The sequence below is a fragment of the Thermomonas sp. genome, assembly GCF_020850895.1.
GTDB lineage: Bacteria > Pseudomonadota > Gammaproteobacteria > Xanthomonadales > Xanthomonadaceae > Thermomonas.
The window spans coordinates 1-56,198 of the sequence record NZ_JADZDS010000065.1 but is presented as its reverse complement, the minus strand read 5'-3'; the positions used below and the strand labels follow the sequence as shown (position 1 = coordinate 56,198).

The following is a 56,198-nucleotide window of genomic DNA, read 5'->3' as shown; positions in this document are numbered from 1 at the left end:
GTCGCTGCGACGCCTGCGCACGCGGCCTGGAGCAGTTCTGTCGGCACGGGAAGATGCTCGGCAAGCACCTCGACGGCGGCTATGCCCAATACACGGTAGCCCCGGCGCACAACGCGATCCCCGTGGCCGACGGCGTCGGTGCGGCGGAAGCGGCGATCCTGATGTGCTCCAGCGCCACCGCCTTCCATGCCTTGCGCAAGGCACGGCTCGCACCCGGTGATCGCGTCGCGGTGTTCGGCAGCGGCGGACTGGGCCTGTCGGCCATCCAACTGGCTTTTGCTTGTGGAGCCGCGCAGGTCTTTGCCGTCGACATCGACCCGGGCAAGCTCGCCACAGCACGCGGCTTCGGCGCCACGCCGATCGATCCGGCCGACGGCCCGCCGGTGCGGCAGCTGCGCGAAGCCACCGGCGGTGACGGGGTCGAGGTCGCCCTGGAGTTTGCCGGCCTGCCGCTGACCCAACGCCAGGCGGTGGCGGCGCTGGCGGTGCAAGGTCGCGCCGCGATTGCCGGGATCACCCAAGCGCCGTTCGAGGTGGACAGCTTCGGCGACCTGATCTGCCGTGAAACGGAAGTGATCGGGGTCTCCGACCATCTACGCAGTGAGTTGGTGACCCTGATGGACTTCCTGCACCGCGGCAAGCTCGACCTCAAGGGCGTGATCGCCGACACCATTCCGCTCGATGCCGACGTCATCAACCAGCGGCTGGACGCACTGGCCGGCTTTCGCGGCCACACTCGCACCGTGATCACACCCTGATGCCGGATCGCTCCCGGACCGGATCAGGTCGCAATCTTGCGGTAGAGGGCGTGGATGGACTTGACCACGCTGACCCTGAATTCCGGATCGAGCGGCGTCTGGGCATTGGCGGACAGGAAATGCGGTTCCGCATTCGGGTCGATGACGCGCACATCACCCTGTTCGGCTCCCGGCTCCTCGCACACGCTCCACCCTGGCAGGCACAGCACCGGAATGACCGGAACCGGACGCCCCAGCAGCTCGCCAAGGTAATCGGCTAGCCAGCGCGCCTGCATGCGCGACTGCTCCAGGGGCCTGGTTTCGGCCCAGTGCGGGAAATGCAGGGTGTTGCCGTCATAGCGCACTTCGGCTTTTGCACCGTTGCCGCCCTTGCGACGCGCCTTGGTCTCCAACGCGAACACGGCCGTGTTGCCGATGATCACATGGTCGATATCGAAATCCCGCACCGGGACCTCGTGGAAAACCTGGCAACCCAGTGCCTGCAGCCCATCCAGCTCGCGCGCCACGGCCACCTCGGCGCGCACGCCATCACCGCCACCGCGCCGCTCCTCCCACAACACCGAAAGCTGGCGGATGGTCAGCCCCGCCCAACCCACCGCAAGCAGCAGTATCGCCCCGTCGATCCAGGACAAGCGCAACGCGGTCCATGGGATCTGCGAGGCCACCACGGCGACCCAAGCCGCCATGCCAAAGATCAGCATCTGCACGGTCAGCCACTGGATCTTGTCGCTGCGCTCCTCGATGCGCCGGCGCTGGCGCTCCGCCGGCAGTTTGGAGGCCACGTCATCGACCGCATCCTGTGCCTTCAGCATGCGGCTCTGGTTCACTTGCCAATGGATGACAGCCAGAGCCAGTGCCAGCGGGAAGCTGGTGGCAATCACCGTCACCATGCCCAAGCCTCGTGCATCCATGGAACTCTCCTCAGGCGCGATTGCGCCGCATCGATTTCAGAACAACCAGCGCTGCGGTGGCCAGCATGACGCCGAACCATGCCAGACCAGCCGGCTCTCGTTGGCCACCCCGGTCAGGCGGGGCTCGAACAGGGCTTCATGGTCGACGATGCGCGCTGCGCCCCACGATAGCCCATGGTGGCACACAGCAACGCACCGGTCGCGAGGATCATCAGCATGGCGGCGTGCGGCACGCTGGCGCGGCGGGCGAGAGACATGGTGCCTCCTGACTGGATGGGGCCTTGGCTTCCGGTGGGGAGACCTGCGGCAGCGGAATGATACCGCCACCGGAACCGCCTCCAGCATCCGTTATCCTCCCGTGGTACTTCAGCAGGCGTTTCCATGTCCGGCCACAGCCAGTTCAACCTGCTCTCCCAGCGCCGCTTCCTGCCCTATTTCATCGTGCAGGGGCTGGGCGCGTTCAACGACAACGTCTATCGGCAGGCCATCATCGGCTTGCTGGCATTCATGGCGGTGGGCAGCGCCCAGATGGGGCTGTACGCGAACCTCGCGCCGGCGATCTTCATCCTGCCGTTCTTCCTGTTTTCGGCCAGCGCCGGGCAGATCGCAGAGCGATTGGAGAAACAGAAGCTCATCGTGATCACCACCACGATGGAGATCGCGATCATGTCGCTGGCGGCAGTGGGTTTCCTGCTGCAGAGCATGCCGGTGCTGCTGGTGGCGCTGTTCTGCACCGGCATGCAGTCCACCCTGTTCGGGCCGGTGAAATATTCGATCCTGCCCTCGGTGCTCAAGCCCGAAGAACTGACCGGCGGCAATGGCTTGGTCGAAATGGGCACCTCGCTGTCGATCCTCGTCGGCATGATCTTCGGCGGGCTGATCTTCCAGCTCGCCGGCGCGCACGGCCCGCAGGTGGCGGCGGTGTCGGTGATCCTGATGGCGATCGCCGGGAATCTGGTTGCGCGGCGCATCCCCAAGGTCGATGCCGGCAATCCCGAACTCAAGGTGGACTGGAACGTGCTGCGGGTCAGCCTGCAAATCTGGCAGCTCACCCGCCAGCGGCTGGCAGTGCGCAACGCGGTGCTGGGAGTAAGCTGGTTCTGGTTCGTCGGCACCATTCTCACCGCGCAGTTGCCGGTGTATGCACAGGACAACCTCGGCGGCACCCAGAATCTCTATATCTTCGCGTTGGCGTTGTTCTCGGTGGGCGCCGGCATCGGCTCGATGTCCTGCGAAAAACTCTCGGGTCGCACGGTCGAAATCGGCCTGGTGCCGCTGGGCGCACTCGGCATCAGCGCCTTCCTGCTCGACCTGTATTTCGCCCGCCCCGGCCAGGCGTTGGCGCAAGGGATGACGGTCGCGCAATTCGCGCAGGCGCCGGGGAGCTGGCGGATCGTCATGGATCTGGTCGGCGTGGGCCTGTTCACCGGTTTCTTCGTGGTGCCGCTGTTCGCCCTGATCCAGAGCCGCACGCCGCGGACTGAGTTGGCGCGAGTGATCGCCGGGATGAACATCCAGAACGCGATGTTCATCGTGCTTGCGGCCTTGATCGGTATTTTCGTGCAGCGCGTGTTGGGTTGGACGATCCCGCAGTTGTTCCTTGCCTTGGCAATCGCCAACACGCTCGTGGCGCTCTGGATCTTCACCATCGTCCCAGAGTTCCTGATGCGTTTCCTGTGCTGGCTGATGGTACGCAGCTTGTACCGGCTGAAGCTGCACGGGATCGAGGCCAACGTGCCCGACGAAGGCGCGGCGCTGCTGGTGTGCAACCACGTCAGTTTCATGGACGCGCTGGTGTTGGGGGCCTGCATTCCGCGGCCGGCGCGCTTCGTGATGTATTACAAGATCTTCAACATCCCGGTGCTGCGCTGGATCTTCAAGACCGCCAAGACCATCCCGATTGCCGGCGCACGCGAGGATCCCGAGGTGATGGCGCGCGCATTCGACGCGGTGGATGCGGCGCTGGCCGAAGGCGAGCTGGTGTGCATCTTCCCGGAAGGCGCATTGACCCCGGACGGCCAGATCGCCCCGTTCCGGCCCGGCATGGAGAAGATCATGCAGCGTGCTGCCGCGCGCGGCCAGCAGGTGCCGGTGGTGCCGCTGGCGCTGAAGAACATGTGGGGCAGCATGTGGAGCAATCGCGACTCGCGCTTGCACCGCGCCCGCTTGCCGCGTCGGCTGTGGGCCAAGATCGAGGTGCTGGCCGGGGTGCCGGTGCCCGCCAGTGAAGCCAGTGCGGCGCTGCTGGAAGGAAAGGTGAAGGCGCTACGTGGTGATGCCGCGTAACCCACCTCAGACCGGCTTGTGCACCATCAGCCAGAAAATCGCGATCACGCTGATGAAAGCCGGCCAGCCCAGCCAGAACCACCAGCGCATCACCCGCGCGTAGGCCGGCGGCAACGGCATGCCCGCTTCGACCGCGGCTCGGGCTAGGTCGCGGGCGCGCGCCTGCAGCCACACCACCGGCAGCCAGCAGGCGCCAATCACGAAGAACAGCAGCAAGGCCGTCCCAACCCAGAATTCGGTCAGCGGCAAGTGCAGCAACCACGCCAGCCACAGCCCGGTTCCGAGCTGGACGACGACCGCCGGCGCGGTAAACAGCGCGTCGGCGATCACCACCACCCGCGCGGTGGCGGCTATCTGGCGCGCATCGCCGCTGCGGTGCGCCATCCACATGAAAAACGCGATGCCCAAGCCGGTGCCCAGCAGCAGGGTCGATGACAGGATATGGATCCATTTCAGGGTCAGGTAGTCCACCGTCATCTCCGATCCACCAGCACCCACAGCACCGCCAGCGCCGGAATCAGGGCGATGTTCTTGATCAGTCCACCCAGTGGATCGAAGAGCTGCGCCGGGACAGTCAAACCAAAAACCAGCAGATAGGCCGATGTGCAGGCCAGCATCACCAGAACCACGCCACGCCGTCGGCGTGCAAATGCAAGCCACAGCGCCAAGGCAATGTCGAGGACGCCGGCACCGCGTGCCAACGCCAGCGGCGCCACCGCTTCGAGCACGGTTCCTTGCGCCAGCGCCTCGATTCGCGCTGTCGGCGCCGTCAGGCCAACGACACCCGACAGCAGCCACAGCAGCACCATGCTCCACGTCAGCCAGGGGGCGAGGAAATACAGCTGCGCCGCCCAGCGGTCCTGCATCTGGCTGGGTGCGTCTTGCAACACCTCCTCCAAAGCCCGCACGCGCAGCCCGAAGACGGCGTGGGCACGCCGGTGCGCGTCGCCTGCCGTGCGATTGCCGCGCAGCAGCATGTTCCAGATCGTGCGGTTGACGGGGCCACGGCCCAACCATTGCCCGAGTGCCACCTGTGCCCGCACCAGCGGCAGCGGCACCTGCCAGGCACGGTCGCCCGGAATCTGCAGCCATCTTCGCCAGACCTGCTGGTAATCGCGCAGCGCGATCGGTTGCTCGCAGCCCAATTCGTACACGCCGCGTTCGCCGCCCCCGCATGCCGCCGCAACCACCTCGCCCAGATCCTCTGCGCACAGCGGCTGGAAGGTCCAGCGCCCATCCCCCGGCAACACCATCCGCCACGGAAACGCGGCCAGCGCCCGCAGCAGCGAGGTGCCGCCGTAGGACCCGCTGCGTGAATACACCACCGAAGGACGCAGCACCACCGCCTCCACCGGCAGCGCCAGCAGGGCCGCGTCGAAGCGGTGCTTGGAAGCAATGAAGCCGCCGTCGTCGGGATGCCCCAGCGCCGACACCTGCACGAAGCGGATGCCGCGGGCAGCGCAAGCACGTGCCAGAGCGAGCGGCGCTCGTTCGTGCACCGCCTCGAAGGACTGCCGGCCTTCTTCGCGCAGGATACCGGCGGCATTGACGACCACGGACACGCCGTCCAGTGCCCTCGTCCAGGCCTCCTCGTCCTGCATCCGGGTCAGGTCACCCGGCACCTCGTCCGCATCCAAGCTGCGTCCCTGTGGTCGCGCCAGCACGCGCACGCGCCAGCCGCGCCGGCGCAGCGCGGCAACGATGAATCCGCCGAGAAACCCCCGACCTCCCACCACCAGGGCACAGCCGAATTCCACCACCTCACGCCTCCATCAGTTGCCAATGCATGGCCTTGATGCTGCCTGCTGCCTGCTGCCTGCCCCATTGTCCCTGCCGATCTGGACGCTGTCGAAGGCCGGAATGGAACGTCCCGCGTCGCTGATTCCTGGTTTGATTTTCGTGCGACCATGCGAACCGTCGCCCCACGATCCAAGCATGCGCAACCGTTCGTGTTGAAGGTCTTCGCGACGTCCCCGACAGCCGATGTTCCCACTGGAGCCTGCCGCAATGAACACTCAAATGCGCCCCATTTCCAACAACATGGTCTGGGCGATCCTGTCCACCCTGTTCTGCTGCCTTCCGTTGGGCATCGTTTCCATCATCCATGCCGCCAAGGTTGATGGGCTGGTGGCGGCCGGCAATTACGCCGCCGCGCAGGAGGCCGCCGACAAGGCCAAGTCGTGGGCGATCTGGGCTGCCGGAGCCTTCGTTGTCCTGCTCATACTCTACGTCGCATTCATCCTGGTGATTGGCATTTCGGCCACCGGCATGGGTCTGCACTGAGTGGACACCCCGCAAGTCCAGCTTGGCTCCGTTCGACCTGGCACTGGACTGCGCCATGTCCACACGGCTTGGCTGCGCACGCGCAGCCGCTACGCCACGCTGACGGCAGTGTCCTTGCTCGGCCTCGGTGCGTTCGCGCTGCTGCGCCAGGTCGACCCCAACGTCGCCGGCAACCCGCTGCCGCCTTGTCCGTTTCACACCCTGACCGGGCTGTTTTGTCCGGGCTGCGGCAGCACCCGCTGCCTGTACGCGCTGACCCATCTGGACCTGACCGGCGCGCTGGCGATGAATCCGCTGCTGGTTGTTTCGTTGCCACCGCTGGCGCTGCTGGTACTGCACGGCGCCGGCCTGCTGCCGCGGCAGTTGCTGGGGCTGGCGGCGTCTTTGGCCAACCCACGCCTGTGGTTGGTGCTGCTGCCGGGTTTTGCCTTCCTGCGCAACCTGCCGTGGATGCCATTCGCCCTGCTGGCTCCCGGCTGATCCCGACCGGTGACGCGTATCAGGCAGCCAAGCCCTGAAGCCATGCCTGGATCACGTGCCGGGCGATCGACAGCGGCGCCGGCAGGACGATGCCATCGCCCTCATGCTCGGCGTCCTTCCAGTCCCGTGCGAGACCGGCGCGCACCGCTTCTGGATCGAACCAGCGCGCATCCTCCAACTCGTCCCCGACGTTCGGCTCATCCGCTGCTGCCTGTGCAACGAACCCCAGCATCAGCGCGCTCGGGAAGGGCCAGGGCTGCGAGGCGAGGTAGCGCGCGGCGCGCGGATCCACCCGCACGCCCGTTTCCTCCAGCACTTCGCGGGCCACGGTCTGTTCCAGCGTTTCACCCGGCTCGACGAATCCGGCAATCACCGACCAGCGCCGCTTCGGCCAGCTGGCCTGTCGTCCGAGCAACAACCGCTGGCCGTCGGTCACGGCGACGATGATGGCCTGGTCGGTGCGCGGAAAGTGCTCGCTGTTGCAGGCATCACAGCGGCCCAACCAACCCGCACGCTCAAACCGCAGTGCATTGCCGCAGGCACCGCAGAACCGGTGCCGGCAATGCCAGTGCTGGAGCGCGCGCGCTTGGGCGAACAGCGTGGCCTGCCACGCCGGCCAGCGTGCCGCCGCACTGCGCAGGTCGATTCGCTGCGGTGCGTCGATCTGAGGTGCCTCGGCCAGGAACCACGCCCTGCCTTCGCACTGGCCCAAGAACGTGTGCGTGCCCGGTCCTTCGCCCAGCATGGCGCCGACCAGTGTCAGCGGCATCCCGTCGCTGTCCGCCAGCACGCGCCCTTCCGCATCCAACGCAATCACGCCTGCGTGCGGCCACAACTTCGCCAGGGCTTCCGGAGCGTCACGCAGCGCATCGGCACGGTCCAGTGCTCCGTCCACGAATGCAAAGGGCGACAGCGGATCCATGGCGGCCATGCTCACTCGATGCTGCCGCAGCCGCAGGTCGTCTTGGCGTTCGGATTGCGGATCACGAACTGGGCACCGGTCAGTGATTCAACGTAATCGACCTCGGATCCGGCGAGGTACTGCAGGCTGAGCGGATCGACCAGCAGGCTGGCGCCGTCGGTGATGATCACGATGTCATCTGCGTTCTGGCCGTCATCGAACTCGAAGCCGTACTGGAATCCGGTGCAGCCACCGCCCAAGATGAAGGCACGCAGCTTGAGCGATGCATCGCCCTCGTCCGCAAGCAGTTCGCGCACCTTGGCTGCAGCCGCCGCAGTGAACGTCATCGGCGCAGGCGGCATCAGCGCAAGGAATCGTTCCAGGACCGTTGTCTCCACCCGGGCAGGATGGCGCGAAGCAGGCCCGGATTCAACCGCCCCGTGCTTGCGAGGCATGGGTCTGCGCACCCTCGGCATCCCCATCGCCAGCGGCCTCGCTCCAGCCGAACGATTGTTCAACCACCGACCCGGCCTTGGGTTGCAGGCGCACGATCACGCGCACGGGTTCGGCGCCCGCCGGCAGCAGGATATCGCCCTCGACCTGTTGGAAATACTTGAAGGCATAGTCGATGCCGCTGGCCCTGGGCTGCTGGCGCAAGGCATTCCAGTCGAACGTACGCATTCGGCCAGCCGAAGTGGCCTCAAGCGCCAGTTCCAAGCGGCCGCTGCTCATCGCATCGCGGATCTGGTTCTGGGTGAGGGTGGCGACGAAATGCCAGACCCCCGGACTGCCCTGCGGTTTCAGCCGCAGTTCGTGCACGCTCAATCCGTGCCGCTGCCCGGCCGCACCGACGAAACGCTCGTAGAAGGCGACATCGGCGCGCAGGCTGGCGATTTCCTCGACGCGGTCGGAAAGGGTCGCCTGCAGGTCCTGGTTCGCCTTGCGGCTGATCTGGTCGGAACGCGCAAGCGTGGTCGCCTGCTGTTCGAGCGTGTCGATCCTGCGTTCCTGCGCCTCGAGGCGTTCACGCGCATTCGGTGGGATAGGGCCGAAACTGCGCCACGCACCCCATAAGCCAAGCAGCAATGCACTCGCCACCAGCACGACCACGGCGGCCCTCGGGTGTCCCGGCTTGTGCACCATCGCATTCGCAGCTGGGTTCTCCATCGTGTCGGATATCGCACCGCTGGCATTCGGCGTCAAGCCTTGGTGCAATCAATCATCCCACCCGCCCCATCCGCGGGGGCCCCATTGCCTACGTTTTGCGTCAGAATCAAACCCCTGTGGGCCCTTTGGGTCCACCATCGTCGGAAACCGTAGCGACCCGACCGCGTGACCCACGGCGGGAGTTCGGTATTGCGAGGTAAGGATGAACGAAACAGCCAACGGTAATTCCCCGTCCTCCCAACCAGACGCCGCGGCGTCCGATCGCTACCGCGTGCTCATCGTCGAGGACGACCGCAGTCAGGCCCTGTTTGCCGAAGCCATCCTGCGCGGCGCCGGCATGGACGCGGAAGTGGTGTCCATGCCTGAACTGCTGATGGAAACGCTTGAACGCTTCGAGCCCGAGCTCGTGCTGATGGACTTGCACATGCCAGGTACCAGCGGCACCTCGCTGACGACACAGATCCGCGAGCATCCCCGTTTCGAACACATCCCGGTGGTGTTCCTGACCGGCGACCAAAATCCGGACAGCCAACTGGACGCGCTCGAACACGGTGGCGACGATTACATCGTCAAGCCGGTGCGGCCTCGCCACTTGGTGGTGGCCGTGCAGAACAGGATCCGCCGCGCTCGCGCCATCAACCACAGCCAGCAGGCACCGGCCGAGATCGATCGCCATCCCCTGACCGGATTGCACACCCGGCCCACGCTGATGAAGATCCTTTCCCAGCACGCCGTCTCGGGCAGTCCTGGCGGAGCCCTGCTCATCGAGATGGGAAACGCCGCCGCGCTCCACGACCGCTTCGGTTTCGCGGAATTCGAAGACCTGATCAACTCGGCAGGACGCAAGCTCCGCGAGCTGACGAAACACGAAGCTGCGGCACGCCTGAGCGACAACGCCTTCTTCGTCATCGCCAATGGCTTGGATGCTGGCGGATTGGAGGAATTCGCACGTCGCCTGCGCGACGGCATCGGCTACACCGACTTCCGGGTCGGGGACACCACCCTGCGCTTGCGCTGCACCATCGGCTACACCTCGTTCGATCACGGATTCAAGGATTCCGCCGATGTGCTCGCAGCCGCCGAGGACGCCGCCCGCGAGGCACATGGTTCGCCCATCGGGATCGCCCGCTTCGTTCCCGCCGACCGCATCGCCGCCAACGAGATCGCAGAAGAATTGCGTTCCGCGCTGGCTCCCGGAAGCGACACCCTGTACCTGGCGTTCCAGCCGGTGGTGGCCGTGGCCGGTGGCGACGAGGCACGTTACCAGGTCCTTGCGCGGATGCGCGGTGCCGACGGCAGCGTGCGCAAGGCCGCGGAATTCATCGATACCGCCCAGACCGCAGGCCTGCTCTCGCAACTGGATCGCTGGGTGATGCAGCATGCGCTCGACCTGCTGCGCGAGCGTCGGCGGACGGCACGGCCGGTCAAGCTCATCGTGTCCCAATCGCCGAGGTCGTTGGCCCAGGAGGGTTATGCCGACTGGCTCCAGCAGGAAATCGTGGCCGCAGGCATCGAAGGCCAGGCATTGATCATCGACGTGCGGTTGGAAGACGCGATGGTCCACGCGGTCCTGCTGCGTGAATTCTGCAGACAGATGCTCCCGTCAGGGGTGCAATTTTCCCTCAGCCAGTACCGGCACAACATGGAATCCTCCATGCTGCTGGACCAGCTTCCGCTCGGATACCTGCGTCTGGCATCTGATTTCGCGCAACTGCCGCTGGCCCAGACGCTGCACGACGAGATGCGCCAGGCCATCCAACACGCACACCGGCAGGGGCTGCAGGTCATCGCACAGGGCGTGGAGGATCCCCAAGCCGCCGCCGCGCTGTGGATTGGCGGGATTGACTTCATCCAGGGCAACCTCGTCCATCGCCCCGAACAGACACTGGACTTCGACTTCCGGAGCGCAACCCTGTGAGTGCCATCGACCCCGCTGACTACGGGCGCAACATGCTGGTGACCCGCTGGCTGGCCTTGGGTGCGGCGGCCGGCGCCGCCCTGTCCCTGGTGATCGAACGGTTCGGCCTGCAAGGTCCGTGGCAGTTGATTGCACTGGTGCTTGCACTGTTGGCACTGTTCGCAACGACCACGCTGGCCTTCGTGGTTCGGCAACGCGAAAACCGTCTGCAGGAACACGCCGAGCAAAGCCGACGCAATGCCGAGGAAATCGACTCGCTGCAGCAGGAGATCAGCCGCCACACTCAACTCGAGAAGGAGTTGACCCAAGCCAAGCAAGCGGCCGAATCGGCGGTGATGGCCAAGGGCGAGTTCCTCGCCACGATGAGCCACGAAATCCGCACCCCGCTCAACGGCATCATCCCGATGCTCGACCTGCTGTCGAACACCCGCCTGGCGCTCGAGCAACAGGAATTCCTGCGCACCGCGTCCGCTTCGGCGCAGCAACTGCTGCGGATCGTCGACGACATCCTTGATTATTCGAAGCTGGAGGCCAACCGCCTCGAACTTGAAACCACCGGCTTCAACTTGCGCGAGTTGATGCAGAGTGTACTCACCCTCATGCAGCGGCCCGCCGAGGCCAAGGGCCTTCGCCTGACCCTGCAGATCGAAAATTCCGTGCGGCTTCCGGTCCGCGGAGACCCGGTCCGGCTGCGGCAGATCCTCAGCAACCTGCTGAGCAACGCAATCAAGTTCACGGAGCACGGCAGCGTCACCATGAACGTGCGCCGCATGGGTGAATCGTCCACCCAGCACCAACTGCGCTTCGAGGTCCAGGACACCGGCATCGGCATTGATGCCGCCACCCGCGCCAAGTTGTTCCAGCCGTTCAGCCAGGCCGACGCATCGACCACCCGGCTGTACGGTGGCACCGGCCTCGGGCTGGTGATTTCGCAACGCATCGTCGGGCTGATGGGCGGCCGCATCGGGGTCGAATCCGAGCCCGGCCGTGGCTCCTTGTTCTGGTTCGAGGTGCCGCTGCTCAAGGTTCAGGGTGACATCACCGAACGCCGCCAGGAACTGCACGGCGGCCGCGTGCTGCTGATCACCACCGATGCCAAGCTGCGCATGCGACTGACCCTGCTGCTGCCCAACTGGGGGCTGCGGGTGACCGTGGTGGAAAACACCCACGATGCGCTCGAGCGCATGCGCCAGGCCAACCAACAGGGTGAACCCTGGAATTTTTCCGTTGTCCTTGCCGACCTTTCGAGCATCCGCAGCACAGCGGTTTCTCTGGCCCGCAACCTGGAACGCCGCGACCAATACGGCACTTCGCGGCTCGTGTACCTGCGTGGCGAGGAGGTCACATCGCAGGACCTGCCGATCGGGGCGAGCATCCTCTCCCGCACCGCGGCGGATGCCGAACTGCGATCGGCCCTGTCCGCCTCCGGGGTCGCGTGGGCGCAACACGACCCGCATCCGGCCCCGGCCCCTGCGCCCACGCCGAAGGTCGAACTCGGCCGCAAGGCCAAGATCCTGCTGGTGGAGGACAACCCGGTCAACCTCATGGTCGCGCAGCGCCTGCTTGAGGTCCTTGGCGCTGAGTGCGACACCGCCGGCAACGGGCAGTCAGCACTGGCAAAACTGGACGAGGGTGATTACGACCTCGTGCTGATGGACTGCCAGATGCCGGTCCTCGACGGCTACTCGGCGACCCGACGTTGGCGTGATCTCGAACAGCAACGCAAGGCCCAACGCCGACTCCCGATCATCGCGATGACCGCCAATGCGATGGCCGGCGATCGCCGCAAATGCCTCGATGCCGGCATGGACGACTACCTGTCAAAACCGGTCAGCCGGGCCGAGCTTGAACAATGCATCGCGCGTTGGAAGGGGACGCAGATGCCGGTGCCGCAACCCGTCCAAGCGGCGACGGAGAGTCAGGACGCGGGGCGCCCCTCGACGCTCGACCTTGGCGTCCTCGGCGAACTGCGCGAGGTGCTCGGGGCGGAGGTGGACAAGATCATCTCGGTCTACCTGGAAGATGCGCCGCGGCTGATCGCTCAGCTTGAACACGCGGTTTCCGCGAGTAATCCGATCGCACTGCGCATCGCAGCGCACACGCTGAAATCCTCGAGCGCAAACGTCGGCGCGATGACCCTGTCCAACGCCGCCCGTGACCTAGAATACGGGGCACGTGACGGCACGCTGTCGCAACCGGCGGTGGCCGTCGCCCAGATCGTCAGTGAATTCAGCCAGGTGCGGGAAGCACTCAAGGCCGCCCTCGCGGCGGGCGGAAGCGGGAAAACCTGAACTCCGCCCGCCGGATCCGAGCCCGCAGGCGATCAGGAACCTTCGATCGCCTGGGCCAGGTAGTTTTGCTCGCCGACGCGCCCGATCAGGTCCAGCTGGGTTTCCAGCCAGTCGATGTGCTCTTCCTCGGAATGGAGGATGTCGGCGAAGATCTTGCGGCTGCCGATGTCCCCGATCGACTCGCAATGGGCGATCGCCTCGCGCAGCAACGGCACCGCTTCCATCTCCAGCGCGAGGTCACAGCGGAACATCTCGGTCGGGTTTTCGCCGATCCGAAGTTTGCCCAGTGCTTGGAAGTTGGGTAGCCCCTCGAGGAACAGGATGCGCTCGGCAAGCATGTCGGCATGCTTCATCTCGTCGATCGACTCGTGGTGCTCGTGCTCGGCAAGCGCCTTCAATCCCCAGTTCTTCAGCATCTTGGCATGCAGGAAATACTGGTTGATCGCGGTCAGCTCGTTGTAGAGCGCCTTGTTCAAGAAACCGATGACTTGGGAATCGCCCTTCATTGCCGATGTGTCCAGTTCGATGAAGCGCAACTGTACCGCGAGCAGGGGGCCGCGGCACGGGCCAAGGCCGTCGGCCCGAGGGGAAGGGCGGGCAACGCTCCCGGACACGTCGGCGGTCCGCGATCGGACCCGCGCCCGGCCGGAAGGTCAGGCGGCGTTCGCCAGCAGCGGCAGTTCAAGATGCCGGCGGGTCTGGACTTCCGCGATGATCTCGGCCACGAGGCCTACGCACGAGCCACAGCAGGCGCCGGCGCCGGTGCGCATGGTCATTTCCGCCACGCTCTCGCATCCAGCATCCGCAGATTCACGGATCGTGCGATCGGTCACGCCATTGCAAATACACACGTACATCGAAGCAGGTCGGGCTGGATGATGACGTGATTCAATCGCAAATACGAATGATAGTCAACCATTGGCCGCGGGGTCGACCCTACCCCCGGTAACGGCAACCCGATGTGCAGGTTTCACGCACGACGACCTCCGAAAGCTGCGGCAACACGGGCTGCATGCGCTCCCAGATCCACCTCGCGAGGCGTTCGCTGGTCGGGTTTTCAAGCCCTTCGATTTCGTTGAGATAGTTGTGGTCGAGCTGTTCCTGCAACGGCTGGAAGGCACGGGTCACCTCGGCGAAGTCCAGGATCCAGCCGGCATGCGGGTCCGGCTCGCCGGTCACGTGCAACTCGATCCGGAACGAATGCCCGTGCAGCCGCGCGCATTTATGCCCGGCCGGGACATTGGGCAGGCGGTGCGCCGCTTCGATGGAAAATGTCTTGAAGATGTCCATGGGCGGCATTCTACGGTGCCGCGATGGACCGCGAGACGCACCCGCGCCCCGGCTCGCCTGCAGCCACCTTCAGTCCAGCAACTCCAGCGCCATCACGATGGCATCCTCGCGGCCACCATTGGCAGGGTAGTAGCGCGGCCTGCGTCCGATTTCATTGAACCCGCAGCGCTGGTACAGATCGATAGCACGCGGATTGGACGGTCGCACCTCGAGGAACACGCGCTGGGCGCGCTGCACCCGGGCAATCCGCAGCAGCGAATGCAGCATGCGCTGGCCCAAACCGCGTCCCTCGCAGCCCGGCGCAGTGCACAGGTTGAGCAGATGCGCCTCCTCCGCAGCCACGCTCAGGACGCCGTAGCCGAGGATGTCTACGTCCTGCTCGAACACCCACAGCGAATAACCCGCATGCAGGCAATCCCGGAAGATGCCACGCGACCACGGGAACGGGTACGCTTTCTTCTCGATGCGCATGACCGCGTCGAGGTCATCCTCGCGCATCGCACGCAACGCGGGGACACCATCCAAGTCCTCGACGACGGCCACGCGCGCGTTCACCGCACCCCCCGGCGCAACGAGCGCAACTCCGCCCAGAGTGCCCGCCGGGCGCACGGATCAACGCCCATCGCCTGCGCCTGTACCAACAACTGCGGCCGCTCCAGCAGGCGTTCCTCCGGGATTCCGGCTGCGCGCGCCAGCTTCGCCAACAGCGCCGAGTCGATCCGTCCCGGCACGGCCACACCGGCAAGCGGGCGAAAGACGTCGAGGCCCAACTCTGCCAAGACCGCTCGCTGAAAGCGATCGAGGTTCATCCGGCAGGCTCCGCATCCCCGGATCGGCGGCGCCGGAAAAGGAGCTGAACCGGTCCAGACAGCGCATACAGCACGCTGACGGCGAGCAGTGTTTCCGCCGGCACGATCCAAAGCGCGATCAGTACGCCCAGCACCCCCAGCAGGGCGATGAAGGGCACCCGATCGGCCTTCGGCCCTTTCCCGCTGCCCTTGAAGCTGGTGTAGCGAATCCGGCTGACCATCAGCAAGCCGGAAACAACCGTCAACCCGAGTGCAACGAAGCGCAGGTCAGACCCATCCCAGTCGGCGCGCTCGCAAGTCCACACGAAACTCGCCATCAACCCGGCCGCCGCCGGACTGGCCAAGCCGATGAACCAGCGCTTGTCGACAATCCCCACCTGGCTGTTGAAGCGCGCCAGCCGCAGTGCCGCACAGGCCGCGTACAGGAAGGCAGCCAGCCAGCCAATCTTGCCCAACGGCGTGCCGTCGCCACGCAGTGCCAGCAAGGCCCAGTAATACATCACCATCGCCGGAGCCATCCCGAAGCTGACCAAGTCGGCCAGCGAGTCGTACTGGACGCCGAACTCGCTTTGGGTATTGGTCAGCCGGGCAACCCGACCATCCAGGCCATCCAGCACTGCAGCAATGAAGATCGCCACGCAGGCCGCCTCGAAACGCCCCTGCGAGGCGGCGATGATGGCGAAAAAGCCACCGAACAGTCCACCGGTGGTGAACAAGTTGGGCAACAGATAGATACCGCGGCCCCTGCGCGGAACGGTTGATGGGTCGTTTTCGTCCATTGCGGCAGTGTACGGGAACCTCTGGAACATGCAGAGGCTCCCGCCCGCCGGGATTGGCAAGGGCACGGATGACCGGCCATGAACCCAGCAAGAACGCGGAGGGTTCGCTCGGGCCCTGGCCTGACCAGCGCCGGAACCGGCGTCTGCCGACGGCGGCAGACTGGAATTGCAGGGACGACAAAGGGCTTGCAGTGGCGGCGGCGCAGTGCTGGAATCAGCAGACATCCCTGCGGAGTGCGGCCATGAACCTGTTCCGAACCCTCGCGCTGGTCATCAGCATGGCGCTGGCGGCGGCACCGGTGGCGGCGCAACAGCGCATCTACCAGCGCAAGGACGCCAACGGCGTCAGCCAGTATTCCGACGTTCGTCCCGAGAGCCAGTACACGGTCCGCAACGTCAACACGCGCTCCGGTACCCCGGCTCCCGCGGCGGCGGCACAACCCGAGGAAAGCGCGCAATGCAAGGGCGTGCGTTCCAATCTTTCGCGCCTGCAAGGCAACGAATCGGTGGGCATCGACACCAACGGCGATGGCACGCCTGACCGCAACCTCAGCGCCGACGAGCGCAAGGCACAGATCGACCTGAACCAGGCCGCCGTCAATGCCTACTGTCCGCCAGCCCAGAAATGAGGTCACTGGGTGCCGTGCTGATTGCCGCAGCGCTCGCGGCCGCGGCGTGGTGGTGGTGGTTCACGATTGCCATGCCCCGACGCGCGCAGGAGCGCGCCGAAGCAGCCGAGGCATCGGCAATCCAGGCCCGGCGCATGGACACGCTCTACCGCTGGCATGACGACGCCGGCAACCTGCAGATCACCGACGAGCCGCCGAAGGGCCGCCATTACGAGCGCATCAGCAAGACCCCGCGCGACGGCATCGAGGTGAACGGCGATCGCCACTGATCGCCGCGTGATGGGTAACGCCTGATCCTGGCCGGTCCGCATGGCAAAATGCGGGTTTCCCCTGCACGAAACCGCCATGCGCCTGTCGCAGTTCCACCTTCGCACCGAAAAGGAAACCCCCGCCGACGCCGAGATCATCAGCCACAAGCTGATGTTGAAAGCCGGCATGATCCGCAAACTCGCCGCCGGCCTGTACACCTGGTCGCCCCTCGGGCTGCGCGTGCTGCGCAAAGTCGAAGCGGTGGTGCGCGAGGAAATGAACCGCGCTGGCGCGATCGAAATGGCGATGCCCTCGGTGCAGCCCAGGGAACTGTGGGAAGAAACCGGGCGCTGGGCGAAATTCGGCCCGCAACTGCTGAAAATCCGCGACCGCAAGGAACAGGAATACTGCTTCACCCCGACCGCCGAGGAAGCGGTGACGGATTTCTTCCGCCAGGAATTCGCCAGCTACAAGCAATTGCCGGTGAACCTCTACCAGGTCACCGGCAAGTTCCGCGACGAGATCCGCCCGCGCTTCGGGGTGATGCGAGCGCGCGAATTCATCATGAAGGATGCCTATTCCTTCCACATCGACGACGATTCGCTGCACGCCGAATACCGCAATATGTACGCCACCTATTCACGCATCTTCACCCGGCTCGGGCTGGAGTTCCGCGCGGTGGCCGCCGACACCGGCGCGATTGGCGGCAGCGCCTCGCATGAATTCCAGGTGCTGGCCGATTCCGGCGAGGACGCCACCGTGTTTTCCGATGGCTCCGATTACGCCGCCAATGTGGAATTGGCGGAAGCGGTTTCGCCCGGCCCACGTGCGGACGCATCGGAACCGCTTCGCGACATCGATACGCCCACCCAGAAAACCTGCGAGGACGTCGCCGCGTTGATGGGGATCTCGCTTCACCGCACGGTCAAATCGGTGGCCTTGATCGGTCGTGATGCCGAAGGCAACGATCAATTCGTGCTGGCGCTGGTCCGTGGTGACCACGTGGTGAACGAGATCAAATTGGCGAAACTGCCGGGGCTTTCCGAATATCGACTCGCCTCCGAAGCGGAGATACTCGACCACCTCGGCAGCGAGCCCGGTTTCCTTGGCCCATTGCACCCGCGCAAAGCCATTCGCGTCATCGCCGACCGCACGGTCACGGCGATGGCAGACTTCGTCGTCGGCGCCAACAAGCCCGGCTTCCATATCGCCGGCGTGAATTGGGGCCGTGACCTGCCGGAACCCGAAGTGGCCGATATCCGCAATGTGGTCGAGGGCGATCCGTCCCCGGACGGCAAGGGCGTCCTGCGGATGGCGCGCGGCATCGAGGTTGGCCATGTGTTCGCGCTGGGCCGCAAATACTCCGAGGCAATGCAGTGCAGCGTGCTGGATGCCAGCGGCAAGGCCGTGCATCCGGCGATGGGCTGCTATGGGATCGGGATTTCCAGGATCGTGGCGGCGGCAATCGAACAGAATCACGACGAGGCAGGAATCAAATGGCCGATGGCGATGGCGCCGTGGCAAGTGGCGATTTGCGTGATCAATCCGAAAAATGACGCCACCATCGCCGCTGCCGCCGAAGCACTGCACGCGGAATTGCTGGCATCCGGAATCGATTGCGTGCTGGACGACCGCGGCCTGCGCCCCGGCGCGATGTTCGCGGATATCGAACTGATCGGCATTCCGCACCGGGTTGTGGTCTCCGGTCGCGGACTTGAAGCGGGCAGTTTCGAATATCGTTTCCGCAGTGAAGTCGAGTCCGAAAACCTGAATCGTGACGCACTGCTGCAAAAACTCCTCGGCTGATACGAATATTCCTGTTGTTTTATCTGGAAATCGGGTTATTATCCCGGCGTCCGCGCCGCGGATAACCCAATCCCGGGAATTTCCAGAGGAAATCCGATCATGAGCATGAATATCGACACCCTCAGCCCGCAGGAACTGGCGGCGCTGATCAAGCGCGCCAATACCCGTCGCAAGGTGCTGGCCAAGCGCAAGCCCGCCAACCAGACCAAGGCCGCCGTCGCCAAGTTACTCAAGAGCGCCGGCTGGAGCTTCGAGGAACTGTTCGGCAAGGGCGCAGCAGCCCCGGCCCCGGCGAAGAAGGCCGGCAAGCCCAAGAAGGGCGGTAGCCGCGCCGCGGTTGCACCGAAGTACCGCAATCCCGGCAATCACGCGGAAACCTGGTCCGGTCGTGGTCGCCAGCCGCGTTGGCTGGCCGCATTGACCGCTGCCGGTCACAAGATGGATGAATACCTGATCAAGTAATCAGGCTTCACCCCTGCATTGCCCCTTTGAAGAATGCCGGCCCACGTGCCGGCATTTTTCTGCCGCCCAATTCCGCGCGAATTCGGACGCCACGTGCACCGGAATCGGACGAATTGGGCAGATCTGAACAACCCATCCTGGCTTTGTTGACAGCCCAGGTCGATCTCGGCACCACTCCCGGGCTCGAATCACACGAATCAATCACTTGCCCGATTGATTCGTGGTTAGCCGTCCATGGTTTACGGGAATCTCTGAATGAATCAGGTTCCTCTGCCCGATCGAATCGATCCTGCTGGCCCAGGCCCTTGAATCAGCCCACGTCTGATCGACCCAATTACAAGTTGCGACGGGCAGAAACCAGCAGGTTGCCGAAGACCAACCCGGCCACCAACGCCATCAAGGTGCTGAAGACCGCCATCGCTGCGTCCTGTCCAGCGCCGAAATCCTGGCTCTGCACCAACGACACCACCCCGCGCAGGGCGGCGCTGCCGGGCACCAGCATGATGATGCCCGGCAAACGCACGAGTGCACCGGGACGGTTGGTGATCCGCGCAAAGGCATTGCCCGCCGCGGTGGTGACGAACGCACCCAAGAACACGCCGGCACCCGAACCCAGCCATTCACCGCCGTAACGCGAAACCAGATAACCACAGACCGCGGACAGCATCACCAGCGGATAATCGCGCCAGCGCGCCTGGAACAGCACGGCAAATGCAAATGCGCCCAGTGCCAGCGCACTCCAGCCCACCCAGTCGGGCTGCGGCCGCAAGGCTTGGATGCGCGGATCGATCCCAAAATATCCCGCCACTGCCAGGGCAATTGCAGTGCCGATGGTGAGGTTGACCACGGTCATCGCCGCGCCGGCGAAACGCGCGGTGCCGGACACCAAGTGGCGACTGGCCAATTCGCTTGCTGCCAGTGCCAGGGTCATTCCCGGCACCAGCACGATCAGCGAGGCGATGATCACCGTATTGAGATTCAACGGCGCCACCCATGCGCTGACGACGATCGCCACACTGCCCGCCAGCAAGCCCGAAAGCGCCTCGAATCCCTCATGCAGGCGCTTGCGCGACTGTGCGGCCAGCAACAGGAGCCCTATCAGCAATCCAGTCAAGGCGGCAACGCCGATGTCCAGCCAGGGCAAGCGCAGCAACCCGGCCACAGCCGCCGAAGCGAGCAAGAACCCCAGCACGATCATGGCCCGTGCCCGCCCCGTCGCAGGCCGCTCCAATTCGCGCAGCGCGGCACGACCCGCGGAGATGTCCAATTTTCCGGAAATCACTTCCTCGGCAATCCGGTCCGCCGCGCACAACCGCCGCAGGTTGGTATCACCCAGTCCCGGCCTGACAATCCGGGTGACCTCGGTATGCCTCCCCGGCCGCGACGGATCGCGGAAGGACAGGATGATGCCGGCTGGATTGGACCACGGCTCGCATTCCACCCGCAGCCGCCGTGCAACCAGTTCGATCGCGCCTTCCATGCGTTGCGCAGTGGTGCCGTAGGCATGCAGGTGCCATGCCAATTCCTCGATGAAGGCGATGCGTTCGGCGTAGCTCGCGTCGGGCGTGGCGTCAGTCGTCATCGTGGTGCAAGCATGCCATGCGCCGGCCTGCATTCCCACACAGGCTCCGCATTGCGTAAGCTTGGCAGGCGAATGGCCTCCGATCCCACCAGCTACCGTCCCGCCATCGATCTCGTCTCTTCCGATGCGGGAAGTGTCCTGCGCCTGCGTGGGCGCTGGACGCTGCGCTATTCCGACGAGGTCAAGGGCGTTCTTGAGGGTGTACCCACGTCGCGGGTGTCGATAATCGACGCAAGCGACTGCGAACGCCTTGACACCCTTGGGGTGTTGCAATTGTTACGCTATGCCGACAGCCGCAAGATCCCGTATGCGGCCCTGCATTTCCGCGCCGACCAGCAGCCGCTGGTGGATGCGATCGAGGACGTCCATGACGACCGCCCGGTCCTGAAGAAGGAATACGGCGTGCGCGCGATGCTCGGCCGCATGGGCTTCGGCCTGGTCGACAACATCAGCGAAGTGATGGCGCTGGTCAGTTTCTTCGGCGAGTTCCTGCTCAAGATCCTGCGCCTGTTCAAGGAACCCGGCCGGTTCCGGCTGACGGCCACCGTCCACCACATGGAGCAGATCGGCCTCGATGCGGTGCCGCTGGTGGCGCTGTTGTCGTTCATGGTCGGCGCAGTGATTGCGTTCCTAGGCGCGATGGTGCTGAAGGACTTCGGCGCCACCATTTTCGTGGTCGAGTTGGTCAGCGCTGCGTTCCTGCGCGAATTCGGCGTGTTGCTCACCGCCATCCTACTGGCCGGGCGTACTTCCAGTGCGTTCACCGCGCAGATTGGGATGATGGTCAATCGCGAGGAAGTCGATGCGATCCGCGTGCTCGGGCTGGATCCGGTCGACCTGCTGGTGATCCCGCGCGTGCTGGCGTTGTTGGCCGTGCTGCCACTGCTGACCTTCATTGCGATGATCGCCGGCCTGCTCGGCGGCATGGCGGTGGGAGCGTTCAACCTCGACATCCCGGCGCCAGCCTACATGGCGCGGATGTCCGAAATGATGCAGTTCCGGCATTTCATCGTGGGCATGGTCAAGGCGCCGATCTTCGCGTTGGTGATCGGCCTGATCGGCTGCTTGGAAGGCCTGCAGACGCAAGGCACCGCCCAATCGCTGGGCGAGCGCACCACCTCCAGCGTGGTGCAGACGATTTCGATGGTGATCGTCATCGATGCCTTTGCCGCGCTGTGGTTCATGCAGATGGATTACTGAGCATGGCCAACGGATCCGTCTTCCGCACCATTGATGGCGTCGTCGTCGAAGACGATGCATTGATCCGCATTCGCGGGCTCGCCAACCATTTCGGCGAACAGGTCGTCCATGACGGCTTGGACCTCGACGTACACCGTGGCGAAATCCTTGGCGTGGTCGGTGGCTCCGGCACCGGCAAATCGGTGCTGATGCGATCGATCCTTGGGTTACGCATCCCGAACGCCGGTAACATCAAGGTGCTGGGCGTGGATGCGCGCAGCTCGAAACCCGAGGTCCGCCGACACATCGAGCGCAACAGCGGCGTGCTGTTCCAGGATGGCGCATTGTTTTCCTCGCTGACCGTCGGCGAGAATGTGCAGGTGCCGATCAAGGAGCATTATCCGGACCTCGGTCGATCCCTGCGCTATGAGCTGGCCCTGCTCAAGATCAAGCTCGCCGGACTTCCGGCCGGTGCAATCGACAAATTGCCCTCGCAACTGTCCGGCGGCATGCGCAAGCGCGCCGGGCTTGCCCGAGCGCTGGCGCTTGACCCGCCGCTATTGTTCCTCGACGAACCCACCGCCGGGCTCGATCCGATCGGCGCGGCCGCCTTCGACCAGCTCATCCGTGCCTTGCAGCAGGCGCTGGGCCTGACCGTGTTCCTGATCACCCATGACCTGGACACGCTCTACACCATCTGCGACCGGGTCGCGGTGCTGGCCGACCGCAGGGTCATTGCCACCGCCCCGGTGGCCGAACTCGAAAAACTCGACCACCCGTGGGTACAGGACTACTTCAACGGACCGCGGGGGCGGGCCGCGCGTGGCTGACGCACGATGCCCCGTGTTCGCACCAGGCCGCGTCCGCGATGCTTCGCGACGGGACACGGCACAGCACCGCCCGACGATTTGTTGCACCATGGCACCAGCGAGGATCCACTGAATGGAAACCAAGGCCAATTACGTCCTGATCGGCGGATTCACCGTGCTGACGGTGATATTCCTGCTGCTGTTCACGCTGTGGGCCACGAAATTCTCGACCTCGCGCGATTGGCGCACCTACGAAGTCGTGTTCAACGAGGCCGTCACCGGCCTGACCGAAGGCAGCAGCGTGCAATACAACGGCCTTGCGGTCGGCACCGTGGAAAGCCTGAGCCTGGACGACAAGGATGCGCGCAACGTGATCGCCATCCTCAAGCTGCGCAAGAACACGCCGGTCAAGGTCGATACCCGCGCGCGGCTTTCGCAGCAGGGCATCACCGGCGTGCCCTTCATCCTGCTCACCGGCGGCAGCCCCAAAGCACCGCTGCTGGAGGCTCGGCCTGGGGAGGATTATCCGGTCATCCGCACCTCCCCCTCAGCCCTGCAGAACATCGCCGACACCGCCAACCGCCTGGTCGCACGCCTCGACCAGTTGGCCAGCGAGGACAACATCCGTCGCATCACGGCGACCCTGGACAACCTGCAGAAGACCACCGACACCTTGTCCCAGAACCGCGAGAACATCGCCCAGCTGATCGTCAATGCACGCGATGCATCCGCTTCGCTCAAGGTAACCCTGGCCACGACCAATGGCACCATCGAGGGCATCGACCAGAATCTTGTGCGTCGGTTACCGGCGCTGCTGGACAAGCTCGATGCGACGATCGCCAAGCTGGACGCGGCTGCCGGAAATGCCAATGCGATGATCGCCGAGAACCGACCTGGGCTGCGCAACTTTACCCAAGACGGGCTCGGCCAGGTCGGGCCCGCCCTGACCGAACTTCGAGCCGTACTGCGTGACCTGCACGAAGTGACCGACCGCATGGATGATAATCCCGCTCGCTACATCTTCGGCCGCAACGCGCCCAGGGAGTTCGACCCGAAATGAAGCACATCCGACACCACGCCGTTGCGCTCATCGCCATGCTGCTGCTGTGCGGCTGCAGCAGCTTGGTCGGTGGCCCCAAGGAACCGGTCACGATCTACTCCCCGGCACTGGATTCCCGGCCCGATCCCGGCTGGCCCGCGGTGTCCTGGTCTCTGGAAATCGCCCAACCGATCGGCGGGCAGGCATTCGACGGCTTGCGCATCATGGTCAGCCCGACGCCGGGCGAACTGCAGGCCTACCGTGAAGGCCGCTGGGCCCAGCCGGCCGCTGCAATGATCGAATCCAGCCTGCTGCGCTCCCTGGAAGACAGCGGCAAGATCGCCTCGGTCTCCCGCCAAGGCAGCGGCGCCGCCGCAAATTTCCGCCTGTTGCTCGACCTTCGCGACTTCCGCTCCGATTACGCAGGCAATGCCGTGCCTTCGGCAACCATCGAAGTCAACGCCAAGCTGCTGCACCTGTCCGACCAGAAAATCGTCGGCAGCCGCACTTTCCGGATCGTGCAGCCGTCTTCGGGGATCGAAGTGGTGCGGGTCGCCGATGCCTTTGCACAGGCGCTGACAACGCTCGGCCACGACCTCGCCGGCTGGACCCTGGAAACCGGACAGGCGCACGAGCGCCAGCATCCACGATGAGGGCCGCCGCAGCGGTCGCCGCCCGCGCCGCGACTGCGCCAGCGCGCACCCTCGGGAGACACAGATGAGTGACACCTCAATCGACGCCATCGCACGCGAAGCGATGGAGTACGACATCGTCGTGGTCGGTGCCGGCCCCGCTGGCCTCGCCACCGCGATCCGGCTCAAGCAGCTTGCAACGGACGCAGGCCGCGAGGTCTCGGTCTGCGTGCTGGAAAAGGGGTCCGAACCGGGCGCGCACATCCTCTCCGGTGCCATCGTCGATCCGAAGGCCCTGACCGAGCTGTTCCCCGATTGGGCCGAGCGCGGCGCGCCGCTGAAGCAGGCAGTGACCCGCGACGAATTCCTGTTCCTGAGCGAGACCGGCGCCCGCGCCACCCCGCATTGGCTGCTGCCGGCCTGTTTCCACAACGACGGCAATTACATCGTCAGCCTGGGCGCGTTGACGCGCTGGCTGGCGCAGCAGGCGGAAAGCCTCGGGGTGGAAATCTTCCCGGGTTTCGCGGCTGCCGAGGTGTTGTATGACGCGACCGGTGCGGTCAGGGGCGTGGCCACCGGCGACATGGGCATCGGCAAGGACGGCCAGCCGACCGACCAGTTCCAGCGCGGCATGGAACTGCTTGCCAAGTACACGATCTTCGCCGAAGGGGCACGCGGGCAACTGGGCCGCCAGTTGATCGCGAAGTACGCGCTGGACGCCGGCAAGGATCCGCAGAGTTATGCCATCGGCATCAAGGAGCTGTGGCAGGCGGATCCCGCGAAACACCAACCGGGGCTGGTGGTGCACACCGCGGGCTGGCCACTGGATGGCGCCACCTATGGCGGCTCCTTCCTCTACCACGCCGAAGGCGGGCAAATCGCGATCGGTTTCGTGATCGGCCTCGATTACAAAAACCCATGGCTGAGTCCGTTCGGCGAGTTCCAGCGCTTCAAGACCCATCCTGCCATCGCCAAGCACCTGCAGGGCGGCAAGCGGATCGGCTATGGCGCCCGTGCGCTGACCGCCGGTGGCCTGCTCAGCCTGCCGAAAACGGTGTTCCCGGGCGGCGCGCTGGTCGGCTGCGAGGCCGGTTTCCTCAATGCCAGCCGAATCAAGGGCAGCCATGCCGCGATCAAGACCGGCATGCTGGCCGCCGAAGCCGCGTTCGCGGCGCTGGGCGAAGGCCGCCAGCACGATGAACTCACCGCCTACCCGGCGGCATTCGAGAACAGCTGGCTGCATGCGGAATTGCAGCAGTCGAAGAATTTCAAGCAGTGGTTCAAGAAAGGCCGCAGCTTCGCCACCCTGATGACCGGCATCGAGCAATGGCTGCTGCCCAAGCTCGGCATCCGCAACCCGCCGTGGACGATCCATCGCACGCAGCCCGACCACGCCTGCCTGCAACCGGCGGCGAGCCAACCGAAGATCGAATACCCCAAGCCCGACGGCGTGCTGACCTTCGACCGCCTCAGCTCGGTGTTCCTCTCCAGCACCCACCACAACGAGAACCAGCCGGCGCATTTGACCCTGAAGGATGCGGCGATCCCGGTGGCGGTGAACCTGAAGGACTACGCAGGGCCGGAAGCCCGCTATTGCCCGGCCGGTGTCTACGAATTCGTCGACGATGCCGGCCAACCGCGCCTGCAGATCAATGCCGCCAACTGCGTGCACTGCAAGACCTGCGATATCAAGGACCCCACCCAGAACATCGTCTGGGTGGCTCCCGAAGGCGGCGGCGGGCCGAATTACACGGGCATGTGATTTCGCTGCACGGGCCGCCGACAGGCTTCCCTTTCGCAAATGTCCCCCGGCAGCGGCCAGCGAAACGGGGTCAGGTTCACTTTCGCCAGCGAAGTGAACCTGACCCCGTTTCAATCGACCCCGTTTCAATCCACGCTGGGCCTCAGTGCAACGGCACGCCGGTTTTTTCCGCCGCTTCCTCGCGGCTGACGCCTTCGGCCAGCTCCACCAGCTTCAGGCCTGCCGGGGTGACGTCGAATACGCCCAGCTCGGTGATGATGCGGTTGACCACGCCCACGCCGGTCAGCGGCAGGGTGCACTGCGGCAGGATCTTCGAGGTGCCGGCCTTGGTGGTGTGCTCCATCAGCACCACCACCTTGCGCACCCCGGCGACCAGGTCCATCGCCCCGCCCATGCCCTTGACCATCTTGCCGGGCACCATCCAGTTGGCCAAGTCCCCTTTGTCGGTGACTTCCATCGCGCCGAGGATGGCGAGGTCGATATGGCCGCCGCGGATCATCGCGAAGCTGTCGTGGCTGCCGAAGAAGCTGGCGCCGGGCAGCGCGGTGATGGTCTGCTTGCCGGCATTGATCAGGTCGGCGTCGAGTTCGGCTTCGGTCGGAAACGGGCCGATCCCCAGCAAGCCGTTCTCACTCTGCAGCCACACGTTCACGTCGTCGGGGATGTAGTTGGCCACCAGGGTCGGCAAGCCGATGCCGAGATTCACGTAAGCGCCGTCGGTAAGTTCCTGCGCGGCGCGGCGCGCCATCTGTTCGCGGTTCCAAGCCATGAGGTTCGCTCCTTGTTGGCCCCTCTCCCTCCGAGAGAGGGGTTGGGGTGAGGGTTCGGGGAAGCGACGGAATCCGGGTTCCAGCGGCTTCGCCGAACCCGCATCCGCCCTTCGGGCACCTTCTCCCGAAGGGAGAAGGAAAAAGCGTCAGTCCGCGCTCACAGTGCGCTGTTCGATGCGTTTCTCGGGCGTGGCATTGACCACGATGCGCTGCACGTAGATGCCGGGCAGGTGGACGTGATCCGGCTCGATGTCGCCCAAGCCGACCAGTTCTTCGACCTCGACCACGCACACCTTGCCGGCCATCGCGCAGGCCGGGTTGAAATTGCGCGCGGTCTTGCGGAACACCAGGTTGCCGGACGGGTCGGCCTTCCACGCCTTGACCAGGGACACATCGGCCTTCAGCGCGGTTTCCAACACGTACATGCGGCCGTCGAACTCGCGGGTTTCCTTGCCATCGGCCACCACGGTGCCGTAGCCGGTGGCGGTGAAGAAGGCCGGGATGCCGGCGCCGCCGGCGCGCAGGCGCTCGGCCAGCGTGCCTTGCGGGTTGAACTCCAGCTCCAGCTCGCCGGCAAGGAACTGGCGTTCGAATTCCTTGTTCTCGCCGACGTAGGACGAAATCATCTTCTTGATCTGGCGCGTTCCCAGCAGCTGGCCGAGGCCGAAGCCGTCGACGCCGGCGTTGTTGGAAATCACGGTCAGCCCATGCACCTTGGAATCACGCAGCGCGGCGATCAGCGCCTCCGGGATGCCGCAGAGGCCGAAGCCGCCCACGGCGAGGGTCTGGCCATCTGCCACCAGCCCGTCGAGGGCGGCGGCGGCGCTGGGGTAGAGCTTGCTCTTGGCAGTCACACGCACTTCTCCGCAGGCAATCAGGGCTGCAATTCTACTCGCCACCGTGACAACGCCCAGCGTACCTTCGGGCAAGCCGGGTCATGCTGCAAAGGCAAGCCTTGCACGCGTTCGCTACAATAACGGGCTGGCCGTGCCCATTCGGCCCATCCTCCCCAACGATGTCGAAACGATGAAGATTCTCGTCGGTTACAAGCGCGTGGTGGACGCCAACGTCCGCATCCAGGTCAAGCCGGACGGTTCCGGCGTGGTCACCGATGGCGTCAAGCTCTCCCCCAATCCGTTCGACGACATCGCGCTGGAAGAGGCGTTGCGCTTGCGCGACAAGGGCATCGCCAGCGAAGTGGTGGTCGCCACCATTGCCCCGGCCGACGCCCAGCCGCACCTGCGCAACGGCCTCGCCATGGGCGCCAACCGCGCCATCCATGTCGTCGCCGAACAGCCGCTGGCCCCGCTGGCCGCCGCCCGCACCCTGCTCAAGCTGATCGAACGCGAACAGCCCGATCTGGTCCTGCTGGGCAAGCAGGCGATCGACGACGACGCCAACCAGACCGGGCAGATGCTGGCCACCCTGTGGGGCCGCCCGCAGGCCACCTTTGCCAGTCAGCTGACGGTCGAGGGCGGCAAGGCGACGGTCGTACGCGAGGTCGATGCAGGTCTTGAAACGCTCGAGGTCGACCTGCCGGCGGTGGTCACCACCGACCTGCGCCTGAACGAGCCGCGCTTCATCAAGTTGCCCGACATCATGAAGGCCAAGAGCAAGCCGCTGCAGACGATCCCGCTGGCCGAGCTGGGCGTCGACGCCGGCCCGGCGCCGCAGGTCAGCCACTACGCGCCGCCGGCAGGACGCAGTCGCGGAGTGATGGTCAAGGACGCGGCCGAACTGGTAGCCGCGCTGAAGGCCAAGGGCCTGGTCTGAGTTGCCGGCCAGCTCGGTTCACGCAATGCATCGCGCCCCTGCGGTGCGCTCCCACAGAGATTCGAGGTAACGCACCATGTCCAATGTCCTCATCATCGCGGAACATCTGAACGGCAAGCTCAACGCCGCCACCGCGCGCTGCGTGTCTGCTGCGGCGGCACTGTCGCCGACCGCCATCGACATCGTGGTCCTGGCCGCCGAGCCGGCGGCCGTGGCCGCGCAGGCCGCGCAGATCGAAGGCGTCAGCAAGGTGCTGACCGTGGCCAATGCCGCCAATGCGCAGGCCATCGCGCAGCTGCAGGCCCCGCAGGTCGCCGCGCTGGCCGCGGGCTACAGCCACGTGTTCGGGCCCTCGACCACCTTCGGCAAGGACCTGATGCCCGCCGTGGCCGCCCTGCTCGGCGTCGATCAGGTCTCCGACCTGATGGCGGTCGAAGGCAGCCACGGCTTCAAGCGCCCGATCTATGCCGGCAACGCCATCATCACCGTGCAGATGCCGGCAGGCACCACGGTGGTTGCGACCGTGCGAACCGCCTCCTGGCCGGAAGCCGCCAGCGGCGGCAGCGCCGCGGTCGAAGCCACGACGGTGGACGTACCGCTGCCCAGCCACACCCGCTACCTCGGCTTGGCCGGTGCCAGCTCCGATCGCCCCGACCTGCAATCCGCACGGCGCGTGGTCTCGGGCGGGCGCGGCGTTGGCTCAGCGGAGAACTTCCGCATCATCTACAGCCTCGCCGACACGCTCGGCGCGGCGGTCGGCGCCTCGCGCGCCGCGGTCGATGCCGGCTATGTGCCGAGTGACCTGCAGGTCGGCCAGACCGGCAAGATCATCGCGCCTGAGCTCTATATCGCGGTCGGCATTTCCGGCGCGATCCAGCACCTGACCGGGATCAAGGATGCAGGCACGATTGTCGCCATCAACAAGGACGCAGACGCGCCGATCTTCGAGATCGCCGACATCGGCCTGGTCGGCGACCTGTTCAAGCTGCTGCCGGAGTTGGAAGCAGCGCTGGGCTGAGCGCGCGGCATTCGTCCGTATCCGTGTGTGCGCACCACATCGCGTGAACGCAGTTCGCCGCGTCGCTTGCGTGCTGCTCAGCCGTGCTTGGCGCGCAGGTGGTCGAGCAGGTCGATTCGGGTGATCAGGCCGAGGAAGCCCTCGCCTTCCATCACGATGGCGACGTGGCCGCGGTCGAACACCGGCAACAGCGCCTCGATCGGCGCCTTCACGTCCACCTTGTCAAGCCGCTGCACCATCGCCGCCCGCGCCGGATCGCCAAAACGCGTCTCATCGCCATAGACGTGCAGCAGGACGTCGGACTCGTCGAGGATGCCGACGATGCGATCGTGCTCCATCACCGGCAATTGCGAGATGCCCTCGCCGCGCATCCGTTGCCAGGCATGGCTGAGGCTGTCGTCGGGGGCCACCGTCACGGTGTCGTGGTCCGCGAACGGGCGCCGAATCAGGTCGCGCAGGTCGCCGTGCAGGTTCGCCGCCCCTGCGGGGGAGGCGGAGCGCAGCGCATCCTCCATTCCACGCCGGGCGGCGTCGACCCAAGCGTCCACCTGAGACAGCGGAACACCGGCCTGTCTCGCCAACTCCGCAGCCTCGCCGCGACCTCCCAGGATGTCCAAGACCAGCGCCGCCTTGCGCGGGGCCGACCATTGCTTGCCGGTTTCGTCCATCGTCCTGTCCAAGCGAATCCACGGGCAGACTACCACGCCGCCGAGGTATCAATCCGCGGTCACCACACGGACGGCGACAGACGAAGAGGCCGCCGTCCGGAAACCGAAGTCCCTGGCCCAAGGCATCGCCCACAGGCCTGATCAGATCGGCGTGCGCATCAATTGGCGCGTTCGTACATTTCCAGCAAGCGTTGCTTGACCGCCAGCTTTTCGCGTTTCATCTGCCCAAGCCTGCCATCGTCGATTGGCAGCACGCCATGCTCCGCATCATTGACCTGTTGGTCGAGTTCACGGTGGAGATAGTACAGTTTGCGGAACTCGACGTTGGCATTCATCAGCGCTTCGACCGATTCCTGCGATTGCCCTTCAAACATGGTGACCTCCTGTTTCAAGAAAATGGCGCGCGCCCCGGTCGGAACGGCACCCTGCGGTACGGCAGCCTTGGCTGCCGTCGTGCCATGCAGCCCAGGCGTCCCGGGCCACGATGTTGTGGTCCCCCGGTCGTGCCGGGGCCAGAAATGCAAACGCCCCGCCACGGACCGGGGCGAGGCGTCTGGAAACGCGGCGGAACCGGGGATCGACATTCAACCTCACCCGGAACCCCCCGCACGACAAAGGTGCGTCGGCGATCCCCGGGTTGTCGAACGGATCATGCATCGGCCGGCCTCCGGCCAGATGGTAGAAAAGCCAAGTCGAACCATCTGGGAATTCGACCCTACGCCGACCTGCCGACAACCGCAAGTGCCGCGGCTGAACGCCGGGGAAACCCCTGGAGCAGCCAAGAAAACGTCACGCCCAAGCCGCATTGCGCAGCGTTTCGGCCCGAAAACTGGCCTTGTGCCCGTGCCTTGCGGAACGACATTGGACCTGAATGGGCAGGTCGAGGCAGGCGTGCCCGGGAATCCTGCGCAGACTGTTGGGTTCAGGGTTGGATCACGGTCTTTTCGAGACGATAACCTCGACCCGTCGATTCTTCGCCCGTCCGGCAGCACTGCCATTGTCGGCCACCGGTTGCGCTGAGCCAACGCCGCGGGCGCTGACCCAACCGCGGTCCAACCCGGCAGCAACCAGGGTGGCACGCACCTGCTGGGCACGGCGTTCGGACAGGGCCTGGTTGGCCGCAGCCGCACCCTGGCTGTCGGTGTGACCGACCACCTGGATGGATCTACCCGGCAACGCAGCCAGATAGATCCCGAGCGCACGCACGCTGGCCAGTGCGTCTGCCGTCAGTTCCGCCTGGCCGCTGGCGAACGCGTTGCCGTCCAAGCTGAAGACTTCGCCACGGGCATCCGTACGCACAGGCGGAAGCGAAGCGCCTGCGGTCAGTTCGGCTTCCTTGCGAGCCAGCGCTGCCTCACGCGCCCGTGCCGACTCGACCTGATCCTGTTGCTGCGTCACCGCGCCATCCAGTGCTGCCTCGGCCTGCTGGGTCCGTTCCTGGAGCCGCTGCGCTTCTTCTGCCTGGAGTTGTGCCTGCAGCCGCAACTGTTCGGCTTCGGCGCGCGCCCGCTCGGCGTCACGCCGGCTGGCCTCCACCCGCAGGTCGGCGCGCTCGCGCTTCAGTCGTTCGATCTCGCGGCTCGCGGCATCGATCCGTGCCGCCTGTTCGGCGATGTAGACGCGCCGCTGGGACAGTTCAGCGGCGGCCTGCCGAGAACTCCGCCCGGCCATCGCTTGATCGGCAATCGCCTGGCGAGCCTTCAGTCTTTCAAATTGACCCAGACTGCCCAACAGCGGATCCGAATCCAGTGCCTGCAGCCTCTCCTCCGGCGTGCCCTGGGGAACGGGCAGATCGAGGGGATCCGCTGCGTTCGGCACACCCTCGACGTGCAGTCGGCTGCGCAAGTCATCGACCTCGGCCTGCAGCTTCCGCAAGGCTGCGCGGGAAGTTCGACTCCTTGCACGCACGAACGCGGTATCCGCATCGACCGTCGCAGCCTGCGCCAGTGCCCGGGCGTCATTGTTGCGACCGCGCTCGAACGCGGCCTCAGCCGCTTGCAATCCTCGCCGCGCCGTGTCCAGGTCATCGGCCGCATACTGGTCTGCATCAACACCTTCGGCAAAGGCCACCGCCTGGCGTGCCGCCGAAAGTTCGTTGCTCGGCGGCGGCAGGGACGCGCAACCAGCCAGAGCAAGCACGCCTGTTGCCAGCAAGGCGTGCAGGGCGTGGCGGAATTGTGCGAAGCTTGCAGACATGGGCGGTCGCAGCTCGAAGTGAGTCCTGCGGCCATTGTGGGAAATCGCCACCGGTGATGCAATGGCACCCCGGGCGGCCAAGGGAGACAGCATGGATATCGGTCCCTTCTTCAAGACGATGGCGGAAAAGAACGGTTCGGACATGTTCCTGTCCACCGGTTCGCCGGTAAACATCAAATTCGAAGGCGACCTGGTGCCGATGACGGAATCGTCGCTTGCGCCCGGCGAGTGCAAGGCCATCGCCTACGCGCTGATGGACGCGGGGCAGGTCGCCGAGTTCGAGCGCGAGAAAGAATTGAACATGGCGATCTCGGTGCCCGGCTGCGGGCGCTTCCGTGTCAACGTGTTCCAGCAGCGCGGCGAAGTCGGGCTGGTAATCCGCGCGATCCGCAGCGACATCCCCAGCATCGAGGAACTGCAACTGCCGATCGTGCTCAAGGACATCATCATGGCGCCGCGTGGCCTGGTGCTGATCGTCGGCTCCACCGGCTCGGGCAAATCGACCACCTTGGCCTCGATGATCGACCACCGCAACACCACCACCACCGGCCACATCCTCACCATCGAAGACCCGATCGAGTTCCTGCACCGGCACAAGAAGTCGGTGGTCAACCAGCGCGAAGTCGGCCTCGATACCCACAGTTTCCACGCCGCGCTCAAGAACGCGATGCGCGAGGCACCGGACGTGATCCTGATCGGCGAAATCCGTGACGAGGCGACCATGGAGGCGGCGATTGCGTTCGCCGAAACCGGCCACATCTGCCTCGCCACCTTGCACTCCAACAACGCCGACCAGACCATCGAGCGCATCCTCAACTTCTTCCCCGAGGGTGCGCACAAGAACGTGCTGATGAACCTGGCCCTGAACCTGAAGGCGGTGGTCAGCCAGCGCCTCGTGGTCGGCGTGGACGGCCGCCGCATGCCAGCGACAGAAGTGCTGATCAACACCCCATTGATCCGCGACCTGCTGCGACGTGGCGAAGTCCACAAGGTCAAGCAGGCGATGGAGGAATCGCTGCAGGACGGCATGCAGACCTTCGACCAGTGCCTGTTCCGGCTCTACAAGGAAGGCCGGATCGAAATGGAGGAAGCGCTCAAGGCTGCCGATTCGCGCGACGGCTTGGCGCTCAAATTCCGACTCTCGGAAGGCGCCAGCGGCGAGCACGATCCTTACGCGGACGCGTTCAGCGCAGGCTGACGGGGCAATCCCGCGCCGCCGACATTCTCTGGCGGTGCGATCAGGGCGCGTCCGGCTGGTTTTCCGGGCGTGCGTCGTCGAACTCCGGCAGGGCCAGGCAGGCCTTCTCAATCCGCACAATCGCCGGATATGCACCCATGTCGATCCCGCAGCGCCTGGCGTTGTAGACCTGCGGAATCAGGCAGCAATCCGAGATTCCCGGGGTATCGCCATCGCAGAAGGTGCCGGTTGATGGATGGTCGTGCAACTGCTCCTGCAGCACCCGGAACCCGACCTCGATCCAGTGTCGGATCCAGTCGTCGCGGTCAGGCTGCGGGACATGCCATTGATGGTCGAGGTATTGCAGGACGCGCAGGTTGTTGAGCGGATGGATGTCGCAGGCGATCAACTGCGCCAGCGAACGGGCGCGCTGGCGTTCACGCGCAGTCGCAGGCAGCAAGGGATTGTCCGGCCAGATCTCGTCCAGGTATTCGAGGATCGACAGCGACTGGGTCAGCCGGCGCTGTCCGTGCAGCAGCGTCGGCACCAGTTCCTGCGGGTTGATCGCACGGTAGCCATCGGCATGCTGCTGGCCGCCGTCTTGCAGCAGGTGGACCGGGACGATCTCGTACTCCAGCCCCTTGAGGTTCAGGCCAATGCGCACGCGGTAGGCCGCGCTAGATCGCCAGTATGAATACAACCGCAAGTTGTCGCCCATTGCGCCCCCCAATCCGGAGACCATAACGGATCACGCCGACCGCACACTGCCGCTCGTCCCGCCAGTTTGACCGCCTGACGCCTCCGCAATCAAGGGCGGGGCTGTTGCTCGATGGTCTGCTCAATGGCGCCGAACACACTCTTGCCTGCGGCATCGAGCATTTCGATGCGGACCCGGTCGCCGAATGCCATGAACGGCGTGCTCGGCTTGCCGTCGCGCAGGGTCTCCACCGTGCGCCGCTCGGCGAAGCAGGACGCGCCCAGCGCGGTGTCCTCGTTGGCCACGGTACCGGAACCGACCAGGGTGCCGGCCGACAGCGGCCGGGTCTTGGCGGCATGTGCGACCAACTGGGCGAAATCGAACTGCATGTCCACGCCCGCCTCGGGCGCACCGAACCATGCGCCATTGATGTGGGTGAGCATGGCCAGGTGCACCTTGTTGCCCTGCCAGGCCTCGCCCAATTCGTCCGGCGTCACGAACACCGGGCTGAGCGCGCTGCGCGGCTTGGATTGCAGGAAGCCGAAGCCCTTGGCCAATTCCGGTGGAATCAGGTTGCGCAGCGACACGTCGTTGACCAGCCCGATCAACTGGATATGCTCGGCCGCCTGTTCAGGCGTCACCGCCATCGGCACGTCGTCGGTGACGATCACCACCTCGGCTTCCAGATCGATGCCGTAATCCGCACTGACCACCTTGACCGGATCGCGCGGGCCAAGGAAGCCGGCGCTGACCGCTTGGTACATCAGCGGATCGACATAGAAGCTCTCCGGCACCTCGGCGCCACGCGCACGCCGCACCCGCTCCACGTGCGGAAGGTAGGCGCTGCCATCGACGAATTCGTAGGCGCGCGGCAGTGGCGCCGCGAGCAGGTGCTCGTCGAGATCGAAGGCGGCGGTCGCACGGCCGTTGCACAAATCTTCGAACAACGCATTGAGCCGGGGTGCCAGCACGGCCCAGTCTTCCAGCGCACGCTGCAGGGTCGGCGCGATGCCGTCGGCACGCACCGCACGACGCAGATCGCGCGACACCACGACCAGGGTGCCGTCGCGCCCGCCCTCCTTCAGGGATCCGAGTTTCATTGCCGCCTCGTGTATGTATCAATCCAGCCGGTCATTGTATCGGCTGCCACCGAAGGCGCGTGCCGTGGAAGCTGATGCCGGTGAGGCGTGGGGATCATGCTGGTGGCGAGAGGCGACTCTGTGGGTGGTCTTGTTGATGCCCGCTCATCCGACGTGTGCGATTGACACCTCCATACGTGACCCCGTTTCTGTCAGGAACTGCAATCGCCGCCAGCGCACGTGGTCTCGCAGCGCGCGCCGGTGGCACAAGTCTGCCGACAGTTGCCGCCGTGGCAGCTGAAGTCACACTTGGCCCCTGCGCTGCATTGCATCAGGCAGTCACCGCCGGCACAGCCGTAGTGGCAGATCGCGCCGGCAGGGCAGGTCATCGTGCAATTGCCGGCCGGACAGTCGGCACGGCAGGTGCTTCCCGCTGCGCAGCTGTACCTGTCCTCGATCGCCAGCCCGCCAGCGGCCAAGCCGATCGTTGCATCGCGTTCGGTGGCTCCCGCGTCGCCGGCCTTCACCTGGTTCCGGTTGCCGAGATTGCTCACATCGGGTGCGCGGCCGTCGGCGCCGACGCTCCAGTTCACCCGGTTGTCGTTGCCGAGAACGCTGATCGCAGCCGGCGCGACGGCATCGATCACGTTGAAGTTGCCGTTGACGACGATCCGCGTGCAGCCCAGCAGCTTGAGGGTGTTGCGGTTGCTGTTGAGGGTGATCGCGTTACCGGCGCAGTCGCGCGTGCCGGTCTGGTGATCTTCGTTGACGACCAGATCCGCGGCCTGCCCGGCCAAGCTGAACACGGTCGCAAGTACCAGAATCAGGGCTCTAAGCATGCCAACCCCCTTGCCTTCGGGAAGCTCGAAGCAGACGGTCTCGCGAACCTATCACCTCTGCCGGAGGCGGTCAACGACCTGGCCAACGCCTCATCCCTCGCCAAGAAATGCATCCGCGCGGAAGGTCAGCACCAGCGTATCGCGATGGCCGGGCTCGTCGCCCAGCGGCAGGATCGGGGTGGATTCGTGGATCACCCGCGCGTCTTCCATCAGCAGCAGCGACCACGGCTCGGACAGGGTGAAGCGCTCGCCCTCGCGGCGCTGCGCGGCGAACACCCGGGTTTCGCCGCCGCGGATGCCCTGCCGCGATACCAGCAGCACGGCGACGAAATCTACGCCGTCACGGTGCGCGCCTTCCGGCGTGGGCCGGCCCACGCCGTCGGTGGTGTCGATCCGGAACTGGTGCGCCTCGACATGCCAGCGCAGGCCGGGCGCTTGTCGCCAGCAAGCCTGCGCCAGTGCGCGGATCAGCGCCGGCCACGCCGGCTGCGCCAAGGTGCCCTCGGCCACCGGCTCGAACCAGCGTTCCATCCCGCCGTGCAGGGCGTTGTATTCGACCGGCTGGTAGTGCATCCGCTGTGGCACCTGCCGCAGCGCAGCGCCCTCGGCAATGAAACAGATGTGGCGACGCCGGCGATAACGCCCGCCGTCCTTGAGGTAGTGGTCCGGCGGCAGGTCGTCCCAGGCCGGCGCCAGCTGCGCCAGCGCGTCTGGCGCCACACCGGCCAGCGTGGCCACGTCGGCCGCGGCCAGCACCGCGTAGCCGCGCTCGCGCAGTTGGGAATCAAGCGTCGCCAGCGGCACGGCCGGCGGTGCGAACACGGCAACGGGGGGCATCCTCGGCATCCGAATGGGATGCGCCATTGTCCCACCGCACCCGACCCCAAACGACACAACCCGCCGTGCGGCGGGTTGTGTGGATCGAACCATTTCGAATATGGCAGCCCCGGAAGGATTCGAACCTCCGAATGCCTGAGTCAGAGTCAGGTGCCTTACCGCTTGGCGACGGGGCTATGGCGTGAATTCTAAAACCAAACGCGCTTGCCAGCTGAACACCGTCGGCAAGGGCGTATTCGATCATTCTCTGGCCAGGAGTATGGCACGAGGGCGATCGTTCATTCGTCTTCTGGCTAAGGCGCGTCGGCGCAGACAGTACTGACGTACGGCAAGCCGGCGCGCCAACGCCAGAAGGCGAAGGAATCAGCGCTTGGAGAACTGGGTGGCGCGACGGGCCTTGTGGAGGCCGACCTTCTTGCGCTCGACCTCGCGCGCATCGCGGGTCATGAAACCGGCCTTGCGCAGCTCGGACTTCAGGGTCTCGTCGTACTCGACCAGCGCACGGGCGATGCCGAGGCGGATGGCACCGGCCTGGCCGGTGGTGCCGCCGCCGCTGGCGGTGACCTTGATGTCGAAAGTTTCGATGTGCTTGGTCAGCTCGAGCGGCTGGCGCACGATCATGCGCGCGGTCTCACGGCCGAAGAACTCGTCCAGCGGACGGTCATTGATGGTGATGGTGCCGCTGCCCTTGCGCAGGAACACGCGGGCGGTGGAGGACTTGCGGCGACCGGTGCCGTAATTTTGGGTGATGGCCATGATCAGATATCCAGGACTTGCGGCTGCTGGGCGGCGTGCGGGTGCTCGGCGCCGGCGTAAACCTTGAGCTTGCGGTACATCTGCCGGCCCAGCGGGCCCTTCGGCAGCATGCCCTTCACGGCGATCTCGAGCACGCGCTCGGGATGGCGCTCCAGCGCCTGGCCCAGCGACTCGGTCTTGAGGTTGCCGACGTAACCGGTGAAGCGGTGGTACAGCTTGTCGGTCATCTTCTTGCCGGTGACGGCCACCTTGTCGGCATTGATGACGACCAGATAATCGCCGGTATCGACGTGGGGGGTGAACACGGGCTTGTGCTTGCCGCGCAGGCGATAGGCCAGGGCTGCGGCCAGGCGACCAAGGGTCTTGCCCTCGGCGTCGACGACGTACCAGTCGCGCTGGACGGTCTCGTTCTTGGCGATGAAAGTCTTCATGACGAACTCGTTTCTGGGGTGCATGGTCGGGCTGGTTCCCTCGCCATTGCGGCTCGCGGAACGTCGCCTCGCGTTGTCCTTTTGCGCCGGTTCAACCACCACGGGCACGAAAGAACCGCGATTATAGGCAGGTCTCGCCCTGACTGTCAAAACGATGCACCTCCAGGAAACAATTACCTATCTCAGCGGTTCCCGCCAGCCATGGACGGCTGGCCGACAACGCCGGGATGGCGTTGTACAGCCCTTTCCAACCGGCCGGGAATCGACGCACGGACCACACATCCGCCGGCCCGATTTCAGCCATCCGCCTTGCGCAGCTCCACCCGGCGATTGAGGGCACGGCCTTCGGCGGTGTCGTTGCTGGCCACCGGCTGGCTTTCGCCATGGCCTTCGGCCTGCAGTCGATCAGCAGCGATCCCGCGGCCGACCAGCCAGGCCACCACCGATTGCGCACGCCGATTGGACAGATCCCGGTTGTGGTCATCGCTGCCCTGCGCATCGGTGTGCCCGGCGATCACCAGGTGCAGCTGCGGATACTGCTTGAGCAGGTCCAGCACCTGGTTCAATACCGCATCGGATTCCGGCTTGAGGCTGTCCTTGTCGGTATCGAAGTAAACCCCGTACAGGTCGATCCTGCCGATCCGATCCAGCTGCTCGTGCATGCCGGCGCTGGTGTTCTCGGCCGCCTTGAGCCGAAGCACGACCCGTACATCGTCGCCGGCCACCAGATCAGCGCTTTCGGTGGCGGCCTGATAGTCCGGGTGGCTGCCGGAGACCACGGCCAAGCCCGCCGGCACCCCCGACATGGAGAAGTTGCCGTCCGCGCCGGTGCTCATCTGCGCGGTGTTGCTGGCCGACACCAGCACGCCGGCCAGCGGCGCACCGGATTGTTCGTCGATGGCGATCCCGTGCACCGTGCCGGTGTAGCGCCAGGGCTTGGGGTTGATCAGGATGCGCACGAAATCCAGCGCGAAACCATCGGCGACGTCGTGGCTGGGGTCGTCGATCTTCATCTCGAACTTGCCCTCGCGCAGCAGGCCGACCTGTTCGGGCAGCAGTTCGATCGTCACCAGCTTGCCGATCGGGCCGGTCTGGTCGAGCGCGTTCAAGGTGGTGGCTACCGTCGGCACTTCGGTGCCATTGATCCACACGCGGTACGTGGCGCCCCACACCCGCGCCTGGAAATCATCCACGAACAGCTGCAGGGCCGCGCGCTTGACCTCGATGCCGTCGAGATCGAACGCCACCCGCAGCGGGCGCGGTTCATTGTCCGGCCGCGCCGTGCTGGCGGTGTAGCCATCACCGGACGCGCTGTTGAATCCGCTGGGCACCATGATGCGATCGGTGCCGGAGGCGTCTGTTTCGGACGGCTTGAACGGGTAGCTGTGGACCGGCGTCGAGCGCCCGGTGAACAGGTTGAAGCCGTCCGGGAAACCGAAGCCGAAGTTGTCGATGTCGCCGATCTGCACCATCAGCTCGGCATCGGGCCCGTCGCGCTCGACCTTGTCTGGCTGCGGCCAGGCATCGGCAGGCGTCGGGGTAGCGGCGGGTGCAGCCGTGGCCGCGGGTGCGGCAGCCGGCTGAGCAGGCGTCGCCGATGGCTGCCCGGGCTTGCAGGCCGACAAGACCAGCAGGCAGGCCAGCGTTGCGGCCGCAATGGTGCGATGTATTTGCACGGGATGAATCCTCAACATCGGCGATGGCCTCGCCGACATTGACGCAATTTCGCGCCGTGCGCGGCCACCCGCAAGCGCGTGCGATCAATCGACGAGGTTGCGCCCGTGATACAACTCTTCGATCTCGCGCTTGAGCCGGGCCTCGATCTTCATGCGCTCCTTGAACGACAGGTTGCGCGCCTTTTCCTCGAACAGGTAGTTGTCGAGGTCGAAGTCCTTCAGGTGCATCTTGGTGTGGAACAGGTTTTCCTGGTAGACGTTGACGTCGAGCATCTCGTAGCGGGCACGGATGTTCTTGGCCAGGTAATCCTGGATCGAATTGATCTTGTGGTCGATGAAATACTTCTTGCCGCGCACGTCGCGGGTGAAGCCGCGCACGCGGTAGTCCATCACCACGATGTCCGATTCCAGCGACTCGATCAGGTAGTTCAGCGCCTTCAGCGGCGAGATCACCCCGCAGGTGGACACGTCGATGTCGGCGCGGAAGGTGGCGATGCCGTTGTCCGGGTGGGTCTCCGGATAGGTGTGGACGGTGATGTGCGACTTGTCGAGGTGGGCAACCACCGCGTCGGAGATCACGCCCTTGGCATCGGCCTTGTCGATCACCGGCTGCTCGGAGATCAGGATCGTCACCGACGCGCCCTGCGGGTCGTAGTCCTGGCGGGCCACGTTGAGGATGTTGGCGCCGATGATCTCGGCCACGTCGGTCAGGATCTGGGTCAGGCGATCGGCGTTGTATTCCTCGTCGATGTATTCGATGTAACGCCGACGCTCGTCCTCCGACGCCGCGTAGCAAACGTCATAGATGTTGAAGCTGAGCGACTTGGTGAGGTTGTTGAAGCCTTGCAGCTTCAGACGCGGCAGCGGTTTGACCACGGCATCGAACCCGGTGAGAGGACGCAGACCGGTCATTATGCGTCAAGACCACCGGTCCGGCATGTGTCCTACCGAGGCGCGACCCGGAACCGGAACGATCCTCAAGGCGCGCCCGTCCCCATGGCGGCCACCCCGTTCAAAAGTTTGCCACCCATCACAGTTCCGCCTAAGCTTGGCCGATCAATCAGGACGCGACCGCATGGGCGTTGAACTCCTCAGGCCAGTGATGCCGCGCATCCACAATCCGCTGTTGGCGGATCCGGCGACCATCGACCGTTTCATCTCCCATTGCCATCGCCGCCGCTATCCGGCGCGGACCGACGTGTTCCACCCCGGCGATCCGGCCGACACGCTCTACTACATCATCTCCGGCTCGGTCAGCATCATCGCCACCGAGGACAATGACCGTGAGCTGGTGCTGGGCTACAGCGGCGCCGGCGAGTTCGTCGGCGAGATGGGCCTGTTCGTGGAAAGCAGTCACCGCGACGTGGCCCTGCGCACGCGCACCGCCTGCGACTTGGCGGAAATCAGCTACGAACGCCTGCAAGCGCTGCTGCTGGCACAGCCAGGCGATGCGTCCAAGCTGCTGTATTCGATCGGTGCGCAAATCAGCAAGCGCCTGCTCGACACCAGCCGCAAGGCCGGTCGCCTCGCCTTCCTCGATGTCAGCGACCGCATCTACCGCACCCTGTTCGATCTGGCCAAGGAACCGGAGTCGATGACTCATCCGATGGGCACCCAGCTGCGGGTCTCGCGGCAGGAGCTGGCGCGCTTGGTCGGCTGCTCGCGCGAGATGGCCGGGCGCGTGCTGAAGAAGCTGCAGGTCGACGGCAAGCTGCATGCGCGCGGCAAGACCGTGGTGGTGTACGGAACCCGCTGACGCGGGCCACAGGCATGAGCCGCGCCTTCTCGCCACCGGAGCGTAACGCCGGCATCGATCTGCGCAATGCGGTGATCGCCGATGCCGACGACGTGGCACGCCTGCTGGATGAACTTGGCTACCCCTGCGACCTGCGCGATGCCGTCGAACGGATCGCCACCATCCTTGCCAACGACCGCCAGGCACTGGTGGTGGCACGTCGTGGCGGCGTCGTGTGCGGACTGGTGGCACTGGATTTCATGTATTACTTGCCGCTGGGCACCACCACTTGCCGGATCACCACGCTGGTGGTGCTGGAAGATGCACGCGGTTCTGGCGTCGGCCGTCACCTGCTGATGGAAGCCGAGCGCCGCGCGCGTGCCGGCGGTGCCGCCCGAATCGAACTGACTTCGGGCACCCAACGCACCGAGGCGCACGGGTTTTATCGAGCCTGCGGCTACAGCAATAGCTCAATGCGCTTCGTCAAACCGTTGGGATCGGCCTGAGGCGTCGATCGCGCCCCTGCGGTGCGCTGTCGAGGAAGGTCCGAACAACGCCATCCGGGAATTGTCAGGCCACGCCATGGCTGGCGGGAACCTCTGAATTGTTCAGAGGTTCCCTAAGCGCGTGGTGCCGGATCTCCGCCACGGCCAGGACAATCCCAATGCAGGATCGGCGTCCCTGGCGGCAGCACCCGCCGGAACAACGCCACCCGCGATGGCTTCGGATTGACCACCACCGGCTGCGCGGCGGCCTGCAAGAGTGGCAGGTCGGCGCTGCTGTCGCTGTAGGCACGCGCAATCGGTTGGGTGAAACCGGCGGCATGCAGCATGGTCATTTTCATTTTGTAGTGACAGTGCTGCTGCACCACCAAGCCGCCACAACCGGCGGCCAGCTCGGTACCGATCACCGGCAGGTCATCATCGGCGACGAGGCGCAGGATCGCCCGTGCCAGCCGTGGTGGCGCGCCGGTAGCGACGACCACCCGATCACCGGCGCGGCGGTGGCCTGCAAAGACCTTCAGCGCAGTCGGCAAGGCGCTGGCGCGCAACTTGGCTTCGTGGGTCGCCACGTAGCGATCGATCAGCGCCTCCAGCGGTTGCGATTTGCCCACGCTGCCCGCCCAGACGAAGGCGGAAATGCCCGCCTTGCGGGTGCGCAGGAAGGCCACCATCGGGCCTGCCACCGGCGCCACCAGCAGCGCCAATAGCCACCGCCACCACGCACGACCGATCAGCCAGCGGTAGAGCTCGGTGCCGGCATCGCTGTCGCAGAGGGTGTGGTCGAAATCGAACACCACCAGCGGCGCATCCGCGGCTGGCTCCGGGAAGCGCTCGTTCACGCGAACAACGCCTGCAGCGCCGCGCCCGGATCGGGCTGGCGCATGAAGGTCTCGCCGACCAGAAACGCGTGGATGCCGTTCTCGCGCATCCGGCGCACATCGTCTGGCGTGCGGATCCCGCTTTCGGTCACCAGCACGCGATCGCCCGGCACCACGCTCTTGAGCGCCAGCGTGGTGTCGAGTGAGACCTCGAAGGTGCGCAGGTTGCGGTTGTTGATGCCGAGCAATCGCGCCGGCACCGGCAGCGCGCGTTCGAGCTCGTCCAGATCATGCACTTCCACCAGCACATCCAACCCCAGTTCGGACGCGAGGAAGGCGTATTCGGACAATTGCTCGTCGTCCAGCGCCGCGGCGATCAGCAACACGCAATCGGCACCCAGCGCACGCGCCTCGTACAGCTGGTAGGCATCGACGATGAAATCCTTGCGCAGCACCGGCAGCGCGCAGGCCGCACGCGCCTGCTGCAGGCAGGCGTCGCTGCCCTGGAAGAAATCGGCGTCGGTCAGCACCGAGAGGCAGGCCGCGCCGGAGGCGGCATAGCTGCGCGCGATCGCCGGCGGATCGAAATCGGGCCGGATCACGCCCTGACTGGGGCTGGCCTTCTTCACCTCGGCGATCACCGCCGCCTGGCCTGCGGCGAGTTTGGCCGCGATGGCATCGGCAAAGCCGCGCGCCGTCGGCATGGCCTCGACGCGTGTGCGCAGTTCGGCCAACGGCAGGCGTTGCGAGCGCTCGGTGACTTCTTCGCGTTTGCGCGCAAGGATGCGCTGGAGCACGTCGTGCATCGCCATCAGATCACAAGAACGGGGCCGTTTATTCTAAGGTGACAACACTGGGCCTGTCGCAACGGCCAGCCTCAGTCTCCTCCCGGTAATGTGCGCCCTGCCCGCCAACCGCTTGCAGCGAGGTGATCCAGCAGGGCCACCACCACGGCACGCTTGCTTGGTTCGTGGATCGGCAGCAACAGCAGATCGCCCGGTTGGGCCCATGCGAGCGCCTCGCGTGCAGCCTGCGCTTCGTCGAGGCAGACCGGCAGCGCCTCGAGCGGGATGCCGTGGGTGTGCAGGGCCTCGCGCAGGATGTGGGCAACCTCGCCAGACGCGCGACCACGCAGGTAATTGCCGCCGATGTCCTTGAGCCAGACTCGGTCGGGATGGGCGGCAGCGACCGTGTTCGCCACCGCGATGTAGTCGGCTTCGCGCCGGTTGCCGGCATGGCCGAGCAGGACACCCAAGCGTCCCTTGCGCAGGCTCGCCGCCAGTTCAAGCAGGCCATGCAGGCCTTCCGGGTTGTGCGCGTAGTCGAGCAGGACATCGACGTCGCCCAGCGTCCAGCGCTGCAAGCGACCGGGGTTGTCGGCGTTGTGCGCGCCGAAGCTGGCCAGCACGCGCGCACTCTCCGTGGCGGTCACGCCCAGCGCCTGCGCCGCCAACACCGCGGCGGCGATGTTCTCGATGTTGTAGTGCGCGGCGCCACCGAGAGTCAGCGGCATCGCGGCGATGGCGCCCAAATCGTCCTCGCCCTCGTCGCCACGCAGCAGCAGGCGTCCGTCGAGCACGCCGCAGGCGGGCAGGCCGCGTGCCTGCGCCGTGGCCAACGCACGCGCAAACCAACCAATCCGCACGCCATCCAACCCCTGCGCCTGCAGGACGAGGGTGGGATCGTCGGCATTGAGCACCAGCAGACCATTGCCGGCCAGCGCCTTGGCAACGACCAGTTTCACTTCGGCCAGATCGGCGAGCGTGTCGATGCCGTATTCGCCGAAATGATCCTCGCTGACATTGGTGACGATCGCCGCGCTCGCGCCATCGACCGCCAGCCCGCGGCGCAGGATGCCACCGCGCGCCGTTTCCAGCACCGCCGCCTGCACCTGCGGTGTGCGCAGGACCGCGCGCGCGCCCGCCGGACCGGAATAGTCGCCGGCCTCGATGCCCAGTTCGCCCACGACCACGCCGTCGGTGCAGCTGTAACCCACCTTGCGCCCGCTGGCGCCCAACAGTGCCGCCAGCAAGCGAACGGTGGTGGTCTTGCCGTTGGAGCCGGTGACCAGCGCCTTGGGCACGCCATGCAGGCGCGTCCATGGCACCTCGCTCGCCGCGGGCAACTGCGCCAGCGTCCAGGTGCGTGCGAACTGTCCTTCGCCGATCGACAGCGCCTCGTCGTCCAAGCGCGCCGGCACCGCGTGCATCGCCGCCGCGTGCAGCAGGGCCAGCAGGGATGGCCTGGCCTCGGCCTGTGCCGCTGCCTGCAGGCGTCGCAGGGCCTCGTCGTCCTCGAAATGGGCCGGGTGCGGGCGCGCCGGAAGCTCCGGGGCATCCACGGTGTCGGCACCGGGCCGCAGGCCCAGCGCCCGGTATAGCGCCCATTCGTTGACTTCGGTGGCGGTGAAGAGTTGGTCAATCGGCGCGGCAATGGCCAAAGTCACACCGGTGGCGTGGTGGCGGATGACGCTGGCGCCATCCGGCCAGCACAGGGCCGCACGCGCGACGGCGATACCCGCATGCCACCGTGCCGCAATGCCATCGTCGAAGGCGATGCCGGGGACGGTATCCAGCACCGCGCCCGGCACGGCGAAATACAGGTTGGCGCCGGTCAGCCGGCGCGAATCCTCGAACGGTGCGTCCAGTACGTCATCCGCTGTGTTCAATCGCCTTCCTCGCGCTCGAAGCGCAGGCCGCGCTCGTCGCGCACAACGCCTTCCATCGCCGCCACGATCTGGGCGTCGAGATTGGTATCCAGGGCTGGTGTTTCCACCTTGGCCGTGGTCCTCGGCATGGCGCCATCGGGCTGGAAACGGATGATCTGCTTCCACGAGCGGGTCAGGGCATCAGCAAAGACGATGATGAGGTCGCCGGATTGACCCATCCGCAGGGCGGTATCGATCGCCTCCTGCTCATCCGGAATGATGGTGATGGCATCGTCGGCAACGCCGGTGGCCTTTAGTGCCTTGGCCAGGATGCGCGGAACCTCGTCGCCATCGCGGCCGCGCAGGGAATCGTCGCGGCGGCAGATGTAGTGATCGAACTTGCCGGCGACGGCATGGGCGATATCGATCAAGTCCTGGTCGCGGCGATCGCCGGGGCCGGCCATCACCACGACGCGGCGCTGGGCGTCGAGGCGCTGGGCGAGGTCGGCCATCATCCCCACCGCGTGCGCGTTGTGGGCGTAATCCATGATCACCTTGAACGGGTGTTCGCCATACACGTTCATCCGCCCCGGCGCCTGGAAGAAGGTGGTGTCGAAGGTGCGCAGGCCCTGGCGGATCGCGTCCAGCTTGATCCCCATCGAATAGCCCATCGCCGCCGCGATCATCGCGTTCTGCACGTTGTGCAGGGCGCGTCCTTCCAGCGTCGCCGGAATCAGGTGGGTCCACATCAGCGGGATATGGCTGCCCTTGTCGTACAGGGTGATCATGTGGCCGTTGACGCCAGCCTCCAGCGCGCAGGCGCGGCCACCGGCGCGGATGTGCTCGCGCACCAGCGGGTGCGAGGGATTCATGGTGACGTAGCAGATCACCTTGGCGTCGGTCCAGGCCGACATCTTCAGCACGTTCGGATCGTCGGCATTGAGCACGGCGCAATCGTTCGCCACCTCGACCACGATCCGCTTGATCTCGGCGAGCTGTTCGAGGGTGTCAATACCCTTGAGGCCAAGGTGATCGGAGGCGACGTTGATGACCGCGCCGACGTTGACTTCGGCCACGCCCATGCCGGCGCGCAGCAGGCCACCGCGTGCGGTTTCCAGCACCGCGAAATCAATCGTCGGATCGGCCAATACCATCCGCGCCGAGACCGGCCCGGTCATGTCGCCCTCGACCGTGCGCTGGCCGTCGATATAGACGCCATCGGTGGTGGTCAGGCCCGGCGTGTAGCCGGCCATCTTGGCGATGTGGGCGAGCATGCGCGCGGTGGTGGTCTTGCCATTGGTGCCGGTAACCGCGGCGATCGGCACCCGCGCCGGCGTGCCGGGCGGGAACAGCATGTCGATGACCGGGCCGGCGGCATCGCGCGGGGTGCCTTCGCTGGGCGCGATGTGCATGCGGAAGCCTGGCGCAGCATTGACCTCGCAGATACCACCGCCGGTGCGCTTGTAGCTTTCGGCGATGTTGGGCGACAGGAAATCCACGCCGCCCACGTCCAGCCCGATCGCGCGGACTGCGCGTTCGGCCATCGCCCGGTTGTCCGGATGGATGATGTCGGTGACATCGGTGGCGGTGCCGCCGGTCGAGAGATTGGCGGTGGAGCGCAGGTACACCACTTCGCCTTCCGCCGGCACCGAATCCACGGTGTAACCCTTGCGTTCAAGCATCAGCTCGGCTTCGCGGTCGAGCTTGATGCGGGTCAGCACCTTCTCGTGGCCGACGCCGCGGCGCGGGTCGCTGTTCACCACCTCGACCAAGGCCGCGACAGTCGCCGTGCCGTTACCCACCACATGCCCCGGCGTGCGCTTGGTGGCGGCGATCAATTCGCCGTTGACCACCAGCAGGCGATGGTCGTCGCCTTCCATGTAGGTTTCCACCAGGACCGAGCGCGAATGCTGCTGCGCGGCGTCGAACCCAGCGCGTACTTCATCCTCGGTGCGGACATTGATGGTGATGCCGCGGCCGTGGTTGCCGTTGTAGGGCTTGACCACCACCGGGCCATCCAGCCGTCGCGCCGCGCGCCAGGCCGCATCGGCCGATTGCACCAGGTGCTGCTGCGGCACCGGCAGGCCCTGCGCGGACAGGATCTTGTTGGTCTCTTCCTTGTCGCAGGCCAGCTCCACCGCGATGTGCGAGGTGCGGCCGGTGACGGTGGCCTGGATGCGCTGCTGGTACTTGCCCTGGCCCAACTGCACCAGCGATTGCTCGTTCAGGCGCATCCACGGGATCCCGCGATCCACCGCCGCCCGCACCAGCGATGCGGTGGACGGCCCCAGCGCGCGGCGCTGGGCATAGCGGATGAAGGCATCGCGCTCCTCCTGCCAATGCCAGCTGGCATCGGTCAGGCTGCGCAGGGGTTCCGGCAGCAGCGAATCGAGCAGGCGCAGCGCCAATTCGCCGGCGGCGATGCCTTCCTCGCGCTGCTCGTATTCGTAGACCACCGAATACACGCCGGCGCGACCGTCGTCGACGCTGCGGGTCTTGCCGAAGGTGACGTCTTCGCCGGCCTCGTTCTGCAATTCGATCGCAACATGCTCAAGCACATGCCCAAGCCAGGTGCCCTCGCCTTCGCGCATGCGCCGCACGAAGCCGCCAGGTTCGCGGTACGAGCAGCCGTGCTCGGCCAACCCCGGCAGTGCGTCCAGCAGGGCGGTGATGAAACCCTCGCCGAGCTTCGCGGTGGGCCACTGTTCGAGCTCACCCAGGTCGAGTTCGAGCCGGATGACCGGAAACTTCGCGTACTGCGAAGGCCCCATGTAGACATTGCGATTCAGGATCCGCATCGCGCCCTCCCGCCCCTGTGTCGATAATGAGATACCGCTGCTTCAGTCCTTGTGGTGCGCCAGATCGCCGGCGCTCGCTTTGCGCGTGCTCAGGTTGAAGCTGGCACCCTTGGTCAGGATATGCACGGTCAGGCCCAGCATGCACACCGCATCATTCTGGTCGATTTCCGACATCGATGAATAGCTCATCGAACTGGCGTCGACGACGGTAATTGCGCCGCTGCCTTCCACTTCCAGCGTGTTGTCGGGCGCGATGAAGGCGGCGGTGTCCTCGTCCAGTCCGATGCCGACCGCGAACGGGTTGTAGGCCAGCGCCGCGGTCAGCCGGCCGAGGCGGTCGCGCTGGCGGAAGTGCTGGTCGATGATGAACCGATTGGTCAGCCCCAGGCCGGGCGCCAGCCGCACGCTGCTGGCACGCGGCGAAGCCCCTTCGCTGCCGAAGGCGATCATGTGCTCGGACAGGATGCTGGCGCCGGCACTGGTCCCGCCGACGGTCACGCCGCGTGCGCTCATGATGCGGATGAGTTTTGCCACCGGGGTGCCGCCGAGCAGGGTGGACAGGCGCAGCTGGTTGCCGCCGGTGAAAAACACGCCGGTGGCCTGCTCCAGCGTTGCCAGTCGGTTCTTTTCGCTGGCATCACGACGGGTGTCGAAATCCAGCACGTCCACGTGGCCGGCTCCCAGCGTCGGGAACAGGCGTTGGTACTGCGCCCCGGTTTCAACCTTCCGACTGGCCGTGGGAATCACCACGATGCGCGCGTCCTTGCCGCCGCACAGGGCGACGAAACGCGACAGCACGTCCGGATGGGCTTCCTTGTCTTCCGCCCCACCGATCGGGACGATCCAGCCGCGCGTCTCGCCGTCGGCCACTTTGCTTGGACACATCGCTTGTGATTTCCTCGTGATCGTTGTCTTGTTTCGAATCCGGTTCAGTGCTCGAACATGCCCCGTCGCAACACCGTGCCTTGGGCAACCATCGCCACGCCGCGCGCCCAAACGTGGGACGGCAGGCCGTCGTCGCCCAGCGCCACCAGGTCCGCGTCCATCCCGACCGCGATCCGGCCCTTGCCGGTGAGTCGCAGCAAGGTGGCCGGGTTGCTGGTGAAGGCCGGTAGCGCGCGTGCCAGCGGCAAGCCCCGCGCCAGCAGCCCCTGCAGCGTGGTCGCGAGCGCGCCGGAATCCCCCACGTCCATCCGCGCCACCCGGCCTTCGGCATCGAACACCGGCAGGCAGCCGCCGCCGTCGGAACTGATGCTCACCCGCTGCGGCGGCGCGCCGCTGTCGAGGTAGCGCAGCAACGCGTCTTCGGCCGACCACGCATCTTCACCCTCATCGACCGGGAAGGCGGTGATGTCGACATGGCTGCCACCACGCGCCAGCGCGATCGCCTCCTCGAACAAGGCTTTCCGGCGATTGACGTGGGTCGGCTGGAACACCCGTGGCGGCAGTTCGCTGGTGTCCAGCGCGCGTCGCACCAGATCCAGTCCGCGTTCGCCATCACCCAGGTGCAGATGGACCACGCCGGCCTTGCCGCTCATCAGTCCGCCGACATGCGCTTCGGATGCCACCCGCAACAGTTCGTCCAGGGTTGGCTGGCTGGAACGGTGGTCGGAAAGCGCCAGTTCGCCGACGCCGATGATCGGCTCGACCAAGGCGATGTCACCGCGCACGCTGCCGGTCAGGGTGGCCGACGGCAGGTGGTAGCCGCCGCACCAGGCCCAGGCCGACAGGCCTTGCTCGCGCAGGCCGTACACATGCGCCAGCAGTTCCGGCATGCCGCGGGCGAGATCGTCGGTGCCCAGCAGGCTCACCACCGAGGTGACGCCGGCGCGGGTATAGCGGCTCAGGCCCGGTGCCGGCACCCGGGTTGCATGCCCCGCCTCGCCGCCACCGCCACTGGCGTGGACATGGGCGTCGACGAACCCCGGGACCAGCCGCTGGCCCTGCAGATCCACCGTGGTCGCCGCCAGCGAGGGCGACAGACCCGGATCGTTAGGTCCCATCCACACCACCTTGCCGCCGCCGATCAACAGGTGGCGATGGCCCAGGGGTTCCGGCGCGTGGACGTCGGCATTGCGCAGCAGCAGGAGCGGGCTCTCGGTCATCTTCCCAGCCTGCGGCGGCCCCGCCGGGGCGTCAAGCGCCGGCCAGCGCCTGCGTGGTCGCCACGAACGCGTCCAGCCTGGCCCGCGCCGCGCCACTGGCCAGCACCCGGCGCGCCAACGCGATCCCTTCGGCAATGTCTTCGGCCACGCCGGCCGCATACAGGGCCGCGCCGGCGTTGTAGGCCACGATCTCGCGCGGCAGGCCGTCGCGGTTGTCCAGCGCCTCCAGCAGCATGGCCTTGGACTCCGCAGCGTCGGCCACCTTCAGGTTGCGGCTGTGCGCCATCGCGATGCCGAAATCCTCCGGATGCAGCTCGTATTCGCGCACCCGGCCATCGCGCAGTTCGCCGACCAGGGTGCCGGCGCCGAGCGAGAGCTCATCCATGTTGTCGCGGCCCCAGACCACCAACGCGCGCGTGGCGCCCAGCTCCTGCAGCACACGCACCTGGATGCCGACCAGATCGGGATGGAACACGCCCATCAGGGTGTTGGGTGCGCCTGCTGGATTGGTCAGCGGGCCGAGGATGTTGAAGATCGTGCGCACGCCCAGCTCGCGCCGCACCGGGGCCACCACCTTCATCGCCGGATGATGCACAGGTGCATACATGAAGCCGATGCCGGTCAGCGCGATGCATTCGGCGACCTGCGCAGGCTGCAGTTCGATGCATGCACCCAGCGCCTCCAGCACATCGGCGCTGCCGGATTTCGAGGACACGCTGCGGCCGCCGTGCTTGGCCACTTTCGCGCCAGCAGCGGCCGCCACGAACATCGACGCGGTGGAAATGTTGAAGGTGTGTGCGCCGTCGCCGCCGGTGCCCACGATGTCGACCATGTGGCTGCGATCCGCCAGCGTGACCGGTTGCGCGAACTCGCGCAGTGCGGTGGCCGCGGCCGCGATCTCGCCCACGGTTTCCTTCTTCACCCGCAGCCCGGTGAGAAGGGCCGCCGTCAAGCTGGGCGAGACCTCGCCGCGCATGATCTGGCGCATCAAGTCGACCATCTCGTCGAAGAAGATTTCCCGATGCTCGATGGCGCGCTGCAGCGCTTGCTGGGGCGTGATGCTCATGTGCAACGCTCCAGGAACGTCTTCAACATCGCATGCCCGTGCTGGGTCAGGATGGATTCGGGATGGAACTGCACGCCTTCCACCGGGAATTCACGATGGCGCAGGCCCATCAATTCTTCCACCGTGCCGTCCTCGTTTTCGGTCCATGCCGTCACTTCCAGGCAATCGGGCACGTTGTTCTTGTCCACCACCAGCGAGTGGTAGCGGGTGGCCTCGAACGGACTGGGCAAGCCGGCGAACACGCCCTTGCCCTCATGCACGATGGGCGAGGTCTTGCCGTGCATGATCCGGCCGGCGCGGATGACGTTACCGCCGTACACCTGCCCCAGCGCCTGATAGCCGAGGCAGACCCCGAAGATCGGGATGCGCGGCCCCAGTTCCTGCAAGACCTGCAACGACACGCCCGCTTCATTCGGCGTGCATGGCCCCGGCGAAATCACGATCTTGTCCGGCGCCAGCGCGGCGATCTGTTCGACGCTCAGCGCATCGTTGCGTTCCACCCGCACCTCGGCACCCAGCTCCTGCAGGTACTGCACGAGGTTGAAGGTGAAGCTGTCGTAGTTGTCGAGCATCAAGAGCACAAGGCACCCATCATTTGTCAAGCAGATAGACGATATAGACATCCTGTTTGAGGATGATCGTGCCTCGCGCAAGGACGATTCCAGGCGCCAGCAGCGCACTCCCCGACACTGATACCGTCCCCAACAGTGTTTCGTTCGAAGAATTCGAATACCTGATGTTGAGCCCTTGGTTGGAGATCGTCTGCACGCCCACGATCCGCATGCCGACCCCCCTTGCCATTTCATCAGCCGTCGTGCGCGCATCGGCGATTGCCGCGCTCAGTAATTTCTTCTGCTCTGCCGCCTTGTCCGAATATTCAAAGTTATCGGTCCTCAATCGAACCTGTCTCCCAGTCGGCGCTTTCGAGATGAATTGCCTGAGTGCTTCAAGCGTGTGGAATCGGAACGTGAGTACGCGTTCATAGGTATTCCCAAGGAACACCTGACGCTGCGTCCGCTCGTCGTAATCGGTTTCCGGCGAGATGTCCAGATTGCCGACCTGCATGTCCGCATCCGGCACACCCTGTGCATTGGCCAAGCGCAGGAGTTCCTTTGCAAGACCCTCGATGCGTGCTTGGGTTTGGGTCGTTTCGAGACTGGTTTCCTGCAAGGTCACGGTCACTGGGAAGATATCGGGAACCACTTCCAGCTTCGCCTCACCATGCACTGCGATGAAAGGCGGGCCACTGACGTCCTGCGCGAACACGCACGGCGCATACAGCAGGAGAAGTAAGGCAAGCAGGGTGTTTTTCATGACATCGAGTCCTCTTTGTCGAAATACGCAGTGCTGTCCACAATCTGCTTTCCACCGTTGTGCGGGACCGAGAGTGGGGCCGTGCAGGATAACCCACGACTGTCGAACTCCATCCGCACCTATCGCGATGGCAGCATCACCCTCACGCGCAGGCCGGGGGCGTTGTCGAGCAGGGACACGCGGCCGCCGTGGTGGTGGACGATGGCACGGACCAGGCTCAGGCCAAGGCCGACGCCGGGGGAGCCACGATGTGCTTCCAACCGCTGGAAGCGGTCGAACACGCGTTCTCGCTCGCCTTCGGGGATGCCGGGGCCGTGGTCGGCGATTTCCAGCAGCACCTCCGCGCCCGACGTCAACAACGTCACCTCGACCGAGCTGTCAGCCGGAGCGTATTTCAATGCGTTATCCAGCAGGTTGACCAGCAATTGGAACAGCTGATCGCGATCGCCGCGCAGATGTACGTCCTGCAGGCTTGCTTCCAGGTGGATGCCGCGTTCGCTGGCGATGGGTGCGTACATTTCCACCGCATCATCCGCCAGCGGGCGTAGTGCAACGTCCGGGGCATGCATGTCGAGTGCCTGTGACTCGATTCGTGCCAGTCGCAACAGCGCGCAGAATGCGTGCAGCAGTTGATCGGTCTCGGCCAAGGCGCGCCCCAGTCCGGCCCGCGTGTGTTCGTTGGTCGCGTCGTGGTGCAGGCCTTCCAGCCGATTGCGCAGGCGCGACAACGGCGTGCGCAGGTCGTGCGCGATGTAATCGGTGGTGTGGCGCACGCCGCCGAGCAGATCCTCGATCCGGTCCAGCATCATGTTGAACCGGCGCGCCACCTGGTCGAAGGCATCGCCGCTATGGTCGAGCGTCGCGCGCAGGCCTAATTCACCCTCGGCAACCCGACCCACCGTGGCATCGAGCCCACGCAGGCGACGCGCGACCCAGCGCGTGGTCAGCCAGCCGACCAAGGCGCCCGCGACCAACGCCGCCAGCAAGGCCAGGATCGCGGAGCGCTGCATCATCGCCAGCAAGCGATCCTGCGACGCCAGTTCCTGCCCGACCAGCAGGATCCCGCCATCGGGCAGGGCGCGCTCAACCGCGATCACGCGCAGATTGTTGGTCCCTTCGGTGGCCTGTTCCCTGAATTCCACCCAGCGCCCGTGTGCACCCGGACGGCCCGCATCCGGCAAACGCCCGATCAACGCATTGCCGTCGCCATCGACCAATCCGTACACCGCATTCGGATCGCCATTGCCGCCGGTGATGCGCTCGTCGAGTTCGGCGCGCAAGGCAGCCATGCCACCGCTGCGATGGATCGTCACCAGATCGTTGGCGTCCGCACGCACCAAACCGCGCGCATCGTCCAGCAACAAGGTCGAGGCCGCGAAATACACGCCGCCACCGATCATCACGAAGACGATGAGGAACAGACCCATCACCACCAGTGCCAGCCGTGCACTGGTGGACGGCAGCCACCGCCTCATCCGGACAGCCGGTAGCCGGCACCGCGCACGGTATGCAGCAGCGGCTTGTCAAAACCGTGATCGATCTTCTGCCGCAGCCGGCTGATGTGCACATCGATCACATTGGTCTGTGGATCGAAGTGGTAATCCCACACCGCTTCCAGCAGCATCGTCCGGGTCACCACCTGGCCGGCGTGCCGCATCAGGTATTCCAGCAGCCGGAATTCGCGCGGCTGCAGTTCGATCCGGCGGCCCTCGCGCAGCGCTTCGCGCGACAGCAGGTCCAGTTCGAGGCCGGCTGTTTGCAGGCGGGTCGGTGCGCGTTCGTCGTCACCCCGCGCACGACGGGTGATGCCGTCGAGGCGCGCACTCAGTTCGGCGAATGCAAAGGGTTTCACCAGATAGTCGTCGGCACCGGCGCGCAGACCTTCGACCCGATGATCGACATCGCCCAGCGCCGTCAATACCAACACCGGCGTGCGATTGCCGGCCCCGCGCAAGGTACGCAACACGGCCAGACCATCCAGCGCCGGCAACATGCGATCCAGCACGATGGCATCGAACGGCTCGGTACTGGCGAGGAACAAGCCCTGCTTGCCATCGGGTGCGTGATCCACGGCGTGGCCGGCCTCACGCAAGCCCTTGGCGATGAAGGCTGAGGTCTGGGTGTCGTCTTCCAGCAGCAGGATGCGCATGGTCTTGCCTCCGCAAAAAAGCATACCCCGCAGGGAGGGCCCTGCGGGGCATGTCGTGCTGTTGCCTCATGCTGTGGTTGCCCAAGAGGGGCCACCCACACTGGAGAGAGGCGACTTACTTGGCGGGCTTGGCAGGTGCCGCCGGGGCGGAGCTGCTGTGGCCATGCTGAGCGGCATTCTTTGCTTGCGCAGCGGTTGCAGCCTTGGGCTGGCTGGCAGCCGGCTTGGCCTGCGTGGCGGCCGGCTTGGCCGGCTTGGCTTGGCTCGCGGCCGGGGTGGCGGCCATCGCAACGCCGGCGACGGTGCACAGGGCGGCGGCGATCAGAGTCTGGCGAATGGTGTTCATGGTGGTTCCTCGCAATGAAAAGGGTTTCGGGGTGCTCGGTGGGGTGAAGCCCCCATCGCAATGTCATGGTGAGCCCGGCAACCTCACCTCATGGTGGATTGGGCATGAAAGAAAATTCATGCGCCGCGTCAGGGTCGGGCCTGGAAACAAACATGCCCTGCAAGCCGGAGCCTGCAGAGCATGTCGTCAACCACCGTGCGGAACGCGGACGCCCGGGGAGGGCGGGACGTCCGTGCCCGCCCGAGTCTTACTTGCTGGCCGGGGCAGCGGCGGCGGCCGGAGCAGCCGGGGTCGCGGGCTTGGCGCTCTTGGCCGAGTGGTGACGGTGATGCTTCGGCTTGTGCGCAGCCGGCTTGGCCGGGGTGGAGGTCGACGCGGCCGGAGCAGCGGCGGTCGAAGCCGGGGCGGTCTGGGTACCGGCCATGGCAACACCGGCGACGGCGGTCAGGGCGACGGCAAACAGGGTCTTGGTGATCGTGTTCATGATGGGTCCTTTGGGAATGTTCGCTTTCGGTGGGGGACATCCCCATCGCGAAGCCAGATTGCGCCCGCCCATCTCACCGCCGCGTTTCGCCAACATGACGTTTTTTTCATGTAGCCCGCGCGATTTGCCCCGCACACGCGACTACAAACCCCTAGCCGCCTGCGCCACCGCACGGAACAGGGCGCGGCCCTTGTTCATGGTTTCTTCCCATTCTTTTTGCGGGTCGGAATCGAACACGATGCCGGCGCCGGCCTGCACATGCAGGCGGCCGCCCTGGATCACCGCGGTGCGGAT

60 protein-coding genes, 1 tRNA gene and 1 pseudogene (1 of these 62 running past the window's edge) are annotated in these 56,198 nt (G+C 65.6%); 20 read left to right on the top strand and 42 right to left on the bottom strand.

Annotated elements, in window-relative coordinates:
- Positions 1–758, top strand: partial view of a zinc-binding dehydrogenase gene (locus tag IT472_RS06445; protein WP_297180062.1) — the 3' portion only. It extends 271 nt beyond the left edge of the window; only the last 758 of its 1,029 coding nucleotides appear in the window; the start codon falls outside the window, past its left edge; the stop codon is at positions 756–758.
- Positions 759–781: 23 nt separating this feature from the next.
- Here the strand turns inward: IT472_RS06445 and IT472_RS06440 are convergent, their stop codons facing one another.
- Both IT472_RS06440 and IT472_RS06435 read right to left on the bottom strand, forming a co-directional pair.
- A complete protein-coding gene (locus IT472_RS06440) occupies positions 782–1,669 on the bottom strand; it encodes a nuclease-related domain-containing protein (RefSeq protein ID WP_297180060.1) in 888 nt (295 codons plus the stop codon).
- Positions 1,670–1,782: 113 nt separating this feature from the next.
- Complete coding sequence (locus IT472_RS06435; RefSeq protein WP_297180057.1) at positions 1,783–1,926, bottom strand: hypothetical protein; 144 nt, start codon at positions 1,924–1,926, stop codon at positions 1,783–1,785.
- Between the two features lie 124 nt (positions 1,927–2,050).
- Here IT472_RS06435 and IT472_RS06430 point away from each other — a divergent pair, with 124 nt between their 5' ends.
- Entirely contained in the window at positions 2,051–3,955 is a 1,905-nt protein-coding gene (locus IT472_RS06430; RefSeq protein WP_297180053.1) for an MFS transporter, read from the top strand.
- Between the two features lie 6 nt (positions 3,956–3,961).
- On the opposite strand, the gene IT472_RS06425 is transcribed toward IT472_RS06430, so the two are convergent.
- Complete coding sequence (locus IT472_RS06425; RefSeq protein ID WP_297180050.1) at positions 3,962–4,432, bottom strand: DUF2269 domain-containing protein; 471 nt, start codon at positions 4,430–4,432, stop codon at positions 3,962–3,964.
- The gene (locus tag IT472_RS06420) at positions 4,429–5,715 is read right to left on the bottom strand and encodes an SDR family oxidoreductase (protein ID WP_297180047.1); all 1,287 of its coding nucleotides are present in this window, start codon (positions 5,713–5,715) and stop codon (positions 4,429–4,431) included. The genes IT472_RS06425 and IT472_RS06420 overlap by 4 nt, the downstream gene beginning before the upstream one ends.
- Before the next feature lie 247 nt (positions 5,716–5,962).
- On the opposite strand from IT472_RS06420, the gene IT472_RS06415 reads away from it, so the two are divergent.
- Together IT472_RS06415 and IT472_RS06410 are read left to right on the top strand one after the other, a co-directional pair.
- Positions 5,963–6,238: a CD225/dispanin family protein gene (locus IT472_RS06415; RefSeq protein ID WP_297180044.1), complete on the top strand. Its 276-nt coding sequence runs from the start codon at positions 5,963–5,965 to the stop codon at positions 6,236–6,238.
- A gap of 72 nt (positions 6,239–6,310) precedes the next feature.
- Positions 6,311–6,718, top strand: coding sequence for a DUF2752 domain-containing protein (locus IT472_RS06410; RefSeq protein WP_297180096.1), 408 nt, complete (start codon positions 6,311–6,313; stop codon positions 6,716–6,718).
- Between the two features lie 19 nt (positions 6,719–6,737).
- Here the strand turns inward: IT472_RS06410 and nudC are convergent, their stop codons facing one another.
- From nudC to IT472_RS06395, 3 genes are all read right to left on the bottom strand, one after another.
- Positions 6,738–7,649: an NAD(+) diphosphatase gene (gene nudC, locus IT472_RS06405; RefSeq protein ID WP_297180041.1), complete on the bottom strand. Its 912-nt coding sequence runs from the start codon at positions 7,647–7,649 to the stop codon at positions 6,738–6,740.
- 2 nt (positions 7,650–7,651) lie between these two features.
- A complete protein-coding gene (gene erpA / locus IT472_RS06400; RefSeq protein WP_297180093.1) occupies positions 7,652–7,981 on the bottom strand; it encodes an iron-sulfur cluster insertion protein ErpA in 330 nt (109 codons plus the stop codon).
- 67 nt (positions 7,982–8,048) lie between these two features.
- Positions 8,049–8,786, bottom strand: coding sequence for a DUF6776 family protein (locus IT472_RS06395; protein ID WP_297180038.1), 738 nt, complete (start codon positions 8,784–8,786; stop codon positions 8,049–8,051).
- A 202-nt stretch (positions 8,787–8,988) separates the two neighbouring features.
- On the opposite strand from IT472_RS06395, the gene IT472_RS06390 reads away from it, so the two are divergent.
- Complete coding sequence (locus IT472_RS06390) at positions 8,989–10,704, top strand: EAL domain-containing response regulator (protein WP_297180035.1); 1,716 nt, start codon at positions 8,989–8,991, stop codon at positions 10,702–10,704.
- A gap of 50 nt (positions 10,705–10,754) precedes the next feature.
- The gene (locus IT472_RS06385; RefSeq protein WP_297180090.1) at positions 10,755–12,995 is read left to right on the top strand and encodes an ATP-binding protein; all 2,241 of its coding nucleotides are present in this window, start codon (positions 10,755–10,757) and stop codon (positions 12,993–12,995) included.
- Between the two features lie 32 nt (positions 12,996–13,027).
- Here the strand turns inward: IT472_RS06385 and bfr are convergent, their stop codons facing one another.
- The 6 genes from bfr to pssA form a co-directional block, all read right to left on the bottom strand.
- On the bottom strand, positions 13,028–13,501 hold the full coding sequence (gene bfr / locus IT472_RS06380) for a bacterioferritin (protein ID WP_297180033.1): 474 nt from the start codon (positions 13,499–13,501) through the stop codon (positions 13,028–13,030).
- Positions 13,502–13,648: 147 nt separating this feature from the next.
- Positions 13,649–13,852 carry a (2Fe-2S)-binding protein gene (locus IT472_RS06375; protein WP_297180030.1) on the bottom strand — a complete coding sequence of 68 codons (204 nt, stop codon included), beginning with the start codon at positions 13,850–13,852 and terminating at the stop codon, positions 13,649–13,651.
- Between the two features lie 79 nt (positions 13,853–13,931).
- On the bottom strand, positions 13,932–14,285 hold the full coding sequence (gene queD / locus IT472_RS06370) for a 6-carboxytetrahydropterin synthase QueD (RefSeq protein ID WP_297180027.1): 354 nt from the start codon (positions 14,283–14,285) through the stop codon (positions 13,932–13,934).
- 69 nt (positions 14,286–14,354) lie between these two features.
- A complete protein-coding gene (gene rimI, locus IT472_RS06365; protein ID WP_297180088.1) occupies positions 14,355–14,783 on the bottom strand; it encodes a ribosomal protein S18-alanine N-acetyltransferase in 429 nt (142 codons plus the stop codon).
- Between the two features lie 53 nt (positions 14,784–14,836).
- Positions 14,837–15,094 (bottom strand): hypothetical protein, encoded by a 258-nt coding sequence (locus IT472_RS06360; protein ID WP_297180024.1) that lies wholly within the window; start codon positions 15,092–15,094, stop codon positions 14,837–14,839.
- Positions 15,091–15,873, bottom strand: coding sequence for a CDP-diacylglycerol--serine O-phosphatidyltransferase (gene pssA, locus IT472_RS06355; RefSeq protein ID WP_297180021.1), 783 nt, complete (start codon positions 15,871–15,873; stop codon positions 15,091–15,093). Before pssA ends, IT472_RS06360 begins: the two co-directional genes overlap by 4 nt.
- A gap of 242 nt (positions 15,874–16,115) precedes the next feature.
- On the opposite strand from pssA, the gene IT472_RS06350 reads away from it, so the two are divergent.
- The 4 genes from IT472_RS06350 (at position 16,116) to IT472_RS06335 (ending at position 19,019) form a co-directional block, all read left to right on the top strand.
- A complete protein-coding gene (locus IT472_RS06350; protein ID WP_297180018.1) occupies positions 16,116–16,502 on the top strand; it encodes a DUF4124 domain-containing protein in 387 nt (128 codons plus the stop codon).
- A gap of 14 nt (positions 16,503–16,516) precedes the next feature.
- The gene (locus IT472_RS06345) at positions 16,517–16,771 is read left to right on the top strand and encodes a DUF4124 domain-containing protein (RefSeq protein WP_297180015.1); all 255 of its coding nucleotides are present in this window, start codon (positions 16,517–16,519) and stop codon (positions 16,769–16,771) included.
- Positions 16,772–16,847: 76 nt separating this feature from the next.
- Positions 16,848–18,557: a proline--tRNA ligase gene (locus IT472_RS06340; protein WP_297180011.1), complete on the top strand. Its 1,710-nt coding sequence runs from the start codon at positions 16,848–16,850 to the stop codon at positions 18,555–18,557.
- A gap of 99 nt (positions 18,558–18,656) precedes the next feature.
- On the top strand, positions 18,657–19,019 hold the full coding sequence (locus IT472_RS06335) for an H-NS histone family protein (RefSeq protein ID WP_297180009.1): 363 nt from the start codon (positions 18,657–18,659) through the stop codon (positions 19,017–19,019).
- Positions 19,020–19,353: 334 nt separating this feature from the next.
- Here the strand turns inward: IT472_RS06335 and IT472_RS06330 are convergent, their stop codons facing one another.
- A complete protein-coding gene (locus IT472_RS06330) occupies positions 19,354–20,601 on the bottom strand; it encodes a threonine/serine exporter family protein (protein WP_297180006.1) in 1,248 nt (415 codons plus the stop codon).
- Positions 20,602–20,673: 72 nt separating this feature from the next.
- Here IT472_RS06330 and IT472_RS06325 point away from each other — a divergent pair, with 72 nt between their 5' ends.
- The 5 genes from IT472_RS06325 to IT472_RS06305 all read left to right on the top strand — a co-directional run bounded on the left by IT472_RS06325 (position 20,674) and on the right by IT472_RS06305 (position 26,022).
- Positions 20,674–21,801, top strand: a complete 1,128-nt coding sequence (locus tag IT472_RS06325; protein WP_297180003.1) for an ABC transporter permease — start codon at positions 20,674–20,676, stop codon at positions 21,799–21,801.
- Positions 21,802–21,803: 2 nt separating this feature from the next.
- Positions 21,804–22,610, top strand: coding sequence for an ABC transporter ATP-binding protein (locus IT472_RS06320; protein WP_297180000.1), 807 nt, complete (start codon positions 21,804–21,806; stop codon positions 22,608–22,610).
- A gap of 112 nt (positions 22,611–22,722) precedes the next feature.
- Positions 22,723–23,649, top strand: a complete 927-nt coding sequence (locus tag IT472_RS06315; protein ID WP_297179997.1) for an MlaD family protein — start codon at positions 22,723–22,725, stop codon at positions 23,647–23,649.
- Positions 23,646–24,281: an ABC-type transport auxiliary lipoprotein family protein gene (locus IT472_RS06310; protein ID WP_297179994.1), complete on the top strand. Its 636-nt coding sequence runs from the start codon at positions 23,646–23,648 to the stop codon at positions 24,279–24,281. Before IT472_RS06315 ends, IT472_RS06310 begins: the two co-directional genes overlap by 4 nt.
- A 64-nt stretch (positions 24,282–24,345) precedes the next feature.
- The gene (locus tag IT472_RS06305) at positions 24,346–26,022 is read left to right on the top strand and encodes an electron transfer flavoprotein-ubiquinone oxidoreductase (RefSeq protein WP_343231813.1); all 1,677 of its coding nucleotides are present in this window, start codon (positions 24,346–24,348) and stop codon (positions 26,020–26,022) included.
- Positions 26,023–26,164: 142 nt separating this feature from the next.
- Here IT472_RS06305 and IT472_RS06300 read toward each other — a convergent pair whose 3' ends face one another.
- Both IT472_RS06300 and IT472_RS06295 read right to left on the bottom strand, forming a co-directional pair.
- Entirely contained in the window at positions 26,165–26,791 is a 627-nt protein-coding gene (locus IT472_RS06300) for a CoA transferase subunit B (protein WP_297179992.1), read from the bottom strand.
- Positions 26,792–26,938: 147 nt separating this feature from the next.
- A complete protein-coding gene (locus tag IT472_RS06295; protein WP_297180082.1) occupies positions 26,939–27,652 on the bottom strand; it encodes a CoA transferase subunit A in 714 nt (237 codons plus the stop codon).
- A gap of 166 nt (positions 27,653–27,818) precedes the next feature.
- Between IT472_RS06295 and IT472_RS06290 the strand changes: the two genes are divergently transcribed.
- A complete protein-coding gene (locus IT472_RS06290; protein ID WP_297179990.1) occupies positions 27,819–28,565 on the top strand; it encodes an electron transfer flavoprotein subunit beta/FixA family protein in 747 nt (248 codons plus the stop codon).
- Positions 28,566–28,641: 76 nt separating this feature from the next.
- Entirely contained in the window at positions 28,642–29,583 is a 942-nt protein-coding gene (locus IT472_RS06285) for an electron transfer flavoprotein subunit alpha/FixB family protein (RefSeq protein ID WP_297179987.1), read from the top strand.
- A 77-nt stretch (positions 29,584–29,660) separates the two neighbouring features.
- On the opposite strand, the pseudogene IT472_RS06280 reads toward IT472_RS06285, so the two are convergent.
- From IT472_RS06280 to IT472_RS06270, 3 genes and pseudogenes are all read right to left on the bottom strand, one after another.
- Positions 29,661–30,050 (bottom strand): annotated as a pseudogene (locus IT472_RS06280) (CBS domain-containing protein); the annotation flags it as partial.
- Positions 30,051–30,409: 359 nt separating this feature from the next.
- Positions 30,410–30,625: a YdcH family protein gene (locus IT472_RS06275; protein WP_297179984.1), complete on the bottom strand. Its 216-nt coding sequence runs from the start codon at positions 30,623–30,625 to the stop codon at positions 30,410–30,412.
- Between the two features lie 559 nt (positions 30,626–31,184).
- The gene (locus tag IT472_RS06270; protein ID WP_297179982.1) at positions 31,185–32,447 is read right to left on the bottom strand and encodes an OmpA family protein; all 1,263 of its coding nucleotides are present in this window, start codon (positions 32,445–32,447) and stop codon (positions 31,185–31,187) included.
- Between the two features lie 91 nt (positions 32,448–32,538).
- On the opposite strand from IT472_RS06270, the gene IT472_RS06265 reads away from it, so the two are divergent.
- Positions 32,539–33,645, top strand: a complete 1,107-nt coding sequence (locus IT472_RS06265; protein WP_297179980.1) for a PilT/PilU family type 4a pilus ATPase — start codon at positions 32,539–32,541, stop codon at positions 33,643–33,645.
- 40 nt (positions 33,646–33,685) lie between these two features.
- Here the strand turns inward: IT472_RS06265 and maiA are convergent, their stop codons facing one another.
- From maiA to speD, 9 genes are all read right to left on the bottom strand, one after another.
- Positions 33,686–34,342, bottom strand: a complete 657-nt coding sequence (gene maiA / locus IT472_RS06260) for a maleylacetoacetate isomerase (protein ID WP_297179977.1) — start codon at positions 34,340–34,342, stop codon at positions 33,686–33,688.
- A gap of 89 nt (positions 34,343–34,431) precedes the next feature.
- Complete coding sequence (locus tag IT472_RS06255) at positions 34,432–35,421, bottom strand: fumarylacetoacetate hydrolase family protein (RefSeq protein ID WP_297179974.1); 990 nt, start codon at positions 35,419–35,421, stop codon at positions 34,432–34,434.
- 191 nt (positions 35,422–35,612) lie between these two features.
- Entirely contained in the window at positions 35,613–36,239 is a 627-nt protein-coding gene (locus IT472_RS06250; RefSeq protein ID WP_297179971.1) for a DUF3060 domain-containing protein, read from the bottom strand.
- Between the two features lie 90 nt (positions 36,240–36,329).
- A complete protein-coding gene (locus IT472_RS06245) occupies positions 36,330–37,076 on the bottom strand; it encodes a 2OG-Fe dioxygenase family protein (RefSeq protein WP_297179967.1) in 747 nt (248 codons plus the stop codon).
- A 101-nt stretch (positions 37,077–37,177) separates the two neighbouring features.
- Positions 37,178–37,252: transfer RNA gene (locus IT472_RS06240), tRNA-Gln, on the bottom strand.
- Positions 37,253–37,439: 187 nt separating this feature from the next.
- Positions 37,440–37,832: a 30S ribosomal protein S9 gene (gene rpsI, locus IT472_RS06235; protein ID WP_297179964.1), complete on the bottom strand. Its 393-nt coding sequence runs from the start codon at positions 37,830–37,832 to the stop codon at positions 37,440–37,442.
- Positions 37,833–37,834: 2 nt separating this feature from the next.
- Positions 37,835–38,263, bottom strand: a complete 429-nt coding sequence (gene rplM, locus IT472_RS06230) for a 50S ribosomal protein L13 (RefSeq protein WP_297179961.1) — start codon at positions 38,261–38,263, stop codon at positions 37,835–37,837.
- Positions 38,264–38,559: 296 nt separating this feature from the next.
- Positions 38,560–39,939: an OmpA family protein gene (locus tag IT472_RS06225; RefSeq protein ID WP_297179958.1), complete on the bottom strand. Its 1,380-nt coding sequence runs from the start codon at positions 39,937–39,939 to the stop codon at positions 38,560–38,562.
- Between the two features lie 84 nt (positions 39,940–40,023).
- Positions 40,024–40,815, bottom strand: a complete 792-nt coding sequence (speD, locus tag IT472_RS06220; protein ID WP_297180079.1) for an adenosylmethionine decarboxylase — start codon at positions 40,813–40,815, stop codon at positions 40,024–40,026.
- 226 nt (positions 40,816–41,041) lie between these two features.
- On the opposite strand from speD, the gene crp reads away from it, so the two are divergent.
- Both crp and IT472_RS06210 read left to right on the top strand, forming a co-directional pair.
- Positions 41,042–41,695: a cAMP-activated global transcriptional regulator CRP gene (crp, locus tag IT472_RS06215; RefSeq protein ID WP_297180075.1), complete on the top strand. Its 654-nt coding sequence runs from the start codon at positions 41,042–41,044 to the stop codon at positions 41,693–41,695.
- Positions 41,696–41,709: 14 nt separating this feature from the next.
- Positions 41,710–42,180, top strand: coding sequence for a GNAT family N-acetyltransferase (locus IT472_RS06210; RefSeq protein ID WP_297179955.1), 471 nt, complete (start codon positions 41,710–41,712; stop codon positions 42,178–42,180).
- Between the two features lie 113 nt (positions 42,181–42,293).
- On the opposite strand, the gene IT472_RS06205 is transcribed toward IT472_RS06210, so the two are convergent.
- The 14 genes from IT472_RS06205 to IT472_RS06140 all read right to left on the bottom strand — a co-directional run.
- Positions 42,294–43,016, bottom strand: coding sequence for a haloacid dehalogenase-like hydrolase (locus IT472_RS06205; protein ID WP_297179952.1), 723 nt, complete (start codon positions 43,014–43,016; stop codon positions 42,294–42,296).
- Positions 43,013–43,801, bottom strand: a complete 789-nt coding sequence (gene trpC / locus IT472_RS06200; protein ID WP_297179949.1) for an indole-3-glycerol phosphate synthase TrpC — start codon at positions 43,799–43,801, stop codon at positions 43,013–43,015. Before trpC ends, IT472_RS06205 begins: the two co-directional genes overlap by 4 nt.
- Before the next feature lie 71 nt (positions 43,802–43,872).
- Positions 43,873–45,663: a Mur ligase family protein gene (locus tag IT472_RS06195; RefSeq protein ID WP_297179946.1), complete on the bottom strand. Its 1,791-nt coding sequence runs from the start codon at positions 45,661–45,663 to the stop codon at positions 43,873–43,875.
- A complete protein-coding gene (gene cphA / locus IT472_RS06190) occupies positions 45,660–48,440 on the bottom strand; it encodes a cyanophycin synthetase (RefSeq protein ID WP_297179943.1) in 2,781 nt (926 codons plus the stop codon). The genes IT472_RS06195 and cphA overlap by 4 nt, the downstream gene beginning before the upstream one ends.
- Before the next feature lie 42 nt (positions 48,441–48,482).
- Positions 48,483–49,325: a cyanophycinase gene (locus IT472_RS06185; RefSeq protein WP_297179940.1), complete on the bottom strand. Its 843-nt coding sequence runs from the start codon at positions 49,323–49,325 to the stop codon at positions 48,483–48,485.
- A 44-nt stretch (positions 49,326–49,369) separates the two neighbouring features.
- A complete protein-coding gene (gene iadA / locus IT472_RS06180) occupies positions 49,370–50,545 on the bottom strand; it encodes a beta-aspartyl-peptidase (protein WP_297179937.1) in 1,176 nt (391 codons plus the stop codon).
- 31 nt (positions 50,546–50,576) lie between these two features.
- Complete coding sequence (gene trpD / locus IT472_RS06175; protein ID WP_297179934.1) at positions 50,577–51,611, bottom strand: anthranilate phosphoribosyltransferase; 1,035 nt, start codon at positions 51,609–51,611, stop codon at positions 50,577–50,579.
- Complete coding sequence (locus IT472_RS06170; RefSeq protein ID WP_297179931.1) at positions 51,608–52,192, bottom strand: aminodeoxychorismate/anthranilate synthase component II; 585 nt, start codon at positions 52,190–52,192, stop codon at positions 51,608–51,610. The genes trpD and IT472_RS06170 overlap by 4 nt, the downstream gene beginning before the upstream one ends.
- A gap of 10 nt (positions 52,193–52,202) precedes the next feature.
- The gene (locus IT472_RS06165; RefSeq protein WP_297179928.1) at positions 52,203–52,925 is read right to left on the bottom strand and encodes an SIMPL domain-containing protein; all 723 of its coding nucleotides are present in this window, start codon (positions 52,923–52,925) and stop codon (positions 52,203–52,205) included.
- A gap of 119 nt (positions 52,926–53,044) precedes the next feature.
- Entirely contained in the window at positions 53,045–54,400 is a 1,356-nt protein-coding gene (locus IT472_RS06160) for an ATP-binding protein (RefSeq protein ID WP_297179925.1), read from the bottom strand.
- A complete protein-coding gene (locus IT472_RS06155; RefSeq protein WP_297179922.1) occupies positions 54,397–55,074 on the bottom strand; it encodes a response regulator transcription factor in 678 nt (225 codons plus the stop codon). Before IT472_RS06155 ends, IT472_RS06160 begins: the two co-directional genes overlap by 4 nt.
- A gap of 115 nt (positions 55,075–55,189) precedes the next feature.
- Entirely contained in the window at positions 55,190–55,420 is a 231-nt protein-coding gene (locus IT472_RS06150; protein ID WP_297179919.1) for a hypothetical protein, read from the bottom strand.
- A 247-nt stretch (positions 55,421–55,667) separates the two neighbouring features.
- Positions 55,668–55,904, bottom strand: a complete 237-nt coding sequence (locus IT472_RS06145) for a hypothetical protein (protein WP_297179916.1) — start codon at positions 55,902–55,904, stop codon at positions 55,668–55,670.
- Between the two features lie 141 nt (positions 55,905–56,045).
- Positions 56,046–56,198: chorismate-binding protein (locus IT472_RS06140; RefSeq protein ID WP_297180072.1), on the bottom strand; the 153-nt coding region annotated here is incomplete at its 5' end.

Coding starts and splice junctions, on each gene's coding strand:
- IT472_RS06440 (WP_297180060.1), bottom strand. CDS start 1,669: ATGGATGCACGAGGCTTGGGCATGGTGACGGTGATTGCCACCAGCTTC.
- IT472_RS06435 (WP_297180057.1), bottom strand. CDS start 1,926: ATGTCTCTCGCCCGCCGCGCCAGCGTGCCGCACGCCGCCATGCTGATG.
- IT472_RS06430 (WP_297180053.1), top strand. CDS start 2,051: ATGTCCGGCCACAGCCAGTTCAACCTGCTCTCCCAGCGCCGCTTCCTG.
- IT472_RS06425 (WP_297180050.1), bottom strand. CDS start 4,432: ATGACGGTGGACTACCTGACCCTGAAATGGATCCATATCCTGTCATCG.
- IT472_RS06415 (WP_297180044.1), top strand. CDS start 5,963: ATGAACACTCAAATGCGCCCCATTTCCAACAACATGGTCTGGGCGATC.
- nudC (WP_297180041.1), bottom strand. CDS start 7,649: ATGGCCGCCATGGATCCGCTGTCGCCCTTTGCATTCGTGGACGGAGCA.
- erpA (WP_297180093.1), bottom strand. CDS start 7,981: ATGCCGCCTGCGCCGATGACGTTCACTGCGGCGGCTGCAGCCAAGGTG.
- IT472_RS06395 (WP_297180038.1), bottom strand. CDS start 8,786: ATGGAGAACCCAGCTGCGAATGCGATGGTGCACAAGCCGGGACACCCG.
- IT472_RS06390 (WP_297180035.1), top strand. CDS start 8,989: ATGAACGAAACAGCCAACGGTAATTCCCCGTCCTCCCAACCAGACGCC.
- bfr (WP_297180033.1), bottom strand. CDS start 13,501: ATGAAGGGCGATTCCCAAGTCATCGGTTTCTTGAACAAGGCGCTCTAC.
- IT472_RS06375 (WP_297180030.1), bottom strand. CDS start 13,852: ATGTACGTGTGTATTTGCAATGGCGTGACCGATCGCACGATCCGTGAA.
- queD (WP_297180027.1), bottom strand. CDS start 14,285: ATGGACATCTTCAAGACATTTTCCATCGAAGCGGCGCACCGCCTGCCC.
- rimI (WP_297180088.1), bottom strand. CDS start 14,783: ATGCGCGAGGATGACCTCGACGCGGTCATGCGCATCGAGAAGAAAGCG.
- IT472_RS06360 (WP_297180024.1), bottom strand. CDS start 15,094: ATGAACCTCGATCGCTTTCAGCGAGCGGTCTTGGCAGAGTTGGGCCTC.
- pssA (WP_297180021.1), bottom strand. CDS start 15,873: ATGGACGAAAACGACCCATCAACCGTTCCGCGCAGGGGCCGCGGTATC.
- IT472_RS06350 (WP_297180018.1), top strand. CDS start 16,116: ATGAACCTGTTCCGAACCCTCGCGCTGGTCATCAGCATGGCGCTGGCG.
- IT472_RS06340 (WP_297180011.1), top strand. CDS start 16,848: ATGCGCCTGTCGCAGTTCCACCTTCGCACCGAAAAGGAAACCCCCGCC.
- IT472_RS06335 (WP_297180009.1), top strand. CDS start 18,657: ATGAGCATGAATATCGACACCCTCAGCCCGCAGGAACTGGCGGCGCTG.
- IT472_RS06330 (WP_297180006.1), bottom strand. CDS start 20,601: ATGACGACTGACGCCACGCCCGACGCGAGCTACGCCGAACGCATCGCC.
- IT472_RS06325 (WP_297180003.1), top strand. CDS start 20,674: ATGGCCTCCGATCCCACCAGCTACCGTCCCGCCATCGATCTCGTCTCT.
- IT472_RS06320 (WP_297180000.1), top strand. CDS start 21,804: ATGGCCAACGGATCCGTCTTCCGCACCATTGATGGCGTCGTCGTCGAA.
- IT472_RS06315 (WP_297179997.1), top strand. CDS start 22,723: ATGGAAACCAAGGCCAATTACGTCCTGATCGGCGGATTCACCGTGCTG.
- IT472_RS06310 (WP_297179994.1), top strand. CDS start 23,646: ATGAAGCACATCCGACACCACGCCGTTGCGCTCATCGCCATGCTGCTG.
- IT472_RS06305 (WP_343231813.1), top strand. CDS start 24,346: ATGAGTGACACCTCAATCGACGCCATCGCACGCGAAGCGATGGAGTAC.
- IT472_RS06300 (WP_297179992.1), bottom strand. CDS start 26,791: ATGGCTTGGAACCGCGAACAGATGGCGCGCCGCGCCGCGCAGGAACTT.
- IT472_RS06290 (WP_297179990.1), top strand. CDS start 27,819: ATGAAGATTCTCGTCGGTTACAAGCGCGTGGTGGACGCCAACGTCCGC.
- IT472_RS06285 (WP_297179987.1), top strand. CDS start 28,642: ATGTCCAATGTCCTCATCATCGCGGAACATCTGAACGGCAAGCTCAAC.
- IT472_RS06275 (WP_297179984.1), bottom strand. CDS start 30,625: ATGTTTGAAGGGCAATCGCAGGAATCGGTCGAAGCGCTGATGAATGCC.
- IT472_RS06270 (WP_297179982.1), bottom strand. CDS start 32,447: ATGTCTGCAAGCTTCGCACAATTCCGCCACGCCCTGCACGCCTTGCTG.
- IT472_RS06265 (WP_297179980.1), top strand. CDS start 32,539: ATGGATATCGGTCCCTTCTTCAAGACGATGGCGGAAAAGAACGGTTCG.
- maiA (WP_297179977.1), bottom strand. CDS start 34,342: ATGGGCGACAACTTGCGGTTGTATTCATACTGGCGATCTAGCGCGGCC.
- IT472_RS06255 (WP_297179974.1), bottom strand. CDS start 35,421: ATGAAACTCGGATCCCTGAAGGAGGGCGGGCGCGACGGCACCCTGGTC.
- IT472_RS06250 (WP_297179971.1), bottom strand. CDS start 36,239: ATGCTTAGAGCCCTGATTCTGGTACTTGCGACCGTGTTCAGCTTGGCC.
- IT472_RS06245 (WP_297179967.1), bottom strand. CDS start 37,076: ATGCCCCCCGTTGCCGTGTTCGCACCGCCGGCCGTGCCGCTGGCGACG.
- rpsI (WP_297179964.1), bottom strand. CDS start 37,832: ATGGCCATCACCCAAAATTACGGCACCGGTCGCCGCAAGTCCTCCACC.
- rplM (WP_297179961.1), bottom strand. CDS start 38,263: ATGAAGACTTTCATCGCCAAGAACGAGACCGTCCAGCGCGACTGGTAC.
- crp (WP_297180075.1), top strand. CDS start 41,042: ATGCCGCGCATCCACAATCCGCTGTTGGCGGATCCGGCGACCATCGAC.
- IT472_RS06210 (WP_297179955.1), top strand. CDS start 41,710: ATGAGCCGCGCCTTCTCGCCACCGGAGCGTAACGCCGGCATCGATCTG.
- trpC (WP_297179949.1), bottom strand. CDS start 43,801: ATGCACGACGTGCTCCAGCGCATCCTTGCGCGCAAACGCGAAGAAGTC.
- cphA (WP_297179943.1), bottom strand. CDS start 48,440: ATGCGGATCCTGAATCGCAATGTCTACATGGGGCCTTCGCAGTACGCG.
- IT472_RS06185 (WP_297179940.1), bottom strand. CDS start 49,325: ATGTGTCCAAGCAAAGTGGCCGACGGCGAGACGCGCGGCTGGATCGTC.
- iadA (WP_297179937.1), bottom strand. CDS start 50,545: ATGACCGAGAGCCCGCTCCTGCTGCTGCGCAATGCCGACGTCCACGCG.
- trpD (WP_297179934.1), bottom strand. CDS start 51,611: ATGAGCATCACGCCCCAGCAAGCGCTGCAGCGCGCCATCGAGCATCGG.
- IT472_RS06165 (WP_297179928.1), bottom strand. CDS start 52,925: ATGAAAAACACCCTGCTTGCCTTACTTCTCCTGCTGTATGCGCCGTGC.
- IT472_RS06160 (WP_297179925.1), bottom strand. CDS start 54,400: ATGAGGCGGTGGCTGCCGTCCACCAGTGCACGGCTGGCACTGGTGGTG.
- IT472_RS06155 (WP_297179922.1), bottom strand. CDS start 55,074: ATGCGCATCCTGCTGCTGGAAGACGACACCCAGACCTCAGCCTTCATC.
- IT472_RS06150 (WP_297179919.1), bottom strand. CDS start 55,420: ATGAACACCATTCGCCAGACTCTGATCGCCGCCGCCCTGTGCACCGTC.
- IT472_RS06145 (WP_297179916.1), bottom strand. CDS start 55,904: ATGAACACGATCACCAAGACCCTGTTTGCCGTCGCCCTGACCGCCGTC.